This window comes from Elstera cyanobacteriorum, assembly GCF_002251735.1.
GTDB lineage: Bacteria > Pseudomonadota > Alphaproteobacteria > Elsterales > Elsteraceae > Elstera > Elstera cyanobacteriorum.
The window spans coordinates 1-57,322 of record NZ_NOXS01000025.1; the positions used below are offsets into that span (position 1 = coordinate 1).

General features: G+C 62.5%; 49 protein-coding genes (1 of these 49 cut by a window edge). 20 read left to right on the forward strand and 29 right to left on the reverse strand.

Annotation, left to right across the window (positions count from 1 at the left end):
- Positions 1-44 precede the first annotated feature (44 nt).
- A complete protein-coding gene (locus tag CHR90_RS02920; RefSeq protein WP_094407489.1) occupies positions 45-560 on the reverse strand; it encodes a hypothetical protein in 516 nt (171 codons plus the stop codon).
- Between the two features lie 136 nt (positions 561-696).
- Positions 697-2,100 (reverse strand): hypothetical protein, encoded by a 1,404-nt coding sequence (locus CHR90_RS19110; RefSeq protein WP_141210860.1) that lies wholly within the window; start codon positions 2,098-2,100, stop codon positions 697-699.
- A 221-nt stretch (positions 2,101-2,321) separates the two neighbouring features.
- On the opposite strand from CHR90_RS19110, the gene maiA reads away from it, so the two are divergent.
- On the forward strand, positions 2,322-2,969 hold the full coding sequence (gene maiA / locus CHR90_RS02935) for a maleylacetoacetate isomerase (RefSeq protein ID WP_094407492.1): 648 nt from the start codon (positions 2,322-2,324) through the stop codon (positions 2,967-2,969).
- A 59-nt stretch (positions 2,970-3,028) separates the two neighbouring features.
- Here the strand turns inward: maiA and CHR90_RS02940 are convergent, their stop codons facing one another.
- Positions 3,029-5,734: an Rne/Rng family ribonuclease gene (locus CHR90_RS02940; protein ID WP_094407493.1), complete on the reverse strand. Its 2,706-nt coding sequence runs from the start codon at positions 5,732-5,734 to the stop codon at positions 3,029-3,031.
- 595 nt (positions 5,735-6,329) lie between these two features.
- Between CHR90_RS02940 and CHR90_RS02945 the strand changes: the two genes are divergently transcribed.
- The 5 genes from CHR90_RS02945 (at position 6,330) to CHR90_RS02965 (ending at position 12,966) form a co-directional block, all read left to right on the forward strand.
- A complete protein-coding gene (locus tag CHR90_RS02945; protein ID WP_094407494.1) occupies positions 6,330-7,976 on the forward strand; it encodes an N-acetylmuramoyl-L-alanine amidase in 1,647 nt (548 codons plus the stop codon).
- A 110-nt stretch (positions 7,977-8,086) separates the two neighbouring features.
- Positions 8,087-10,639 (forward strand): penicillin-binding protein 1A, encoded by a 2,553-nt coding sequence (locus tag CHR90_RS02950; RefSeq protein ID WP_094407495.1) that lies wholly within the window; start codon positions 8,087-8,089, stop codon positions 10,637-10,639.
- 24 nt (positions 10,640-10,663) lie between these two features.
- Positions 10,664-11,774, forward strand: a protein-coding gene (gene prfB, locus CHR90_RS02955) for a peptide chain release factor 2 (protein ID WP_096777661.1) whose coding sequence is annotated in 2 segments (ribosomal slippage) — positions 10,664-10,732 and positions 10,734-11,774 — 1,110 coding nt in all. Because the reading frame shifts where the segments join, the coding sequence is not laid out codon by codon here.
- Between the two features lie 95 nt (positions 11,775-11,869).
- On the forward strand, positions 11,870-12,439 hold the full coding sequence (locus CHR90_RS02960; protein WP_094407497.1) for a helix-turn-helix domain-containing protein: 570 nt from the start codon (positions 11,870-11,872) through the stop codon (positions 12,437-12,439).
- A gap of 8 nt (positions 12,440-12,447) precedes the next feature.
- Positions 12,448-12,966, forward strand: a complete 519-nt coding sequence (locus CHR90_RS02965; protein WP_094407498.1) for a GNAT family N-acetyltransferase — start codon at positions 12,448-12,450, stop codon at positions 12,964-12,966.
- A gap of 28 nt (positions 12,967-12,994) precedes the next feature.
- Here CHR90_RS02965 and CHR90_RS02970 read toward each other — a convergent pair whose 3' ends face one another.
- On the reverse strand, positions 12,995-13,450 hold the full coding sequence (locus CHR90_RS02970) for a hypothetical protein (RefSeq protein ID WP_094407499.1): 456 nt from the start codon (positions 13,448-13,450) through the stop codon (positions 12,995-12,997).
- Positions 13,451-13,602: 152 nt separating this feature from the next.
- Positions 13,603-15,537, reverse strand: coding sequence for a bifunctional 2',3'-cyclic-nucleotide 2'-phosphodiesterase/3'-nucleotidase (locus tag CHR90_RS02975; protein WP_094407500.1), 1,935 nt, complete (start codon positions 15,535-15,537; stop codon positions 13,603-13,605).
- A 155-nt stretch (positions 15,538-15,692) separates the two neighbouring features.
- Here CHR90_RS02975 and CHR90_RS02980 point away from each other — a divergent pair, with 155 nt between their 5' ends.
- Together CHR90_RS02980 and CHR90_RS02985 are read left to right on the forward strand one after the other, a co-directional pair.
- Positions 15,693-17,198, forward strand: a complete 1,506-nt coding sequence (locus CHR90_RS02980) for an aldehyde dehydrogenase family protein (RefSeq protein ID WP_229671586.1) — start codon at positions 15,693-15,695, stop codon at positions 17,196-17,198.
- 151 nt (positions 17,199-17,349) lie between these two features.
- Positions 17,350-18,651, forward strand: coding sequence for a methyl-accepting chemotaxis protein (locus tag CHR90_RS02985; protein WP_094407501.1), 1,302 nt, complete (start codon positions 17,350-17,352; stop codon positions 18,649-18,651).
- A 29-nt stretch (positions 18,652-18,680) separates the two neighbouring features.
- Here CHR90_RS02985 and CHR90_RS02990 read toward each other — a convergent pair whose 3' ends face one another.
- The 4 genes from CHR90_RS02990 to CHR90_RS03005 form a co-directional block, all read right to left on the reverse strand.
- Positions 18,681-19,307, reverse strand: coding sequence for a glutathione S-transferase family protein (locus CHR90_RS02990; protein WP_094407502.1), 627 nt, complete (start codon positions 19,305-19,307; stop codon positions 18,681-18,683).
- A 99-nt stretch (positions 19,308-19,406) separates the two neighbouring features.
- On the reverse strand, positions 19,407-21,167 hold the full coding sequence (locus tag CHR90_RS02995; protein WP_094407503.1) for an acyl-CoA dehydrogenase: 1,761 nt from the start codon (positions 21,165-21,167) through the stop codon (positions 19,407-19,409).
- On the reverse strand, positions 21,164-22,576 hold the full coding sequence (locus tag CHR90_RS03000; RefSeq protein WP_094407504.1) for an FAD-binding oxidoreductase: 1,413 nt from the start codon (positions 22,574-22,576) through the stop codon (positions 21,164-21,166). The genes CHR90_RS02995 and CHR90_RS03000 overlap by 4 nt, the downstream gene beginning before the upstream one ends.
- A 28-nt stretch (positions 22,577-22,604) precedes the next feature.
- Positions 22,605-23,558: an L-threonylcarbamoyladenylate synthase gene (locus CHR90_RS03005; RefSeq protein WP_094407505.1), complete on the reverse strand. Its 954-nt coding sequence runs from the start codon at positions 23,556-23,558 to the stop codon at positions 22,605-22,607.
- A 114-nt stretch (positions 23,559-23,672) separates the two neighbouring features.
- Between CHR90_RS03005 and parA the strand changes: the two genes are divergently transcribed.
- Complete coding sequence (parA, locus tag CHR90_RS03010) at positions 23,673-24,305, forward strand: ParA family partition ATPase (RefSeq protein WP_308421788.1); 633 nt, start codon at positions 23,673-23,675, stop codon at positions 24,303-24,305.
- Positions 24,306-24,315: 10 nt separating this feature from the next.
- On the opposite strand, the gene mnmA is transcribed toward parA, so the two are convergent.
- From mnmA to cysE, 6 genes are all read right to left on the reverse strand, one after another.
- Positions 24,316-25,449, reverse strand: a complete 1,134-nt coding sequence (gene mnmA / locus CHR90_RS03015; protein WP_094407506.1) for a tRNA 2-thiouridine(34) synthase MnmA — start codon at positions 25,447-25,449, stop codon at positions 24,316-24,318.
- A 27-nt stretch (positions 25,450-25,476) separates the two neighbouring features.
- Positions 25,477-25,809: a ferredoxin family 2Fe-2S iron-sulfur cluster binding protein gene (locus tag CHR90_RS03020; protein ID WP_094407507.1), complete on the reverse strand. Its 333-nt coding sequence runs from the start codon at positions 25,807-25,809 to the stop codon at positions 25,477-25,479.
- 100 nt (positions 25,810-25,909) lie between these two features.
- A complete protein-coding gene (locus tag CHR90_RS03025; RefSeq protein WP_094407508.1) occupies positions 25,910-26,266 on the reverse strand; it encodes a HesB/IscA family protein in 357 nt (118 codons plus the stop codon).
- 22 nt (positions 26,267-26,288) lie between these two features.
- The gene (locus CHR90_RS03030; RefSeq protein WP_094407509.1) at positions 26,289-27,416 is read right to left on the reverse strand and encodes a cysteine desulfurase family protein; all 1,128 of its coding nucleotides are present in this window, start codon (positions 27,414-27,416) and stop codon (positions 26,289-26,291) included.
- Positions 27,413-27,856, reverse strand: a complete 444-nt coding sequence (locus tag CHR90_RS03035; RefSeq protein ID WP_094407510.1) for an Rrf2 family transcriptional regulator — start codon at positions 27,854-27,856, stop codon at positions 27,413-27,415. Before CHR90_RS03035 ends, CHR90_RS03030 begins: the two co-directional genes overlap by 4 nt.
- A 2-nt stretch (positions 27,857-27,858) precedes the next feature.
- On the reverse strand, positions 27,859-28,563 hold the full coding sequence (cysE, locus tag CHR90_RS03040; RefSeq protein WP_094407594.1) for a serine O-acetyltransferase: 705 nt from the start codon (positions 28,561-28,563) through the stop codon (positions 27,859-27,861).
- 166 nt (positions 28,564-28,729) lie between these two features.
- Between cysE and CHR90_RS03045 the strand changes: the two genes are divergently transcribed.
- The gene (locus CHR90_RS03045; RefSeq protein ID WP_094407511.1) at positions 28,730-29,416 is read left to right on the forward strand and encodes an alpha/beta hydrolase; all 687 of its coding nucleotides are present in this window, start codon (positions 28,730-28,732) and stop codon (positions 29,414-29,416) included.
- Here CHR90_RS03045 and CHR90_RS03050 read toward each other — a convergent pair whose 3' ends face one another.
- Positions 29,417-32,689: a YhdP family protein gene (locus CHR90_RS03050; RefSeq protein WP_094407512.1), complete on the reverse strand. Its 3,273-nt coding sequence runs from the start codon at positions 32,687-32,689 to the stop codon at positions 29,417-29,419.
- Here CHR90_RS03050 and CHR90_RS03055 point away from each other — a divergent pair.
- Genes CHR90_RS03055 through CHR90_RS03065 form a run of 3 tightly spaced genes read left to right on the forward strand, consistent with a single transcriptional unit; the run spans position 32,671 to position 37,095 of the window.
- A complete protein-coding gene (locus CHR90_RS03055; protein WP_094407513.1) occupies positions 32,671-35,679 on the forward strand; it encodes a bifunctional [glutamine synthetase] adenylyltransferase/[glutamine synthetase]-adenylyl-L-tyrosine phosphorylase in 3,009 nt (1,002 codons plus the stop codon). The genes CHR90_RS03050 and CHR90_RS03055 overlap by 19 nt on opposite strands.
- Positions 35,680-35,681: 2 nt before the next feature.
- The gene (bcp, locus tag CHR90_RS03060) at positions 35,682-36,146 is read left to right on the forward strand and encodes a thioredoxin-dependent thiol peroxidase (RefSeq protein WP_094407514.1); all 465 of its coding nucleotides are present in this window, start codon (positions 35,682-35,684) and stop codon (positions 36,144-36,146) included.
- 40 nt (positions 36,147-36,186) lie between these two features.
- Positions 36,187-37,095 carry a LysR substrate-binding domain-containing protein gene (locus CHR90_RS03065; protein ID WP_094407515.1) on the forward strand — a complete coding sequence of 303 codons (909 nt, stop codon included), beginning with the start codon at positions 36,187-36,189 and terminating at the stop codon, positions 37,093-37,095.
- Here CHR90_RS03065 and CHR90_RS03070 read toward each other — a convergent pair.
- Positions 37,086-38,339 carry a D-amino acid dehydrogenase gene (locus tag CHR90_RS03070; RefSeq protein WP_094407516.1) on the reverse strand — a complete coding sequence of 418 codons (1,254 nt, stop codon included), beginning with the start codon at positions 38,337-38,339 and terminating at the stop codon, positions 37,086-37,088. The genes CHR90_RS03065 and CHR90_RS03070 overlap by 10 nt on opposite strands.
- A gap of 108 nt (positions 38,340-38,447) precedes the next feature.
- Between CHR90_RS03070 and CHR90_RS03075 the strand changes: the two genes are divergently transcribed.
- Positions 38,448-38,945: an Lrp/AsnC family transcriptional regulator gene (locus CHR90_RS03075; protein WP_094407595.1), complete on the forward strand. Its 498-nt coding sequence runs from the start codon at positions 38,448-38,450 to the stop codon at positions 38,943-38,945.
- On the opposite strand, the gene CHR90_RS03080 is transcribed toward CHR90_RS03075, so the two are convergent.
- The 5 genes from CHR90_RS03080 to CHR90_RS03100 form a co-directional block, all read right to left on the reverse strand.
- Positions 38,942-39,328, reverse strand: a complete 387-nt coding sequence (locus CHR90_RS03080; RefSeq protein ID WP_094407517.1) for a type II toxin-antitoxin system death-on-curing family toxin — start codon at positions 39,326-39,328, stop codon at positions 38,942-38,944. The genes CHR90_RS03075 and CHR90_RS03080 overlap by 4 nt on opposite strands.
- Positions 39,325-39,549, reverse strand: a complete 225-nt coding sequence (locus CHR90_RS03085) for an AbrB/MazE/SpoVT family DNA-binding domain-containing protein (protein WP_094407596.1) — start codon at positions 39,547-39,549, stop codon at positions 39,325-39,327. Before CHR90_RS03085 ends, CHR90_RS03080 begins: the two co-directional genes overlap by 4 nt.
- 202 nt (positions 39,550-39,751) lie before the next feature.
- Positions 39,752-40,207, reverse strand: a complete 456-nt coding sequence (locus CHR90_RS03090) for a MarR family winged helix-turn-helix transcriptional regulator (protein ID WP_094407518.1) — start codon at positions 40,205-40,207, stop codon at positions 39,752-39,754.
- A 253-nt stretch (positions 40,208-40,460) separates the two neighbouring features.
- Positions 40,461-41,537, reverse strand: a complete 1,077-nt coding sequence (locus CHR90_RS03095) for an enoyl-CoA hydratase/isomerase family protein (protein ID WP_094407519.1) — start codon at positions 41,535-41,537, stop codon at positions 40,461-40,463.
- 1 nt (position 41,538) lies between these two features.
- The gene (locus CHR90_RS03100) at positions 41,539-42,681 is read right to left on the reverse strand and encodes an isobutyryl-CoA dehydrogenase (protein ID WP_094407520.1); all 1,143 of its coding nucleotides are present in this window, start codon (positions 42,679-42,681) and stop codon (positions 41,539-41,541) included.
- A 150-nt stretch (positions 42,682-42,831) separates the two neighbouring features.
- Between CHR90_RS03100 and hemB the strand changes: the two genes are divergently transcribed.
- Positions 42,832-43,848 carry a porphobilinogen synthase gene (gene hemB, locus CHR90_RS03105; RefSeq protein WP_094407521.1) on the forward strand — a complete coding sequence of 339 codons (1,017 nt, stop codon included), beginning with the start codon at positions 42,832-42,834 and terminating at the stop codon, positions 43,846-43,848.
- Positions 43,849-43,882: 34 nt separating this feature from the next.
- On the opposite strand, the gene CHR90_RS03110 is transcribed toward hemB, so the two are convergent.
- From CHR90_RS03110 to CHR90_RS03130, 5 genes are all read right to left on the reverse strand, one after another.
- Complete coding sequence (locus CHR90_RS03110; RefSeq protein ID WP_094407522.1) at positions 43,883-44,230, reverse strand: hypothetical protein; 348 nt, start codon at positions 44,228-44,230, stop codon at positions 43,883-43,885.
- A 10-nt stretch (positions 44,231-44,240) separates the two neighbouring features.
- Complete coding sequence (locus CHR90_RS03115) at positions 44,241-45,077, reverse strand: alpha/beta fold hydrolase (RefSeq protein WP_094407523.1); 837 nt, start codon at positions 45,075-45,077, stop codon at positions 44,241-44,243.
- Between the two features lie 15 nt (positions 45,078-45,092).
- Positions 45,093-46,283, reverse strand: a complete 1,191-nt coding sequence (locus CHR90_RS03120; protein ID WP_094407524.1) for a type III PLP-dependent enzyme — start codon at positions 46,281-46,283, stop codon at positions 45,093-45,095.
- A 71-nt stretch (positions 46,284-46,354) separates the two neighbouring features.
- Positions 46,355-48,157 carry a bifunctional diguanylate cyclase/phosphodiesterase gene (locus CHR90_RS03125; protein ID WP_094407525.1) on the reverse strand — a complete coding sequence of 601 codons (1,803 nt, stop codon included), beginning with the start codon at positions 48,155-48,157 and terminating at the stop codon, positions 46,355-46,357.
- 161 nt (positions 48,158-48,318) lie between these two features.
- On the reverse strand, positions 48,319-49,299 hold the full coding sequence (locus CHR90_RS03130; RefSeq protein WP_094407526.1) for a Bug family tripartite tricarboxylate transporter substrate binding protein: 981 nt from the start codon (positions 49,297-49,299) through the stop codon (positions 48,319-48,321).
- A gap of 145 nt (positions 49,300-49,444) precedes the next feature.
- On the opposite strand from CHR90_RS03130, the gene CHR90_RS03135 reads away from it, so the two are divergent.
- The gene (locus CHR90_RS03135) at positions 49,445-49,699 is read left to right on the forward strand and encodes a ribbon-helix-helix domain-containing protein (protein WP_094407597.1); all 255 of its coding nucleotides are present in this window, start codon (positions 49,445-49,447) and stop codon (positions 49,697-49,699) included.
- Between the two features lie 4 nt (positions 49,700-49,703).
- Positions 49,704-50,018 (forward strand): type II toxin-antitoxin system RelE/ParE family toxin, encoded by a 315-nt coding sequence (locus tag CHR90_RS03140; protein WP_094407527.1) that lies wholly within the window; start codon positions 49,704-49,706, stop codon positions 50,016-50,018.
- Positions 50,019-50,023: 5 nt separating this feature from the next.
- On the opposite strand, the gene hrpB is transcribed toward CHR90_RS03140, so the two are convergent.
- Positions 50,024-52,525, reverse strand: coding sequence for an ATP-dependent helicase HrpB (gene hrpB, locus CHR90_RS03145; protein ID WP_094407528.1), 2,502 nt, complete (start codon positions 52,523-52,525; stop codon positions 50,024-50,026).
- 101 nt (positions 52,526-52,626) lie between these two features.
- Between hrpB and CHR90_RS03150 the strand changes: the two genes are divergently transcribed.
- From CHR90_RS03150 to der, 3 genes are read left to right on the forward strand one after another with little or no spacing between them, the layout of a single operon-like run.
- Positions 52,627-53,280, forward strand: a complete 654-nt coding sequence (locus CHR90_RS03150) for a tetratricopeptide repeat protein (protein ID WP_170941268.1) — start codon at positions 52,627-52,629, stop codon at positions 53,278-53,280.
- Positions 53,281-53,285: 5 nt separating this feature from the next.
- A complete protein-coding gene (locus CHR90_RS03155) occupies positions 53,286-54,614 on the forward strand; it encodes an outer membrane protein assembly factor BamB family protein (protein ID WP_229671588.1) in 1,329 nt (442 codons plus the stop codon).
- Positions 54,614-55,993, forward strand: a complete 1,380-nt coding sequence (der, locus tag CHR90_RS03160; protein ID WP_094407531.1) for a ribosome biogenesis GTPase Der — start codon at positions 54,614-54,616, stop codon at positions 55,991-55,993. The genes CHR90_RS03155 and der overlap by 1 nt, the downstream gene beginning before the upstream one ends.
- 56 nt (positions 55,994-56,049) lie before the next feature.
- Here der and CHR90_RS03165 read toward each other — a convergent pair whose 3' ends face one another.
- Positions 56,050-57,322, reverse strand: the 3' portion of a protein-coding gene (locus tag CHR90_RS03165; protein WP_094407532.1) for a methyl-accepting chemotaxis protein. The gene runs 923 nt beyond the window's last position; 1,273 of the gene's 2,196 nt are visible here — the last part of the coding sequence; its start codon lies beyond the right edge, outside the window; it ends in the stop codon at positions 56,050-56,052.

Consider the following 57,322-nt stretch of genomic DNA (forward strand, 5'->3'; position numbering starts at 1 on the left):
GCAAATACGTCGTCGCGGGTGATTCCACCCGCTCGGGATTTGCCCTAATCGTTCACAATCTGCCAGCGGCCATCCGGGCGGCGGCAGGCGCGACCGATCCCGGTTTCGGCCTTACCGTCCACATAGATCGTCTGTTCATACTCTTTGCACAGTGCCCCGCTTTGATCGCGGCCTTCGCGCGTTGGGGTGAAGGTGCCGCGCGCCTCGCCCTGGTTCCAGGCAATCGATTGACCGATCTGGCCTTGGTCGAGCGCCCGGTTCCGTGCCATCATCGCCTGCTCGCACTGGCCTTTATCGATGGAATTTCCCGCGAAGAAGCCCGCCGCAGCCCCTGCCAGCGCCCCAACGGCAATCGCCGCGCCCTGCGTGCTGCGCCCGGCGCCCCGGAAGGCCGACCCCAAGAAAGCGCCGCCGGTTGCACCGGCCAGCGTGCCGCCGATGCGGCCCCAGCCCAATTCGCCGCAAGAATCGCCCAGCTGGCCCGACCCGCCCGGGTTTGCGGCGCACCCCGCCAGCAGCAGCGCGGCAAGGCCGACGGCGGTCAATTTCGTGCCGATCATTCTATGTCCCCAAAAACGGTCTCTGCGCCGGTCTAAGCCGCAATCCTGTCGAAATTTCGGCAGAAGCGCATAGGGCGGATTCCAGCAGAATCCGCCCCAAGGAACAACTTACCTTTCTGTCACGAACCGGTTAGGCTCAGGACAGAACATCGACGTAAAAACCCACGCCTTCGTACTTATACGTCGGCAGGCTACCGATGATAGTATCGCGCTCAGCCTCCGACGTGGTGAAGAAATGCGATCCCGTTGCGGTATTGAAGAAGCGGTATAATTCTTCCTGCGGCCCGCTATCCTTAGTATAGGCGCGGAAGCTGCTGCCTTGATATTCAAAATTAGCTAGCGTTTTCTGGATATTGTTTCGCTCATCGACGCTGATCGTATAAAAATACGCGCCTGTGGATTTATTAAGGAAACGGAAAACCTCGAGCGAGCTAGCGGTACTGCTTGCCGTCGCGAAGGCCATGCCTTCGTCTTCCATATTCGCCGCGTTCATCCGAAGCTGATAGGCTTCTTGGTTAGATCCGGTCATAAAATGCGTGCCGGTATCCTTATTGTAGAACCGATGCACGCCCTTGGTTAGGCCAGCGAGATCTTCGATCCAATAAAAGTCGTTCCCAATTTTCATCCGCTCGACAGAGACAAGAGTGTCTGTATACCCCCGCCCTTTGACGATATAACCGCCCGATCCGGCCGAATAGGTTACAGTATACTCGCTGCGACTGCCGGCATAAACCGCAGTATCGGTGCCATAACCCGCGCGCAATGTTACCGACTGCGAAGTTGGTTCAAAATGAACACGCAGACTATCCGACTGATTGGTACCAATACCGAGGTCAGCCATTATAGCCTTTTCGAGGGGGCTAATGACGTCGCGAACACCCTGTTGGGCGTAAGCCGCCATCAGTTCATTATTTAAGTCACTGCCAACCCCATCGAGGTTGCCAAGGTGGTAAACGCTCTCACGATCAAGGGGGACGTTACCGCCGTAGTAACTACGGGCATTTTCTCCTGTGAAATACGGTTGCCCATTGCTGTAAGAGACAAATTCATCAAAAACCGTTCGGGCTGAATTATACGGCCTACCAGTTTCTGCATTTATGTTTCCAGTAAAACCCAAGCCGTGAAGGATTTCGTGAACCATTGTAGAGATGAAATCGATCCTGTCCCCTGGAATATCTCCGGAGTCCCAGGGGCTTGAGTCAAAGAAAAAACGTTCAAATTTTTGAGTATTAATATAAATATCGATGTCATCGGCGCTGCCGTTCTTATCGATACCTGTACGTAACTGATAGGCTAGCGATGTGTCATAGATGTATTTCCCGCCAGTCGCACCAACATAAAGATACGAGCTTGGTTCAGCACCGGCCAGCGTCGTACTGTTCTCCGAGAAAGCCGTTACTGCAATTTGGAGTTTGGCATCCCCGGCGAGGACTGAGGAAAGCGAGGCTAACGCTGCATCAATGCCAGCCAAGACTCGGCTTTGGTACGAACCCAAACTTGCACCATAGCCATAAACTTTATAAGTCGCCGTGATTGCCATAATCTAAACATTCCACCGGAGAGATAGGTCTCCGATAAATCGCTAAAATGCGGATCTTTTGCAAGGGAAAAATATTAACGCGAGGTTAAGGGTGATGTTTGAATGCTATTGTATTTTAGGATTTAGTGTAACACTCCAGGCATCTGCGTAGCATGATATGGTGTATGAGGAGAAAATTGTTTCATGTTTCCGTGTAACTTTATCTTAAGTGAGCGAAGGGTATGAAACTATTCGATTATTACAGATCGTCCGCCGCGTATCGTCTTCGGATCGCCCTGGCGTTGAAAGGGATCCCGGCAGAGCAGGTGTCGTGCCACCTGCGGCATGGCGAGCAGCATAGCCCGGCGTATCGCAGGCTCAACCCACAAGGGCTGGTACCAAGCCTTACGGTGGGGGAGACTGTGCTAACCCAGTCGCTGGCGATTCTGGAGTATCTTGACGAGACGCACCCAGAACCGCCGTTGCTACCGGGGGATGCTTTGGGCCGGGCACGGGTGCGCAGTCTCGCCCAGCTTGTTGCCTGTGATATCCACCCGCTCAATAACCTGCGGGTGTTGAAATACCTCAAAGACCCGCTCGGCCAGTCCCAGGTCACTATTGATGCCTGGATCGGCCATTGGATTTTGGAGGGGTTCGCCGCGCTCGAAACCCGCTTGGCGCGGGACAGCGATACCGGGTCTTGGTGCCACGGCAACACGCCCGGTCTGGCGGACTGCGTTCTGATCCCCCAGCTTTACAACGCCCGCCGCTTTTCCGTGCCGCTGGAGGCATTTCCGACGCTACTACGGATTGACGCTCAAGCCGCGGCGCACCCTGCCTTTCACGCGGCGCATCCGGCACAGCAACCGGACGCCGAGCCGGGCGCGTAACCCCTAAAAAAGAAACCGCCCCGGGAAGGGGCGGTTTCCTGAGGCGTGAGGGGTAGCGCTTAACGGCGCCACCAGCCGCGCTTCGGCGGCAGGCCCGCTTGATCGACATCGACGACTTTTACAGCCTCCGCAACGGCCAGATTTTCCGCAGGAGCATCTGTGTCCACTGGGACATTTGCGTCCACGGGGGCTGCCGGTTCGACGGCGGGCTCAGCCGGGGCTTCTGCGATCACGACCGGCACGGGTTCGACAGCAACCGGTCCGGCCTCGGTTTCCACCTTCTTGCGGCGCGGGGCACGCTTGGGTTTGGCCGGAGCCTCCACCGCAGGGGCGTCCGCGACGGCGGTCGGGGTCGGTTCGGTCGCCGCAGCTTCCGGTTCAGCATCGGCCTTTTTGCGGCGCGGGGCGCGTTTTGGCTTTGCCAGGGGCTCGGCGGCCGGGGCGTCCGCCGCGACGGTTGGCGCCGGTTCAGCGACAGCGGCTTCGGCCTCAGCATCGACCTTTTTGCGGCGCGGGGCGCGTTTGGGTTTTGCCGGGGCTTCTTCTGCTGGAACCGGCACATCCGCTGCCGCGACCTCGGGGGCCGGTTCGGCACCGACTTCGGTGATGGGGATCACAACGGCGGTTGGCGCGTCGGCTGCGGTTTCCGAGGTGTCATCGGTCGCGACTGCGTCCTCCGCACCACGTTCGTCCCCCCGGCGGGAGCGACGGCGACCGCCCCGCTTGCCCCGGCGGCGGCGTGGCGCGTCGTCGCCCTCGGCAACCGGCGCGTCTTCCCCTGCGGCATCCTCCGTCTCGGCGGCGTCGGCCTGGGCGTCGGTTTCGTCGACCTCGCCGTCACCGTCATCGCCAAACTCGCCCTCGGTCTGGCCGGTGATTTCGCCCGACCCTTCTTCCTGACCATCTTCCCGCCGCCGACGGCGACGGCGACGGCGACGGCGACGGCGGTTAGCATCGTCACCCTTATCGCCGGTCTCGCCCTCGGCCCCGTCTTCGCCCTCGATCTCATCGTCTTGGGCTAATGCGGCCCGATCTTCGGCGGTCAGTTCTTCATCTTCATAGGCCAGATCTTCGGCATCCGGTTCGAAGGCAACCGGAACAACGGCGGCCAGCGCCGCGAGTTCGGCAATCTGTTCCGGCGTCTTCGGCTGCAACCGGTCGATCCGGTGATCCGGCGGAGTCAGCGTATCGTCGCGACCGATTTGGACGCGGAAGCGATAGCGTTCCTCGATACGGCCCAGGGCATCGCGCTTCTGGTTCAGCAGATACAGCGCAATATCGGTCGGCACATAGACCAGAATTTCAGCCGATCGGTTGCGGATGCCTTCTTCCTCGATGGCGCGCAGGACGGTGAGCGCCGTCGATTCGGTCGAGCGGATCACGCCCGAGCCGTTGCAATGCGGGCATTTTTCGGTATGGGCTTCCAGCACCGAGGGGCGCAGGCGCTGGCGCGACAGTTCCAGCAGACCGAAAGCCGAAATCCGACCGATCTGAATGCGCGCCCGGTCGGCCTTCATCGCCTCCTTCAGCTTGCGCTCGACCGCCTGATTGTTGCGGCCTTCCTCCATATCGATAAAGTCGATAACGATCAGCCCGGCCAAATCGCGCAGCCGCACCTGACGGGCGATTTCTTCCGCCGCTTCCAGGTTGGTCTTATAGGCGGTTTCTTCGATATGCCGTTCGCGCGTGGCGCGGCCAGAGTTTACGTCGATCGAAACCAGCGCTTCGGTCGGGTTGATGACGATATACCCGCCGGAGCGGAGCTGGACGACCGGCGAATGGATTTGATCAAGCTGGGTTTCTACCTGATAGCGGTGCATCAGCGGAATGGTCGGGTCTTTATACGGGACGATGCGGCGCGCGTGGCTCGGCATCAGCATGCGCATAAAGCTCTTGGCCGTTTCGTAGCCCGCATCGCCCTCGACCAGCACCTGTTCGATATCGCGCGAATAAAGGTCGCGGATCGCGCGCTTGATCAGATTGCCTTCTTCGTGGATCAAGGCCGGGGCGGTTGCTGCCAGCGTGCTTTCGCGAATCTCGTCCCACAGGCGCAGCAGATATTCATAATCGCGGCGGATCTCGATGCGCGAGCGCTCCATCCCCGCCGTGCGAACGATGACCGCCATCCCATCGGGAATATTGAACTCGTCCAGCATGCCTTTTAGGCGCTTACGGTCGGCCCCGTTGGTGATCTTACGGCTGACGCCGCCGCCGCGCGGATTGTTCGGCATCAGCACGCAATAGCGGCCCGCCAGCGACAGATAGGTGGTCAGCGCTGCGCCCTTATTGCCGCGCTCTTCCTTCACCACCTGCACCAGCATGATCTGGCGGCGGGTGATAACGTCCTGAATCTTATAATTGCGCAGCAGTTTGGATCGGCGCGGGGAGACGTCATCGAACTCGTCGCCGCCAACTTCCTCGACGTGTTCACCATCCTCGCCATCGTCGTTATTGGCGGCGGCCTTGGCTTCGGCGGCCTCGCGGGCGGCTTCTTCGATCAGCGCTTCGCGGTCGGCGATGGGAATGCGGTAGTAATCCGGGTGGATTTCCGAGAAAGCCAAAAAGCCATGACGACCGCCGCCATATTCGACGAAGGCCGCCTGCAACGAGGGTTCCACCCGCGTCACTTTCGCAAGGTAGATATTGCCCTTAAGCTGCTTTTTAGTCGAAGTCTCGACGTCAAATTCTTCGAGACGTTGGCCGTCCAGCACGACGACGCGGGTTTCTTCCGCGTGCGTCGCGTCGATCAACATACGTTTGACCATGTAAATTATGCTCCGGCAAACCTTCCGGGGCCAGCAGATCGGTCCGCCGTCGCAGTGCGGGGCGGGGGCAGCCTGAGGTCATCCCTGGGGTTTGAAATAAAGTCGGAACCGTAAAACGGTCCATTGTCCCCACCCGAACAGCAGCCAAGGCGGCAAAAGCCCCCTTGGGCATCGGGTTTAAGCTGCGGTGACCGCGCGCGTTGGACACTAGACTGACGGCTCCTGGGTTAGACGCAAGACCATCTCGCGAAACCTGTGGGGCGCAAACCCAGGGGACGGCGACCTACCGGACGCCTCAACCGGATCTCAGCCCCCTGCGGCGGGAATGGTTCTTCCGCCAGAGCAGGGCCGATCCGCTCTCACCGAGCCGATAAGCCAACGACCGAAGATTTTCGGGTTGGCCTTGAAGCCCCCGCCGATCCCGGACATGCGCTGTTACAATAGGGATAAGTGTGCAGCGCCACAATCAGATTCCGCAGGCGGCAGAAAGATTTACGGAAAAGGGCGGATGTGTCTTACGCAGGCCGGGGACAATCCTGCCTAAGGGGCGGATGCCGGGTTGCGCGAGGCCTTAGGCGCGGGCATTCTCTGCGCCATGACCGCTCTTCGTTCCCGCTTCGGCTTTTTGTTCGGTGCGCTGGCGCTGCTGCCCGGCCTTGTCGTTTCCTTGCCCGCGTGGGCGGAAGCGGTGGCGAGCGGCTGGCGGGTAGGGGTGCGCGACGGCGGCGTCACACGGTTCGTGCTCGATGTGTCGGAACCGGTGACGGTCCGTGCCCAGCCGCGCGGCCCGGACCGGGTCTTTATCGATCTTTCGGGTGTGACCTTGCGGCTTGAGGATGCACCGCCGCGCGGCGGTTTGATCCAGCGCGCGGTGACGACGCTCGATGCCAGCGGCAAGCGCGGTATCGAACTGGTGCTCACCCGGTCGGCGCAAATCCAGGCGGCCAGCCTATTCCCGCCCGAGGGCCAGCAGCGCTATCGCTTGGTGGTCGATCTCGTGCCGGGAACCCCGGCACCGGTAACGCAAAGCGCCCCGCCGGTCTCATCGAATGCCCCCCTGGGGTTATCCGCCCCGCTGATGAATACGCCTGTGGCCCCGGCGCCCACGGGCAATGCGCCGATCCCGCTGACCGGCCTCGGTCCGGCGGGGACCGCTGGGTTGCCACCGGTCACGGAAACGCCGGGGGTGCGGTTACCCAACCGCCAAGCAACTGCGGGGCCGTCACCATTTTCAGCCCCGCCCGCGCAACCCGCCTATACTCCGGGCGCCCCGCTGCCGACGCCGCCTGCACCGGTGCCGCCGCCTGCTGTGCCGCGCCCGAAGGTTCAGGCCGAACCGCTCGGGCTGCCGCAACCGGCGCCGGTCCCGCAAGAAAGCGTGGTCCCATCGCAACCGCCGGGGGCGCTGCTCGGCGCCCGCCCGCTAGACGCGGCGCCGAAGGCGGGCGGGGCGGTGTACGAGCGTGCGCCTTATCAGGCGGTGCGGGTGATCATCCCGCTCGGCCCGCCACGCTTCACGCCGTCCCCCGTTGCGGTTCCCGAAGCCGATCTGCCGGTGATCATGGTCGATGCTGGGCACGGCGGCAAAGACCCCGGCGCCACCTCCTATTCCGGCAAGTTCGAAAAAGATATCGTGCTGGCCTACGCCCGCGCCATCCGCGCCCAGTTGGAGGCAACGGGCCGCTATCGCGTGTTCCTGACCCGCGACGGTGACGAATTGCTGCCGCTGCGCGACCGGGTAGCCTTGGCTCGGAGTGAAAGCGCCGCCCTGTTCATCTCCATCCATGCCGATGCGCTGGCCGACCGCAGCGTGTCCGGCATGTCGGTCTATACCCTGTCCGACAAAGCATCGGATCGAGAAGCGGAAGCCCTGGCTGCGAAAGAAAATAAGGCCGACATTATCACCGGCGCCGATCTATCGGGGGCGACCGGCACGGCCGCATCGATCCTGATCGATATCGCCCAGCGCGATTCGCGGGCGGCGTCTCGCCAGTTCGCCACCCAGCTTGCGGGGGAGCTGCGGCGCGAAACCGCCCAGGTCAATAATACCGTCCGTTCGGCGGGGTTTGCCGTGCTGACGGCGCCCGATATGCCTTCTGTCTTGCTCGAACTCGGTTATCTCTCGAACCCGGAGGATGAACGGCGGATTTTGTCGCCGGAGTTTCGCGAGAAGATCGCGGCGGGCGTTGTGCGCGCCATCGACGCCATCCGCCCGACCTTGACGCGCGCCCGGGCGGGCTGACCCTTTCGGCGCTGCAACCCGGCTTTGCGTTCCCGGCGTCAAGATTCCGTCTTACCCTGGCCATTTTCTGCTAAGAACATGCGGAAAATAGGAAGGGTTCGGGCCTGACGATGCGGACTTGGTTCATCGCGTTTCTTTCGCTGCTGCTGATCGGCACCCTGGCGGCGCTGGGCGGCTTCGTTTGGCTGCTGCGCTACTATGGCGACCAACTGCCGGACCATCAGAAGCTAGCGGAATATAAGCCGCCGATCGTCTCGCGCGTTTATGCGGGGGATGGGCGGCTGATGGCGGAATTTGCCGCCGAAAAGCGCGTTTTCGTTCCCATCGCCCTGATCCCGCCGCGCGTGAAGCAGGCTTTTGTGTCGGCGGAAGATCAGAATTTCTATACCCACCCGGGCATCGATGCGATGGGGCTGGCCCGTGCGATGGTGCAGAACCTCGGCTATTACCTATCTGGGCGGCGGCTGATTGGGGCTTCGACCATCACTCAGCAGGTAACGCGCAGCTTTTTGCTGAGCAATGAGCGAACGATGGACCGTAAGATCAAGGAAATGATCTTGTCGATCCGTATCGAACAGGCGCTGACCAAAGACCAGATCCTCGAACTCTACTTGAATGAAATTTACCTCGGCTCGATTGGCGGGCAGGGCGCTTATGGGGTGGCGGCGGCGGCGCTGACCTACTTCAACAAGCCGCTTGATCAGCTCACCATTGGCGAAGCAGCTTATCTGGCAGCTCTGCCGAAAGCGCCGTCGAACTATAATCCCTTCACTCAGAACGACCGCGCCCGCGCCCGCCGCGACTATGTGATCGAGCGGATGCGCGAAGACGGGTATATCACGGCTGAAGAGGCGACGGCGGCCAAGCAGGAAGCGTTGAAGGTTCAGCGCCGCGACGCCGATGAAACCGTCAAAGCCGATTATTTCGCCGAAGAAGTGCGCCGCGAGCTGGTGGCGCGCTATGGCGAAGAGGGGGCCTATCGTGGCGGTTTGACCGTGCGCGCCTCCCTCGACCCGCGCTTGCAGGAAATCGCCGACCGGGTGTTCCGGAACGGTCTGGTGCGCTATGACCGCCGCCACGGTTGGCGCGGCCCAGTCGATAAGGCTGTACCGGTGAACGATTGGGAAAAGACGCTGCTGGCCCGGAGCCTTCCCGGCGGGGCGGGGGATTGGCATTTGGGGCTGGTGCTGAAAGTCAGCGATACGGCGGCGGATATCGGCGTGCGCGTCTCGAAGAGCGAAACGAAGCAAGGCAAAATCCCGTTATCGGAACTCGCCTGGGCGCGGCCCGTGTTGCCGGAACAGAAGGTCGGCGCGCCGCCGAAGAAAGTATCGGACGTACTGACGGTCGGCGACCTTATCTTGGTCGAACCGGTCACCACGGCGGCGGACGGCAAGACCAAATATCCCGCCGATACCTACGGCCTGCGCCAAATTCCCGACGTGTCGGGCGGGCTTGTTGCGATGGACCCGCACACTGGGCGCGTGCTGGCGCTGGTGGGTGGTCTTAGCTTCGATCAAAGCCAGTTTAACCGCGCCACCCAGGCGAAGCGTCAGCCGGGGTCGAGCTTCAAGCCCTTCGTTTATATGGCGGCTTTTGAAGACGGTTATACGCCCGCCTCCATCGTGCTGGATGCGCCCTTCGTGATGGATGATGGATCGGGCAAGAAGTGGCGTCCCGAGAATTACACCGAAAAATTCTACGGCCCCTCGTCGCTGCGGCTGGGGATCGAACAAAGCCGTAACCTGATGACCATTCGTCTTGCCTCCGCCATCGGGATGGAGAAGGTGGTCGATATTGCCGCCCGCTTCGGCATTACCGACAATCTGCCGCCGCTGCTGTCGATGTCCCTCGGCGCTGGGGAAAGCACGCCGCTGAAAATGGCGGCGGCTTACGCGATGATCGCCAATGGCGGAAAGAAGGTCCTGCCCACGGTGATCGACCGCGTGCAGGACCGCTACGGCCAGACGATCTTCAAGCATGATCCGCGCGTCTGCGAGAATTGCGCGCTCGATACCTATGACGGCGGTATGCCGCCCTACCCGGCGGATAACCGCCCGCAGGTGATCGACGCGGCGACGGCCTATCAGATGACCTCGATCCTCGAAGGCGTCGTGCAGCGCGGCACTGGGGCTGCGGTCGGTGCGGCACTAAAGCGCCCGCTGGCAGGCAAGACCGGCACCAGCAACGATAGTTTTGACAATTGGTTCGTCGGCTATTCGCCCGATCTGGTGGTCGCAACCTACATCGGCTTCGATCAGCCGCGCACTCTGGGCAAGACCGAAACTGGCGGCGGCAATATGGCGCCAATCTTCCGCGATTTCATGAAGGAAGCGCTGGATGGGGTGCCGCCGATTCCCTTCCGCGTGCCGCCGGGGCTGCGCATGGTGCGGGTGAACCGCGAAACCGGCAAGCTGGCGACGCCGGGCGACCCCAAAGCGATCTTCGAAGCCTTCAAGCCGGGCACCGAGCCGGGGGCGAACGATAATGACGATGCAGACCCCTTGCTCGGCGACCTGCCGCAAGGCTATAGCCTGACCCCCGTGCCGGGCGGCGAAGGCGGGGCAACCGATCCGGCAGCCCCGGCTCCGGTTGCGGGCGATGCCCCGGTGCCGGTTCCCGTCCCGGTGCCGAGTTCGGGCAATCTCGGCGGTATTTACTAAGCGTAGACTTAAGGAAAGAACATCATGCGTGCCGAAATCACGGCGATCCACGATCACATCAAGCAGCAACTTGAGCTGCTGAGGAGGGGTCTTTGACTGGGATGTCTCTGTCGCCCGTCTAAACGAACTCACCGACGCCGCTAACGATCCCGACCTGTGGAACGATCAGGCCAAGGCGCAAAGCCTGCTGAAAGAAAAGACCGCGCTGGAACGCAAGGTCGGCGGCTATCGCGGCATCGAAAACCAGCTTGCCGATGCGCTCGGCCTGCTCGAGCTCGCGGAACTAGAGGGCGATGCCGATCTGGTCGGGGAAGCCGAAGCGGCGCTGGAAGCCCTGAAGGTCGAAGCCGATAAGCGCGTGCTGGAAAGCCTGCTGTCCGGCGAAGCCGATAGCAATGATTGCTATCTCGAAGTCAATGCGGGGGCAGGCGGCACCGAGGCTCAGGATTGGGCCAATATCATGCTGCGCATGTATACCCGCTGGGCGGAACGGCGCGGCTTTAAGGTCGAACTGCTGGAAGAAAGCCCCGGCGAAGAAGCGGGCCTGAAATCGGCGACAATCCAGATCACTGGCCTCAATGCCTATGGCTGGCTGAAGACCGAAAGCGGCGTGCATCGCTTGGTGCGCATTTCGCCCTTCGATAGCCAGGCGCGGCGGCACACTAGCTTTTCGTCAGTTTGGGTCTACCCGGTGGTGGACGATAATATCGAGGTGGAGGTTCTGGATAAGGATCTGCGCATCGATACCTTCCGGGCTTCGGGCGCGGGCGGGCAGCACGTCAATAAGACGGAAAGCGCCATCCGCATTACCCATATGCCGACTGGTATCGTTGTTGCCTGTCAGTCCGACCGCTCCCAGCACCGTAACCGCGCAACGGCAATGCAAATGCTGAAAGCCCGCCTGTACGAGCGGGAACTGCAAGAGCGGGAAGCGAAAGCGGCGGCGGCCAATGCCACCAAGACTGAGATCGGCTGGGGCCATCAAATCCGCTCCTACGTCTTGCAGCCCTACCAGATGGTCAAGGACCTGCGCACTGGGGCCGAAATGGGCAATTCCGGCGCGGTGCTGGATGGCGATATCGACCTGTTCCTCGAAGCCGCTCTGGCGGCACGGGTGGGGACGACGGCGCCTTAAGCCGAGCACGTGATTGGATGTGATAGCCCGGCCCTGTGCCGGGCTATTCGTTTTTGGGATTGATACAATCTCATACTAGAGATATATTCTCATATATGGAAAATACTCTTCCCGATGACGCCCTCGACCATCGCCTTGCCCAGCGGCTGAAAGCGCTTCGGCAGGAACGCGGCTGGTCACTGGATGATCTCGCGAAACGCAGCGCCGTCAGTCGGGCGACGCTTTCCCGCCTGGAAAATGCCGAGGTGAGCGCGACGACCCAGGTGCTGGGGAAGCTCTGTAGCGCCTATGGCCTGACGCTCTCGCGGCTGATGCGGATGGTGGAAGTTGGTTTCGCCCCGCTGATCCGCCGCGCCGATCAGCCGGTCTGGACCGACCCCGCCACGGGTTTCACCCGCCGCTCGGTCTCCCCGCCTGCCCAAAGCCTAGCGGGGGAGGTGATCGACGCGACCCTTCCCCCGGGCACCGATATTGCCTACGACGCCCCGCCGCGTCCGGGGCTAGAGCATCATCTGGTGCTGCTGGAGGGGGAATTGCTGCTGACCCTGGAAGGGACCGCCCACCGCCTTTGCCCGGGGGATTGCCTACGCTACCAGCTTTTCGGCCCCAGCCGCTTTCAAACGCCGGCGCAGACCGGCGCCCGCTATCTGATTTTTTTTGTGTGAGGCTTAGCATGGAAATCCTGTCTTTAAGCGCCGCCGACCTTGACCGCCGTCTGCCTGACTTGGCCGATCTGCTGCATGCTTGCGTGCAGGATGGCGCGAGTATCAGTTTTATGCTGCCTTTCTCCCCAGACGATGCCGCTGCCTTCTGGACGCAGAAAGTGCGCCCTGGCGTCGCGGCGGGCACGCGGGCGCTGCTGGTGGCGGAAGCGGACGGCCGATTGATTGGAACGGTGCAACTCGATACCGACACGCCGCCGAACCAGCCGCATCGGGGCGAAGTGTGTAAGCTGATGGTCCATCCGACCGCCCGCCGCCTTGGCGCGGCCAAGGCGCTGATGGGGGCGCTGGAAGCGGAAGCCCGGCAGCGGAACCGCGCTCTACTGACGCTGGATACCCGCACGGGTGATCGGGCGGAGCCGCTCTATATCGGCCTCGGCTATCAGGTGGTGGGGGTGATCCCCGGCTACGCGCTCAACACCGCCCGCGATGGGCTGCACGGCACCACAATCTTTTATAAAGAGCTATAAATAAGTATATCGGTCTGAGCTTAACCGCTTAAACAACCGGTTGTTCTAGCGCGCTAATGACGGATGTGATTTGTTCGTTTAGATCGTATAGGAGAGCGTTAGGCTCATTCCCTGGTTTGATCTGATAAATAATCTCCGGCGTCAGCGGGGTTCCCTGCGGATTTATGACGGCTTCCATATATAAATAGGCGGCGTCTCCGCTGGTTGTTACTGTTTGTGTGATGTTGAAGCCGACCGGATCATCCGTAGAAATGTTGAGTGCCTGGGCGGAGATGAATTTTTGAAAATCCTTTAAATAAGCAATGGCTTGAGTCAGGAGGTCATTAAGCATTGGAACCATATTGGCTGAGACGATGAAGCTGCCGTCGTCCCCATTTTTATTGACCCAGCATAATTGAAAGCTCGCAAATTTCGGTGCGAGAGTGGCTATAACTTTTAAATCTGTGATCGGAAGGTTCAGAGTGCTTGTAGGTGCAGTTATCATACTGTGCTCACCGTTAGTTAAAAACTTCCCCACCCGATTCGATTTGCTGCTGAGACGTATATGCCAAGACCCAGCGGAAGCGAGGAAGAGTGAGGGGATAAGCTCGTTAGAGTAGCTTACCCCCTTTAACGCATTCGTGGAATTGCTTGGGCTTAATCCAGCTTCAGCCCATAGCGCACAAAACCGTTCTGGCCGTCGCCGAGCTTCGTCAAAGCCGGGTTGGAGGCGAGGAAGGCTTCGGCCTTGGCGCCGCTTTCGAACGCGAGGGTTACCGGCTTGCCAGTTTTGGCAAAACGCCAGTTCTTATCGGCGCTGGGGTTCACCGATTTTTGTTCGGTGATGAAGTCGATCAGCGCCTGGCGGTTTTCGTCCGGGGCTTGCAGAATGATGTTCTTGCCATCAAGGCCGGGGAACTTACCGCCGCCCGAGGCGCGGTAATTGTTGGTGACGATGACGAAGTCTTGCTTATCGTCAATCGGCTTACCTTGGAAAGCCAGGTTCTTGATGCGGCGCGCGTCGGGGGCGACCAGCTTGCCGTCGTTATCGTAGCGCTTCGGCTGGGTTACATCGACCTCATAGGTTACGCCGTCGATAATATCGAAATTGAAGGTTGGGAAGCTGGTATCGACCAGATCCTGCGGGTCGCTCTTGTTCGGGTCGATCTGTTTGAACTGGCCCGCCGACATTTCCAGCCATTCGCGCACGCCCGCACCCGTCAGCGTCACCATTTGGACCGTGTTCGGGTAGAGGTAGAGATCCGCCGCATTCTTAATGGCAATTTCACCCGCCGGAACATCGGTGTAATAGTCAGGCCCACCGCGCCCGCCCGCTTTGAAAGGTGCTGCTGCCGACAAGATCGGCAGGTTTTCGTATTTCGTGCCCTTCAGCGCCTTTTGGGCGTACCAAACCTGCGCGTCGGAAACGATCTGCACCGAGGGATCGTCCTGCACCAAGGCAAAATAACTATAGATCGGCGCTGCGACCTTACCAAAGGGGGCACGAATATACTTCAGCACCTCTTCATGGACAGGGGTAACCGCCGCGACAATATCCGGCTGATTATCGACCAGCGGAACCCGCTTGCGGTTCTCGTCGAGCTTATAGATGGGGCGGATACTGCTGGTGCCGCTGGTGACGCTCCAGCCACCGTCAGTTTTGGTCAATTCAAGGTCGAATACCCCCAGGTGGCTCCCCCAGAAGCCGGGCATGGCGATGGGAACACCATTGATGGTGCCTTTGGCGGCGTCGGCGCCCGCGAGATCTTTGAATTGTCCGGGGAAGGTAAGATGCTGATGGCCGGTTAGAACGGCGTGGATGCCAGGAACTTTCGTAAGCGCCCAGCCAGCATTTTCGGCCATATCCCCCGATTTCACCTGATCGGTGCCAATGCCGGTATGCGCTGCAAGGATGATCAGGTCAGCGCCTTTTGCTTTAACCTCGGGCACAATGGCTTCGGCGGTTGCCACAATGTCTTTGGTGACGATTTTACCGTCGAGATGGGCCTTATCCCATTGCACGATCTGCGGCGTCGTTAGACCGATGACGGCGATCTTAATGGGATGTTCCTTACCACCCGTGTCTTTCACTGTACGGTCGAGGATGACATAGGGTTTAAAACGATGGGTATTGCCATCAGTTTCAAAGATATTCGCCGAGACCGAAGGGAATTTCGCCCCTTTCAAAGCCGTATCGAGGAAGGGTAAGCCGAAGTTGAATTCATGATTACCGAGCGAAGCGGCATCATAGCCAATCAGGTTCATGGCCATATACATCGGATGTGTATCACCATCCTTCAGGCCCTTAACCTTGGCGATATAATCGCCCAACGGATTGCCCTGCAGCAGGTCGCCGTTATCGATCAGCAGGCTGTTCGGGGCTTCGGTCCGCGCTTGCCGGATCAGCGTCGCGACCTTGCTGAGGCCGACGGTATTATCCTCCGCATCCCGATAATAATCGTAATTCAGCAGACTCGTGTGCAGATCCGTGGTTTGCAGCAGCCGAAGTTTGGCGGTCACCTGCTGGGCCAGAACCGGCGTGGTCAGAAGCGATCCGGCCAGAAACAGGCCGACGAGCGAGCGCGTGCGCATGTGTATTTTCCCCTTGTCACAGTGCCCTAAGGCTTTCGCACGATAGCAAACAAACCATCTGGACGGGCTCGTGAAATTTTGGTGACGTTAGCGTCAAGTTTTTGGGCGCATTGACCCTGCCGTTGTGGCGGGCGCCCGTGGTGGAGGAAACCCCTGTGACGACCTTGCGTTCCGACGATCTCGCCCCCGTTCTCGATCCGAAGCTGTTGGCGAAGGCCCTGTCGGGCAAGCTGCTGATCAATGGCGATCTCGTCCCGGCCCTCAGCGGCAAGACCTTCCCGGTCGTCAATCCTGCAACCGGCGAACAGATTGCCGACGCCGCGTTGGGCGAAGCGGCGGATGTGGCGAAGGCCGCCGAGGCGGCGCAGGCCGCGCAGAAACTCTGGGCCGCCCGCCCGGCGCGCGAACGCGGGAAGCTGGTGGCCGCCTGCGGTCAGATTTTGCAGGAGCATCAGGAAGAACTCGGTCGCCTTGTCGCCCTTGAAACCGGCAAAGCCCTGCGCACCGAAAGCCGGGTCGAAGCCTCCGTCCTCGCCGATGTTTTTACCTTCTTCGGGGGGCTGGCGCCGGAGTTGAAGGGCGAAAGCGTGCCGTTCAACCCGGATATGTTGACGGTGACGATCCACGAACCGCTCGGCGTTGTCGGCGCGATTATCCCGTGGAATGTGCCAATGATGCTGATGGCGCTGAAAATCGCCCCGGCGTTGGTGGCGGGAAATACCGTTATCGTCAAATCGGCGGAAGAAGCGCCGCTGGCGGTTTTGCGCGCTTGTCAGCTCATGGCCTCGGTGCTGCCGAAGGGCACGCTGAATATCCTATCGGGCTTTGGGCCGGACTGTGGGGCACCGCTGGTGCAGCACCCCGCCGTGCGCAAGGTCACCTTCACCGGCTCGGTCGAAACCGGCAAGATCGTTGCTCGCGCCGCTGCCGATAAGTTGATCCCGGTCACGCTCGAACTCGGCGGCAAATCGCCGATGATCGTTTGCGCCGATGCTGACCTTGACCGCGCCGTCGCGGGGGCGATTGCAGGGGTGCGCTTTACCCGCCAGGGCCAAAGCTGCACGGCGGCGAGCCGCATTTATGTTCATGCCGACCTGCACGATGCCTTCATCGCCAAGCTGACGGCGAAGGTTAACGAGATGAAGATGGGCGATCCGCTGGACGAGGCGACCGACATCGGCACGATCATCTCCAAGGATCAGTTCGACAAAGTGCAGAACTACGTCGCCATCGGCGAGGCGGAGGGTGGTACGGCCCTCCGCTGCGCCCAAATGCCCAAGGAAGCGGCGTTGGCCAAGGGGTTCTTCGCCCAGCCGGTGGTGTTTACCGGCCTGCCCGCGACCAGTCGGGTCTTGCGCGAAGAAATCTTCGGTCCGGTTACCTGTATTCAGCCCTGGACCGATTTTGACGCGGTGATTGCTGCGGCGAACGATAGCGACTATGGGCTGGCGGCAACGATCTGGACCAAAGATCTGAAAACCGCGCTCGACGCCTCGCGCCGTCTCGAAGCCGGGCTGGTACAGGTCAATCAGAACCTCGTCGTGCAGCCGAATATTTCCTATGGCGGGATCAAGCAGTCTGGTCTTGGCAAGGAAGCCTCGCTGGAATCGATGCTTGAGCATTTCACCCATAAAAAGACCGTCATCCTGAATATGACCTAAAAAGCTAAGGAGCGGGCCGGTCTGCGGCCCGCTCCGCGTGCGTTTTTATCGCCCGATACTCGTTGTCACAGTTTAAAAACGCTCTGACTTCTGCTTACCTACTGCCCGCCGTTAAGGCCGTGGGGGCCGGGGTAAAGAGGCGGAGGGATAAGTGTTCGCACGGTTATTTTCCGGTCGGTCAGCGGATGACGCCGATTTCATCGCCTTGTGGGAAAATCTGGCCGGGGTTGGCCTGTGGCACGCCAGCCTGTTTCAGGCCGAAACGCTGCACGAGAAAAGCCAGTGGGTGTGGTCGGCGGAATTCCGGCGGCTTCTGGGGTTTGCCAGCGAAGCCGAGTTCCCGAACACGATCCAAGCGCTGGTAACGCGCCTGCACCCGGACGATGGCGAGGCCGCCCGCGCCAAGCTGCGGGCGATGATCGCCGCGCGCGGCAGTTCGGAACGCTACGATCACCCCATCCGCATCAAGTGCAAGGATGGCACCTACCGCTGGTTCCGCTTTACGGCGGGCGTTCTGCGCGATGGCGCCGGGGTGGCCGCCAAGGCTGGCGGCGCGCTGATCGACATTGATGCGGCGATGACGTTGCAGAATGACCAAAGCCAGCGGGTTGAAACGCTTGGCACAGTGTCGATGCAGCTTGAGCATTCGGTTGCCGATGCGGTGGAGGCTTCCGCCCAGAAGGTTGGCGAGGTTCGGATTGCGGCGCAGAAGCAGGTGCAGACGGCCCAACGCGCCCAGGAACAACTCGGCACGGCGGCGGCCTCTTCCCGGCAAGCGCTGAGCGGGGCGGAGACCGTGGCAGCGGCGACGGAGGAATTGTCGGCGTCGATTGCCGAAATTGGCCGTCAGGTGACCGAGGCTTCCTCCATCTCTCATACCGCGACCCAGGAAACCGGACGAACCAATTCGATTATTCAGACCCTGGCGGGCGCCGCCGATAAGATCGGCCAGGTTGTTAGCCTGATTAATAATATTGCCGGGCAGACCAATCTTCTGGCGCTGAATGCCACCATCGAAGCCGCGCGCGCCGGGGAAGCGGGCAAGGGCTTCGCGGTGGTCGCGACGGAAGTGAAGAGCCTCGCCAGCCAGACCGCCAAAGCCACCGACGAAATCAGCGAACAGATCGCGGCGGTGCAGACGGAAACCGGGCGCGCGGTGGAAGCCATCCAAAAGGTGACGGACGTGATCGCCCGCGTTCAGTCGATCAATACCCAGATTGCGGCATCCGTGGAGCAGCAGGACGCCGCCACCCGCGAAATCGCCCGCACGGTCCAGCAGGCGGTGGCCGTGAGCCGCGATATGAACCGCACGCTGGATACGGTGGTGACCGGTATGTCGGAAACCGCATCCCTGGCCCAATCCGTCGAAGGGTCGGCGAATGTGCTGACCCGCCAGTCGGAAGAACTTCGGCAGGAAGTGCAAGCGCTGCTGGACGTGCTGCGCAGCGTGTGAGGGGAGGGGGCTTTCGCCCCCTCGTCCCCTTAAGCTTTCGCGGGAACCAAGGCATCATCCAGCGCCGCCGCTTTAACGGCGGCGGGGCGCTGACGTAATTTGCCGACATAGGCCGCCAGCGTCGGCGTGCCCGGAATGATCTTAAAGCCCATCAGCCAGCCTAGCGATGCGCCGACGTAAACATCGGCGGCGGTGAACCTGTCGCCGGTCAGATAGGGCTGGGTGCTGAGCGTCTTGTCCAGAGCCTGGGTGACGCGGGCCAACGACCCATAGCCCGCCATGCGTTCTTGCTCCGGCTTCACCTCGACCCCCAGAGCCTGATTGACCCCGGCAGCTTCCAGCGGGCCTGCGCCGAAGAACAACCAGCGGAAATAGGCGGCGCGTTCAGGCGTGCCGGGGGCGGGGGCGATCTGCGCGTCCGGGAAGGCGTCAGCCAAATAGGTACAGATCGCGGCGGTTTCGGTCACGATGGCATCGCCATGTTTCAAAGCCGGAACCTTGCCCATCGGGTTGATCGCCAAATATTCAGGCTCCTTCATCGTCGTGGCGTAATCCAGCACCTCGACGTGATAGGGAACGCCGATTTCTTCCAGCAGCCAGCGCACGGTGCGCCCGCGTGAATAGGGATTGGTATAGAGAATAATATCGCCGGACATGGGGCCTCCCGAAAATGTCCGGCGCAGTCTATCCCACAGGGGTGTCGCTGGGAAACCCGGTAGGCCCCCGGTTCTGGGGAGAACCGGGGGCCGGGGGGATTACAGCAAGGCTTCGTCGTAGGCCAGCAGGCTCTTGCTGCCGCTGCGGATGCTCGCCAGCAGCCCGCCCGCGCGCACCAACTCGTGTTCGGCGAAGAGGCGGGCGGTGATCAGCTTCGCTTCCAAGAACGGTGCATTGCCGCCGCCTTGGGCCAGATCGGCTTGTGCAGCCAAGGCCGCCCGCGCCAGCATCCAGCCACCGGCTACCACCCCGGCGAGGTCGAGGTAGGCCGCCGAGGCGGCAAACGGCAGGCGCATATCTTCCTTGGCCGCCAGTAGCAGCCAGTCGGTCGCTTCGCGCAAGGCCGCCTTACCGTCGGTCAGATTGGCGGCGACGACCGCTAGATCGTCCCCCGGCTGGGTTTTCAGGGTGGCGAGCGTTGCGTCAATGTCAGCGATCAGCGCCGTCATCGCCGCCCCGCCGTCGCGCAGCAGTTTACGGCCAACGAGGTCGGCGGCCTGAATGCCGTTGGTGCCTTCGTAAATCGGTGCAATGCGGGCATCGCGCAGGTGCTGGGCGGCGCCGGTTTCTTCGATAAAACCCATGCCGCCGTGGACCTGCACGCCGGTGGAGGCGACGGAGACACCAAGGTCGGTGGCCCAGGATTTGACGATGGGGATCAAGAGATCGCCGCGCGCCTGCGCCCCGTCGATACCCTTATGGGCGCGGTCGAGCACGGCGGCGGCTTCCAGCGCCAGGGCGCGGGCCGCTTCGATCTTCACTTTCGACAGCAGCAGCATCCGTTTGACATCGGGATGCCCGAGAATGGTTTGCGCCTGCCCGCCCGGCAGCGGCTTCCCCTGCGTGCGCGTGCGCGCATAGGCGACGGCGTGCTGATAGGCGCGTTCGGCAATCCCGATGCCCTGCACGCCGACGTTCAGGCGCGCGTTGTTCATCATCACGAACATATATTCAAGGCCGCGATTGGCATCGCCGATCAACTCGCCCAAGGCGCCTTCGGTATCGCCATAGGCCATGACGGCGGTGGGGGAGGCGTGAATGCCGAGCTTATGTTCAAGGCCGACGCAGCGCAGATCGTTCTTGGCACCCAAGGAGCCATCGTCGTTGACCATCACCTTCGGCACGACAAACAGGCTGATGCCCTTCACGCCCGGCGGCGCATCCGGCAGGCGGGCGAGCACGAGGTGGATGATATTATCGGTATAATCGTGATCGCCGTAGGTGATGAAAATCTTCTGCCCGGTGATGCGATAAAGGCCGTTTTCCGCCGGAACCGCCTTGGCGCGCACAGCGGCGAGATCCGACCCTGCCTGCGGCTCGGTCAGGTTCATCGTGCCGGTCCACGAGCCTTCAATCATCTTGGCGAGATATTTTTCCTTCTGCGCTGGGGAACCGTGACGCTCCAGGCACTCAATCGCCCCGGCATTCAGCAGCGGGCAGAGGGCGAAGGCCATGCTGCCGCTGTTCCAGAGCTCCGACAGCGCGGCGGAAATCGCAATCGGCAGCCCCTGGCCGCCAAACTCGGGATCGCCGCCGACCGAGTTCCAACCGCCTTCGACGAAGGCATGATAGGCGTCGCGGAAGCCGGGGGCCGTCCGCACCACGCCATTTTCGAGGACGGCACCGTGACGATCGCCGGGCCAATTCAGCGGGGCAATCACATTGCCCGCGAATTTACCCGCTTCTTCCAGAATGGCATCGACATCGCTGGCATCGATGCCTTCCGGCAGAACATCCGCTACCCCGACGACGCGGTGCAGCGTGAAGCGAATATCATCGAGCGGTGCCTGGTACGTCATAATGCGATTACCTTCCCTGGATTCATGATGGTGTACGGGTCTAGGGCCCGTTTGATCTGGCGCATCGCTTCCAGCGCTGCGGGAGACTTATAATGTTCAAGCTCGTGCACCTTCAGCTTGCCAATGCCGTGTTCGGCGCTGAAAGACCCGCCAAGTTCTTGAACGATGTCGTGAACGACGCGGTTGGCCGCCTCCCACTGCTGCAAGAATGCCTCCCGGTCGGCCCCGACCGGTTGCGAGAGATTGTAGTGTAAGTTTCCGTCTCCGGCATGCCCAAAACTGCAAGGGCGGGTTCCGGGGATCAATTTTTCAATCGCCGCATCCGCCCGCGCCAGAAAGACCGGCACCGATGCCAGCGGCACCGAAACATCGTGCTTTATACTGCCGCCTTCATGCTTCTGGGCGTCCGAAATCTCCTCGCGGATGCGGCGGAAAGCCGCGCGCTGCGTATCGTTCTGGGCAATCGCAGCATCGACCACCCAGCCGTTTTCCATCGCCTCCCCAAGCCCTTCTTCCAGGGCGTTCTGAAGATCGCCCCCGGCGCGGGGGGAGGAGAGTTCGATCAGCGCGTACCAGGCGCTTTCCGTTTCCAAGGGATCTGACGTGCCGGGAACATGGCGCAGCACGGTTTCGATGGAAAAGCGGCTCATCAGTTCGAACATTGTTACCGTATCGCCTGACCGTTCGCGCAACAGCGCCAGCGTATCGATGGCCCCTTGCGGGTCGGCCACGGCGACGAGGGCGGTGGCAATGTCGCGTGGGCGCGGGAACAGCTTCAGCACGGCGGCGGTGATGATGCCGAGCGTGCCTTCCGCGCCGATCAGCAGGTGGCGCAGATCATAGCCGGTATTGTCCTTCCGCAGTCCGTGCAGGCCATTGTAAATTTCGCCATTCGGCAGCACGGCTTCGATGCCCAGCACCAGATCGCGGCTATTGCCGTAGCGCAAGACGGCGGTACCGCCCGCATTGGTTGAGAGGTTGCCGCCGATCTGGCACGATCCTTCCGCCGCAAGGCTGAGCGGGAACAGCCGGTCGGCCTCCTCCGCCGCCTTCTGCACATCGGCCAACACGACCCCGGCCTCGACGGTCAGCGTATAGGCGGCCTTGTCGATGGCGCGGACGCGGTTCATGCGGGCGAGCGACAGGATCACCGTCCCGGCTTCGGCAACCGCGCCGCCGACGAGACCTGTATTGCCGCCCTGGGGCACGATGGGGGTGCGGGTTTCGGCACAGAGTTTGACGACCGCCGCCACTTCTTCCGTTGTCGCGGGCTTAACCACGACCGAGGCCGACCCGCGATAAAGGCCGCGCCATTCCACCAGATGCGGTTCTACCAGCGCAGGATCGGTCACGACGCCCTTCGGGCCAAGCAGGTCGGTCAGGCGGGCGATCAGGGCCTCAGTCGGCATAGCAATATTCTTCCTTGTGACGGACGGATCAACGGGGGGCGGCGGCGCGGCGCAGCCGGTCCAGAATGGCAAGGCCGATGCCTTGCGGGGGGATGGGCATCACGGCGATGCCCGAGAACTCGGGCTTATCGAGGGCGCGCAACGCGGCGAACAGGTTGGCGGCGGCTTCGACCAGCGTGCCGGTCGGCGAGAGGTTGAAGACCTCGGCAAACCCTTCCGGTACATCGGGGCCGAAGGCCAGCAGGGCTTCGCCCGGCTGGGGATCGTCGCAGGTCAAACGCACCGGCAGGCGTGGGGCGTAATGGCTGAGCAACATACCGGGGCTTTTCGGGCTATCGGGCTGATCGGGGGTCGCCACATCGATTTCACCTAAGGAGGCTTCGAGCGTCTCCCGGGTGATGCCCCCCGGGCGCAGCAGCACTGCACGCTCGCCGGTCAAATCCAGCACCGTCGATTCAAGCCCGACCCGCGTCGGCCCACCGTCGAGGATCATGGCGAGGCGATTGCCGAACTCCGCCTCCACATGCTCCGCCATTGTCGGGCTAACTTTGCCGGATCGGTTGGCTGAGGGGGCGGCGACCGGGCGGCCGACGGCATACAGCAGTTGCAGCGCCACTGGATGATCCGGCACGCGGATCGCCAGCGACGGCAGCCCGGCAGTCACAAGATCGGAGACAGGAGCCTCTTTGCGGCGCGGCAGCACCAGCGTTAGCGGCCCCGGCCACAGGCGGCGGGCGATATAGCGGGCGCGGGTATCGAAGACGGCATAGCGTTCGGCAATCGCCAGCTCTGCTACATGGGCGATCAGCGGATTGAAGCTGGGGCGGCTCTTAAGCTCGTAGATCGCGGCGACGGCCTTATCCTGGGTCGCATCGGCGCCCAGCCCGTAAACGGTTTCCGTGGGGAAAGCCACAAGCCCGCCGGACAGGATATGGCGGGCGGCCTCGGCGATGGTCGCGGGCGATGGGGTCAGGATCGGCATGGCGGAACCGTGCCGTTCCAGGCCCGGCGGGTCAAGCCGCGCGATGGGTTTTTGCAGCGCGAAGCGTGTTGCACGGCACGCAGCCCTTGCCTTCAGGATGCCTTCGCCGCAATCATGCACCGTATGACGGCGAAAATCATCACCATTGCCCAACAAAAGGGCGGCGCGGGGAAAACCACCCTGATCGTCCATCTCGCAACCTTCTGGACGGCCCAGGGGCGGAAAGTTGCCGTGGTCGATATTGACCCGCAAGCCTCGGTCAGCCAATGGGCGAAGCTGCGGCAGGCCCGGCAGGGGTTGGCCGCGCCGCTGGTGACGAGCGTTACCGGCTGGCGAACGGCGGGGGAGGTGGAGCGCCTTGCCCGGACCTATGACCTCGTGCTGATCGACAGCCCGCCCCATGCCGCGACCGAAGCCCGCATTGCCATCCGCGCCGCCCAGCGCGTGCTGGTGCCGCTGCAACCGAGCGTGCTCGATCTGTGGGCAACGAAAGCCACCCTCGACCTTGCCGCCGAAGAAAAGCGCCCCGCCCAGTTGGTGTTAAACCGTGTGCCGTCGCGCGGGAAAGCCGCGCAAGAGGTGGTGGAGGAAGCCGCTCGGCAAGGCCTGCCGCTCGCCCCGCACCGCATCGGGAACCGCACCGCGCTCGCGGCCTCGCTCGCTGCAGGGCTGGGGATCGCCGAGTTCGAACCAAACGGCGCGGCGGCGCAGGAAATCGCGGCGCTGGCCAGAGGGATTACTGACTGAGGAGCCCTGGTTACGCGGCTTCCACCGCGTCCGATAAGCCTGTCCCGCTGATCCAGCCGCCCCCCAGCACGCGGTCGCCGTCATAGAAAACGGCGGCTTGACCAGGGGCGATCCCATGCTGCGGCGCGGCCAGGTGCAGGGTACCGCTGCCGTCGGCATTTCGGGTCAGGCGGGCGGGGGCCGGGGCTTGGGCGGAGCGCAGCTTGACCGTGCAGGCGACATCCGTTTCCGGGCCGCCCAACCAGTTTACGTCCTTGAGGTGAACGATATCGCGCCCCAGGGCACTGCGCGGGCCGACGACGACGCGGCGGCGGTTCGGCTCCAACCGGATGACGAACAAAGGCTCGCCGCCACTGACTTCCGCCCCAAGGCCGAGGCCCCGGCGCTGGCCAATCGTGTAATGGATGACGCCCTGGTGTTTGCCGACGACCTGCCCGGCAAGATCGACGATCTCGCCGGGTTCAGCGGCTTCTGGGCGCAGGCGCTTGACGATACTGGCGTAATCGCCATCCGGGACGAAGCAGATATCCTGACTGTCGGGTTTATCATGCACCGACAGGCCATAGCGCTGCGCCAAGTCGCGGGTTTCCGGCTTGCTGAGATGCCCCAGTGGAAAACGCAGGAAATCCAACTGGTCGGACGTGGTGGCAAAGAGGAAATAGGATTGGTCGCGCCCGGCATCCGCCCCGCGCACCAACTCCGGCCCGTGCGGGCCTAGACGGCGCTGGACGTAATGGCCGGTCGCCAGCGCTTCCGCCCCCAGGTCGCGCGCCGTCGCCAGCAGGTCGCGGAATTTGACCGTCTGATTGCAGCGCACGCAGGGGATGGGGGTTTCGCCGCGTGCGTAACTATCGGCGAACTCCTCGATCACTTGATCCTTGAAGCGGGATTCGTAATCGAGAACGTAGTGGGGAATGCCGATGCGTTCCGCGACGGTTGCCGCATCGTAGATATCCTGCCCGGCACAGCAGGCGCCTTTGCGCAAGGCAGCACCATAATCGTAAAGTTGAAGGGTGATGCCAACGACATCATAGCCTTCATCCTTCAGCAGCGCCGCCGTGACGGAGCTATCGACCCCCCCGGACATGGCAACGACCACGCGGGTTTCCGCAGGCGGTTTGGCAAATCCGAGGGAGTTGAGCATAGGAAACCTTTGGGGGAGGGCGACCCGTCAGCCCGCCATCATATTGCGGCTGCCGGTCGGCAGAGAGACGGTCAGACCGTCCAGTTCTTCGGTCATGATGATCTGGCAGCCGAGGCGCGAGGTCGCAGTCAGGCCGAAGGCGAGATCCAGCATATCTTCTTCGTCTTCGCTGGCATCTGCGAGGCGCTCGTAATCTTCGGGATCAACGACGACATGGCAGGTGGAGCAGGCGAGCGAGCCTTCGCAGGCGCCTTCCAGATCAAGCTGATTGCGATGCGCGATCTCCAGAACCGACAGGCCTACCGGCGCGTCCACATCGTGACGGTTGCCGTCCCGGTCGATGAAGGTCATTTTCGGCATCGAATTTCCTCGTCAGGGTTAAAACGCCCCTGTTTACCGTCTTGTCGGGGGCGGGTCTAGTGCCGTGTGTGATACGGCGCGCGCCCCCGATGCTGAAGACTTAAACGCTAAAGCTTTCGCCGCAGCCGCAGCGGGCTTTTTCGTTGGGGTTGCTGAAGGTGAACCCGGCGGTGAACTTATCTTCGCGATAGTCCATTTCCGACCCGATCAAGAACATCACGGCAGCCGGATCGACCAGTACGGTCACGCCCTTGTCTTCCACCACTTCGTCAAACTGCATCTTCTGATCGGCATATTCGACATTGTACGATAGGCCGGAACAGCCGCGCGTCTTGATACCAACCCGCAGGGCAACGGCGGGGGGATCGCGTTTTTCAAGGAGCGTTTTCACGCGCGCGGCAGCGGCATCCGTCAGGGTGATGACGGTTTTTTTCGCAGGGGCGGTCGCGGTTGCCATAGGGCAGCTCCTTAGTCTTAATCTAAGCTACTGAAGAAATATGGGCGTTTGCAGGCGTTCCTGCAAGCCGCCGCCATGCAGCGCAGAACTGCGTTAACTGCTCTGCCGTCGTGCTGGGGCCGAAACTGACGCGCAGGGTCGATCCGGCGATCGCATCCGGGTAACCCATTGCTGACAGAACCGCACTGCGCTTCACTTTGCCCGAGGAACAGGCCGACCCGGCGCTGACGGCGAACCCGGCGAGGTCGAGCGCGATCACCTGGGTTTCCGCCGGTTTGCCGGGCAGGGTGACGGAAAAACAGTTCGGCAGGCGCGGGGCACCGGTTGCGGCAGGCAGCAGCGCGCCAGCGGCCTGCAAATCGGCTTCGGCGGCATCGCGGAGCGGGGCGAGGGCCTGCATGGCGGGGATTTCGGCTTTGGCGGCACGGGCGGCGACGCCAAAGGCGGCGATGGCGCCGACATTCTCCGTTCCGGCCCGCCGTCCGCGTTCCTGCCCGCCGCCGCGCAGTAACGGCAGCGGTTCGCGCGGGGTCCCGGCGATACTGGCCCCCAGCACGAGCGCCGCCGCGCCCAGCACGCCGCCGAGCTTATGACCGGAGAGGGTGAGAAGATCGGCGCCCAGACCGTCCAGCGTAAAGGGGACCCGCCCGGCAGCCTGCACGGCATCGCAATGCACCAGCCCGCCCTTGGCATGGACCCGCGCCGCGATCTCGGCAATCGGTTGTAGAATGCCGGTTTCGCTATTGGCCAGCATGACCGAGACCAGCGGCGGGGCTTCCGCCGTCGCCAGTGCGGTATCGAGCGCGGCAAGATCGAGTGTACCGTCCGCCAAGACCGGCAGGACAATTGCGTCGGGCGCAGCTTGTTTTACCGCGTCATGCTCGATGGCCGAAACGAACCGCGCGTGATCGGGATAGCCGAGCAGGGCCATATTATTGGCCTCGGTCCCGGTTGCGGTGAAGATCACCTGATTGGCATCGACCCCAACCAGATCGGCGACCGCGCGCCGGGCGTCTTCGACCCGCCGCCGCGCCGCGCGCCCGGGGGAATGGACGGAGGATGGGTTGCCGCCCGCCTCAATGGCCGCCACCATCGCGGCCAGGGCTTCCGGCCGGGTTGGGGCAGTGGCGTTATAATCGAGGTAGATCATTCGGCGGCGAGCGCGAACGACCGAACTTCGACGCGCTGTTCGCACACGTCTTCCAGCGAGACCGACTCAAGGAAAAGGCTGATCTGTTCGCTGAGGGCTTCCCACAGATTATGGGTCATGCAGCGCGCCCCTTTGATCGAACAGCCTTGGGGCGAGCCGGGGGTGCAGCGGGTGGCGCGTAACGGCTCGTCAACCGCCGCGATGATTTCGGAAATCCGGGTTTCCGCCGCCGGTTTGGCCAGCAGATAGCCGCCCCCCGGGCCGCGCACGCTGCGCACCAACACCTGCCGCCGCAGCTTGGCAAACAATTGTTCGAGGTAGGAAAGCGAAATATCCTGCCGTTCGGCGATTTCGGCCAAAGCCACCGGCGTTCCCCGGCTGTGATGGGCCAGATCGACCATCGCCATGACCGCATAGCGGCCTTTGGTGCTGAGGCGCATGATTATTCCGCCGGAAGATGCGGCATCGGCTCCCGCACCGGCGTTCCCGCTGGACGCAGGGGGGAGGAATCTTCCAATTCGGCGACGCGCGCTTTCAGCGCCGTCACTTCCTCCAACAGCCCGCCGATGGCGCGGGCCAGCGGATCGGGCAGATCGGCGCCGGACAGGCCATAGGCGCAGAAATCGACCTTCGCCTCGCCGACCACCTTCGCCGGAATGCCGGTGACCGTCGCCCCCGCCGGAACCGCCTTCACCACGACTGCATTGGCGCCAACGCGCGCGCCGCGCCCGACGGTGAAGCCGCCGAGCACCTGCGCGCCCGACCCGACGATGACATTATCTTCGAGCGTCGGGTGCCGTTTGCCCTCGTGCAGCGAGGTGCCGCCGAGGGTGACGCCCTGATAAAGCGTCACATCATCGCCGATGATCGCGGTTTCCCCAATGACGACGCCCATGCCGTGGTCGATGAAAAACCGTTGGCCGATGAGTGCGCCAGGGTGGATTTCAATCCCGGTCAGCATGCGCCCGATGTGGGATATCGTGCGCGCCAGCGTGCGCCAGCCGCGCTTCCAGGCCCCATGACTGACCCGGTAGAACAGTACCGCATGCAGCCCCGGATAACACAGCAGCACCTCCAACCGCGACTTGGCGGCGGGGTCACGAGCGAGAATACTGTCGATCTCTGCGCGGAACTGCTTGAATGGCATGATGCCCATCATTATCACTAAGGCCGCCCAGGGCGCGGCTGCCCATCGGTCCTAGAGTAGGGTATAGAAAGCCCTACTGCTGCGGTCAAGTATGGGGCGGCTTGTGTTCAGTCTCCAGCGCGTTTGCCGGGGGCGGGCCATGTGTTGAAGGAAGGTGCGGAAGTCGATGCCCGAAGTCATCATCAATGGGCCGGAAGGCCGCCTAGAAGGCCGCTATCACCACGCTAAGACGCCAAACGCGCCAATTGCCGTGGTCCTGCACCCCGACCCGCGCGGCGGCGGGACGATGAACAATAAGATCACCTATGCGCTGTATCAGACCTTCGTCCAGCGGGGGTTTTCGGTCTTGCGCTTTAATTTTCGCGGCGTTGGGCGCAGCCAGGGCAGTTTTGACCGGGGCGAGGGCGAATTATCCGATGCCGCATCGGCACTGGATTGGTTGCAGACCTATAACCCCAATGCCTCGGCAAGCTGGGTTGCAGGCTTCTCCTTCGGCGCTTGGATTGGCATGCAGTTGCTGATGCGCCGCCCGGAGCTGGTCAGCTTCATTTCCGTAGCGCCGCCCGCCAATATGTTCGACTTCACCTTCCTCGCCCCGTGCCCGGTCTCCGGTCAGGTGATCCAAGGCGATGCCGACGAGGTGGTGCCGGAAGCCTCGGTCGCCAAGCTGGTGCATAAACTGTCGAACCAGCGCGATATTTCGATCGACTACCAAGTCATCCCGGGTGCCGGGCACTTCTTTGCCGATCAACTGACGCAAGTAACCGGGGCCGTTGATCGTTACGTTCGCGATACGATGGCGGCACTGCCCGTAGCCACGGCGGGCGGCGCCGGGCGCGGGGCGCTGCGCTGATCAGCGGTTGTCCGGTGTTTGAAACGGTGGCGGCGGCCCCGACGGGCTGCCGTTGCCGTTTTCGGACGGTGGGCCACCCTCGAAGATCCAGCGAAAAATCCCCGGGGCAAAGCCCGAGAGGGGATTGACGCTCACCTGTGGGTCGAGCATCGGCCCCGTGACGCGGAAGGTCCAGGCGAAGATGCCGCCGCCTTCGCCACCGGTCAGAATATTCCCAATCAGCGGAATGGCGTTGAGGACGCGGTTAATTCCGGCCATCGGCACCAACGTGCCATTCATATCCAGCCGGTCGGTCGTTCGATCGATGCGCCCGTCGAGCTTAAAGCCGATCGATAGGCCGGTCGTACGGCCATTGCTCAGCAGAATGCGCTGCGGATTAGCGCGAAAATCGATGGAGGCATTGTCGAAGGCGATCCCCTCGCCCGACAGCATTTGCGGAATGCCAGTGATCGACGCGATGGTTAGGATTTTGCCCAGGACGGGTTCGTCTACCAGCCGATAGGCGGTCATCTTCGCCTGCCCGCGCCAGCCTTCGGGGTCGGGTTGACCGTCGAGGGTCAACACGCCGCCGCGCACCGTATCGATGATGCCGCCAAAGGCCAGCGCGGCCCCGGCGTCCTGGGCTTCGACGTGCAGGCGGCGATCATCGCCCGCGCCGCGCAGAACGGCCGAGGCATTGCCCGCGCCGATCTTGGCGTTAAACCCGAGTTCCTGCCACAGGTCGCGGGTTATCTGAAGGCGGAAGCTAACGTCCTGTGCCTCTCGTTTTGGACCCAGAATGAGTTTCCCCAGCTTGGCTGTCAGATTGGCCGTCATCGGCGTTGGGGTGGGATTGGGCGGCTGTTTGGCGCGATCCGCCATCATTCGGGTGAGGTCCAGCGATTTACCGTCGAGGCTGATCGCCCAACCATCGCGCCCGCGCCGAAAGGTGGCCGCGAGATCGGTTCCTGGCAATTGCGCCCGCCGCAGCACGGCCTGCGTGATGTCGAGCTTGCTGTCGAACTGCACACTGCCCTCGGCGGCCCCGCCCCCGGCGGCGCGATACTCAAAGTGGCTGACTTGGGTTAGGCGGTTATTCTCTATCACCAGCTCGGCGCTGCCTTGGGCGGCCTCGCCAATCGGTTTGACGTAGAGAATATCCGACACCTCAAACCGGGCGCGGGTTAGGTCAGCTTTGACTTGAACCCTGGCTTGTTTCGGAGCCGGTTCGGTATAGGCGACGGTCAAGTCAATCGGGCCGGATACGTAACTATCCCCCGGCAGCTTCAGCGCTGCCCGTCCAGCATCATTGACCGTACCGATCAGGTTCAGGCTGCGCCCGGCGGCGCCGGTAAAGGGTTCCGCCCAATCGATCTTGAAGGCGACGCCATTCAATCGACCGGTTCCGGCGCCGGTTAAGCCTTTTTGGCTGACCTTCAGGGTCAGATTGGCGTCGGAGAGCGACACATCTTCGATAACATTCTGCACGGCGGCCCGGGTAACCTCCGCCTCCGCCGCAATGTCGAGCTGTTCGACCTTGAGCGCATCCAGCAGCGGGAACCCCATCGTCAGGGTGATCTTTGCGTCGCCCTGGCTGGTCTTTGGTTCGATACCAAAACGTTTCATAAAGCCAAGCGGCGGCTGATCGAGCAGGGTGAGCGCGTCCTGCACCGGTCCTAGAATGGCGAGTTGCAGGGCCATGCGCTGATCGGGGGCCTTCAATCCGCTGATCGTCAACGAGCCGTTTGGCACCGTTAGGCCGCTGCCGCGCAATTTACCGTCCTGCATCGCCATGGTCAGCTTGCCGTCGCTATGGGTATAGGTCAGCGTGCCGTTAACCCCATCGACCGGCGGCAGTTTGCCAAGGTAACTAACGGAGATATTCGTGGCTTTCAGCCCGGCAGTTAGGTCATGCACCTCCGGGTCCGCATCCTTGGCGGGCAGGGTGGCTTTGAAGAGGGCGGTCGCTTCCGTCACGCCGCCCTTGGCGAGGTTGGCGAAAATCCAGCGGCGCGGGTTCGGGGCAACCGTTGCGGGCCATAGCGACGGCAGATCAGCAAGAGTGAGTGATTTCACCCCCACCGATCCGCTAAGGGTGACGGGATACTGTAGCTGATCGGCGGCGATCTTACCGGTCAGGACCGTTCCAGTCGCCAGCGTCAGGCGGGGCAGGTCCACCTCCAGCTTGCCCTTATCGAATTTGACCTGCACCTCGGCATCGTCGATAGCGACCGCGCCGGTCGGCAGGTCAGCCTGGACGAGCCGCCCTTTTCCGGCTTTTAGGGCCGCATTGAGGCTGATCGGCCGACCATTTCCGTCCAGCGTTGTACGCAGGGTCAGTTTGCTCGGCAGTTCAATCCCGCTGAGTTCCGGCAGGCCCGGCAGGCGGGTTGCAACGGCGGCGGGCATGATCCGATCAATATCGACGCCCAGGGTAATCCGGTCGTCTTCCGCCTTCTCGGGCGCGAAAAAATCATATTGGCCTGTCAGGGCGATATGGGTCGCCTGTTGCTGAAGCGTCAGCGTACCGGTCATCGATCCGGTGATCGTGCCCGGCGTGAGCGTTTGTAAATTGGCCGAAACATCGGTGATCGGCCATTCAACGCCGGTGCGGTCGTCGAGAATGAAAAACCGCGCGTCGCGCAGGCGCACTTCGCGCAACCCCTCCGCCTCGCCCAGACCGAGAAGATCGATCAGCCATTGGGTGGGGGAGGCGGTGCCGGCCGGTTCTACCTCAGGCACCGGGGCTTCGCCGCCCGTCGTGCTCTCCACCCCTAGGGCAAAGGCGCCGTTTTCGCTGCGCACCCCACGCAGCGTGAGGCCATTTAGCCGCAGTTCCGTGGGTTTGATGCGTCCCCGTACCAATTCATGCCCACTGAGTTGCAGCCAGGCGGCGGGCATGGTCACCAGCCGAACGCCTTCTGGCGTTGAAACGCTGACCCAGGTCAGATCGAGACCGATGTTACCGCTTTCCCGGTCCCAGGCGACTGCGGCAGCCCGTGCCCGCACCGTATGGCCGGAGAGGGAGGAGAGGGTTTGCGTCAAAGGCTCCAGCGCAAAATCCAGCGGCAGCGGCCCTTGCGACAGGCGGTAGGCGCCATAGCCCACGGCCCCGATCAGCAGAAAAAACAACGCTAGCATTACCCGCAGAAGATGCCGGGTTACCCCATCGACGATACGGCGCCGCTTGACCCGCTTGCGCTTGAGCAGTACCGAACGATGGGCGGCGCCGCTGCGGCGGCCCGTTTCGGAGGCGGACGGAGAAGGGTCGGTCGATGGCGTTTCAGTTTCCATTCCTGGCAACACTCGCAAACCTACCGCGTCCGGGGCGGCCGGACCGGGTAGAGGTCGCCATCGAACGCTTGCTCGACCGGGCCGAAAGCCACGGGGAAGAATGCCTTGCGGCGATAAGGGCTATGCTGGCGCATCCGCAAGGGTCCGCGTTGATTGCGGCCATTTTTGGCAACAGCCCTTTCCTGACGGAGGCGATTCTCGCCGAACCAGCCTTTTGGGTGACAGTGGCGACCAACGGTCCCGACGCCACCTTCGCCGAAGTTATTAATCCCATCAATGACGAACTGGCCGCTGCTCAGCAATCCCCCGATCTCATGCGTAGCCTGCGGATCGCCAAACGCCGCGCGGCGCTGACGATTGCCGTCGCCGATATCGCCGGGGTTTGGCCGTTGATGCGGGTGACGGGCGCCTTGTCGGAGTTTGCGGACCGCTGCCTTTCGGTGGCGGCGGGGCACGCGCTGGCGATCAAACGTCAGCAGAAGGGCGAGGCGATGAGCGCCGATCTGGTGGCCAATAGCCGCCGGGGCCTGATCATCCTTGGTATGGGTAAGCTCGGCGCGCGGGAACTCAATTATTCCTCCGACGTCGATCTGATCCTGCTTTACGATCCCGACCGGGTTTCCTCCGGCGTTGCCGCTCTGCGCGATACGCTGCGCGAGACCTATGTGCGCTTTGCCCAGGATTTGGCGCGCTTGATCCACGAACGGACAGGCGATGGCTATGTCTTTCGCGTCGATCTGCGGCTGCGGCCAGATCCGGCGTCCACCCCGGCGGCCCTATCGGTGCTGGCGGCAGAGACTTATTACGAAACGGTCGGCCAAAACTGGGAACGCGCTGCGATGATCAAAGCGCGGCTGGTGGCGGGGGATGCCGAGGCGGCGGCGCTGTTTCAGCGTAACCTGCGGCCTTTCGTCTGGCGGCGGCATCTGGATTTCGCGGCGATTGCCGATATTCACAGCATCAAACGCCAGATCAACGCCCACAAGGGCGGGACGGAGTCGGTTCCGGGTCGCGATCTAAAACTCGGGCGCGGCGGCATTCGCGAGATCGAGTTTTTCGTGCAGACCCAGCAGCTCATCTGGGGTGGGCGCGATCCGTCGCTGCGGCTCCGCCCGACATTGGAGGTGTTGAGCGCCCTGGTCGCCGCCGGGCGGGTGCAGCCGACCAGTGCCGAAGCGCTGGCGGCTGCTTATATCCGCCTGCGCACCTGGGAGCATCGGGTGCAGATGGTCGAGGACCAGCAGACCCATAAACTGCCGACCGATCCCGAGGCGTTTGCGGCGATTGCTGCCTTCAGCGGCTATGCCGATGCCGAGAGTTTTACGGCGGCAGTGCTGGAAACCCTGGAGCAAGTGCGCTGCCATTACGGCGATCTTTTTGAAGAATCGCCGCCGCTGTCTGGTCCCGGCGATCTTGTGTTCACCGGGGTGGAGGATGACCCGGCAACCTTGCAAACCTTGACCGGGATGGGGTTTTCCGACGCGGCGGGGATTTCGGAGACGGTGCGCGGCTGGCACCATGGCCGCATCCGTGCAACCCGGTCGGCCCGGGCGCGCGAACTGCTGACGGAACTAATGCCGGGGTTGCTGAACGCCCTCGCGCAAACGCCGGACCCGATGGCGGCCTTTCGCCGGTTCGACCGGTTCCTGACCAATTTGCCCGCCGGGGTGCAGATCCTCTCGCTATTTCAGCAGAACCCGGGGGTGCTGGATTTGGTGGCGGAGATTATGGGGTCGGCGCCGGGGCTGGCGGAGCATCTTGCCCGCCACCCGCGCTTGCTGGACGGTTTGATCCACGATGCCCAGCGCATTTCCGCCGACCAACCGATTGCGACCGAGGCTGAGTTGGCGGAGGATTTGGCCGCCGAATTCGCGCAAAGCAATAGTTTTGAGGAAGTGCTGGACGGGGTGCGCCGCTGGACCGGCGACCGGCGCTTTCAGATTGGTGTTGCGCTGCTGCGCGGTGAAATCACCCCAGAGGCGGCAGCGCGCGGCCTTTCCGCCGTGGCCGATACGGTCATCGGCGCTTTGCTGCCGCAGGTCCATAGGGAATTTGCGCAAACCCACGGGCAGGTGCCGGGTGGGGAATTTGCCGTGTTGGCCTTGGGCAAGCTCGGCGCGCGGGAGTTGACGGCCTCCTCCGACCTCGACCTCGTGTTCATCTACCGCGTGCCCGACGGGGTGGATCAATCGGATGGCGGGAAGCCGTTGCCGCCGTCGCTCTATTTCCAACGCCTTGGTCAACGGCTGATCGGCGCCCTAACGGTGCTGACGGCGGAAGGGGAGCTTTATCAGGTCGATATGCGCCTGCGCCCAACCGGCAATAAGGGGCCGGTGGCCTGTAGCCTTGAAAGTTTCACCAGCTATCACGCCGATGAAGCCTGGACTTGGGAGCATATGGCCCTGATCCGCGCCCGGACGGTGGCGGGCGATCCGCCCCTCTGTGCCGACGTGCGGGCGGTGCGGGAGGCGGTTCTAACCCGCCCGCGCGACCGGGCGGTGATTCTGGCCGATGTTGCCGATATGCGCGCCCGTATCGCCAAGGAACGGCCCGGGCAGGGGGCGTTCGATGTCAAAGACCGGCCCGGGGGCCTCGTGGATGTGGAATTCATCGCCCAAGGCCTCATTCTGTCCACAGCGGCGCCGGGGGCGGCAAGCCTACCGCCGGACCTTGGCCATACGCTGACCGGCCTGCACTGGCTCGCAAGCGTCCGGGTTCTAACGCCCGATGCGGCGGATCGGTTGATCCGGGCCGGGCGGCTGTGGCAGCGGCTGCAGGTCATGCTGCGCCTGGCCGGTACGGGCAAGTTCGACCCGGCGACCGCCCCGGAAGGGGTGCGGCGGGCGTTAGTACGCGCGGCGGGCGTTCTTGACTTTTCCATCCTCGAACAAGAGATGAGTGAGGCCGCGACGGAGGTGCGGGCGCTGTTCCAGGCGCTGATCGTTCCCGCCGCTCCGGCAACCGATCCTTCCGCAACAGGAGATGCGTGATCATGAGCCTCGACGTTGGCACCCAAGCCCCGGACTTTACCCTTCCCACCGATGGCAATGGGTCGATCACGCTCAGCGCCCTTCAGGGTAAGCCGGTCGTGCTGTATTTCTACCCGAAAGACGATACTTCGGGTTGCACGGCAGAAGCCTGTCAGTTCCGCGATATGCAGCCCGATTTCTCGGGCGTCGATGCCGTCGTTATCGGCCTGTCGAAAGACAGCGTGGCGAGCCACGATAAATTCAAGAAGAAGTACGAGCTGCCCTTCACCCTCGCGTCCGACACCGACGGAACGGTGTGCGAAGCCTATGGCGTTTGGGTCGAAAAAAGCATGTACGGTAAGAAGTACATGGGCATCGAACGGGCGACCTATCTGATCGGCCGCGACGGTAAGATCGCCAAAATCTGGCGCAAGGTGAAAGTGCCGGGGCACGGTGCCGATGTACTGAAGGCCGTGAAGGCGCTGTAGACCGTTCCCCCATCGGCGCATCCATGATAAAGTTTTATGGATGCGCACGATTGATTTAGAAACTGATTTGCTTCGCTGCTTTGTCGCGGTGGCCGACCGGGGCGGCTTTACCGCGGCGGCGGAGGCCATTGGCCGGACGCAATCGGCGGTTTCCCTCAAGATTCGTAAGTTGGAAGAAACCCTCGGCCTGCGGGTCTTCGAGCGCACCAGCCGGTCGTTGTCCCTAACGTCGGACGGGGAGGTGCTGCTGGGCTACGCACGCCGCTTGCTCGATCTCAACGACGAGGCCGTGCAGCGGTTAGTTGGGCCGGATGCCAGTGGCACCCTGCGCCTGGGCGTTGCCGATTATATCGCGCCCCGCAGCCTGCCGCTGCTGCTCTCGCGCTTCAATCGGCATTTCCCACGCATTCATGTGGAGGTGCGCACGGGGTTGGGCATGGACCTGATCCCGATGCTGAACCGGGGCGAGCTTGATTTGGTGATCTGCGGGCGCGAGCCGGGCATGAGCCTCGGGCGGCTGCTCTACCGCGAACCCCTGGTCTGGGTCAGTGGCGAGGGGGCAACCCTGCCGAAAGGCCCCGCCGTGCCGATGGCGGCGCTGCCATTCCATTGCAGCCATCGCCGGGCGGCGGCAGACGTGCTGGCCCGCGCCGGGCTGCGGCAGGAGATTGTTTACACCAGCAGCTCGGTGGCGGGGGTGCAGGCTGCCGTTGTTGCGGGGCTGGGCATCGGCGTTCTGCCCCAGTCGGCGGTTCTGCCCGGTATGCGCCTGTTGACCGCCGAGGATGGGTTTCCCGATTTGCCGGAAGCCGAAATGGCGGTGGTCGGCGAAGAAAAGCTGACCGGAACAGCGGGCGCGGCCTTCGTGCGCTTCTGGGAAGAAAGCCTCGTGCCGCTGATCCGGCAGGACGGGGCGGAGGTCGCCCCCCGCCCGTTGATTCAAGCGTAGCGGATCATCGACAGGTCGCTGGTCTCGATCTCCGGCTTCTGACCCGAGATCATATCGGCCAGCACCCGGCCCGAGCCGCAGGACATGGTCCAGCCCAGCGTTCCGTGGCCGGTATTCAGATAGAGATTGCCGAAGCGCGTCGGCCCGATGATCGGCGTGCCGTCCGGCGTCATCGGACGCAGGCCCGACCAGAAGGTCGCCGTCGCAAGATCGCCGCCGGTCGGGAAGAGATCGCGGACGGAAGTTTCCAGCGTTTCGCGCCGCCCCTGCGGTAGATCAGTGGTAAAGCCCGACAGTTCCGCCGTCCCGCCGACGCGGATACGGTTGCCTAGCCGGGTGATGGCGATCTTATAGGTCTCGTCCATGACGGTCGAAACCGGGGCGCCCGCTTCGTCGGTCATCGCCAGGGTCAGCGAATAGCCCTTCACCGGATAGACCGGCACGGTCACGCCGAGCGGCGCCATGAGGTGCGGGGAGAAGCTGCCCATCGCCACCACATACGTGTCGGCGGTCAGCACCCCGGCGCTGGTGGCAACGCCCGTCACGCGGGTGGCATCGGTCACCAGCCCGTCAATGCGGGTGTTGAACAAGAATTTGACGCCCAGCCCTTCGGCCAGTTTCGCCAAGCGTTCGGTGAACATATGGCAGTCGCCGGTTTCATCGTGCGGCAACCGCAGCCCGCCGACGATCTTATGCTGCACCTTCCCGAGCGCCGGTTCTGCCTGGGCGCATTCGGTTGGGGAAAGCCGTTCGAAGGGCACATTATACTGCTTCAGCACTTCGATATCGCCCGCAATAGCGTCCATCTGCTGATGGGTGCGGAAGACCTGCAGCGTGCCGAGGGTGCGTTCGTCGTACTGAATGCCGGTTTCGGCGCGTAGTTCCACTAGCTTGTCGCGGCTATATTCGGCAATGCGCACCATCCGCGCCTTATTCACCGCGTAGCGGGTGGCGGTGCAGTTGCGCAGCATCTGCGCCAGCCAGAGATATTGCCGAATGTCCAAAGTTGGGCGCACGACCAGCGGGCCGTGCTTCATGAACATCCATTTCAGCGCTTTCACCGGCACCCCCGGCCCGGCCCAGGGCGAGGAATAGCCTGGGGACACTTCGCCTGCATTGGCAAAACTGGTTTCCTGCGCGGGCGACGGTTGGCGATCCACCACCGTAACCTCATGCCCGGCTTTGCTGAGGTAATAGGCTGTCGTCACCCCGATTACGCCGCTGCCCAGCACGAGAATGCGCATCCCGGAAGCTCCCTTATTATTCATTCGGACTGCAAAGCGCTAGTATATCCGCAGGAGCTTGCGAGGTCTTTGCGTTCATTCGAAGATATGGCTGATTTTGAGGGGTGGATGACGGAAAATTCGATAATTTCGGCAGAAACTGCGGCCTACACGCTCGACGAGATCGATCGGAAGCTGCTGCGCGCCTTGCGCGCCGACGGGCGGATCAGCAATGCCGATCTTGCCGCCAGCATCGGCCTGTCGGCCTCGGCCTGTCTGCGCCGCGTTCGCCTGCTGGAGCATCGCGGCATTATTCGCGGCTATACTGCCCTGATCAGCGCGCCCCAGGACCAGCCGCCGACCGTGGCGATCATTCAGATCACCCTGGAACGGCAGACGGAGGATCATTTAGGGCGTTTTGAAGCCGAGATCCGTAAATGCCCGGAAGTGACCGCCTGCTATCTGATGACCGGCGTCGCCGACTATCTGGTGCTTGCCGAAACGCGCACGGTGGCCGATTACGAGCGGCTGCATAAAGAGGTTCTGTCGCGCATTCCCGGCGTCGCGCGCATTCAATCCAGCTTTGCCATGCGCCGCGTTACGGATTGGCGGCCGGAGGGCGGTTAGGCGGGCTGGGTGACGGTGCGCAGCCAAGCGGCGTAATCCTCTGCGCTTAGGGCTCCGCTGGCGAGGGCCAGCATGGTTTCGATGCACTCGTTATCGGATGCAATCAGTTTAACACCGTTCAAGAGAAGAAAAAGTTCGCAGGCAACGAATGCCGTGCGCTTATTGCCGTCCACGAAAGGATGATTCCGGGCAATTCCGAAGGCATAAGCGGCGGCAAGGTCACAGAGGTGTGGCTCACCAAAAGCATAAAGATGCTGCGGACGCGCTAAAGCAGCCTCCAATAGTTCAGGCGAGCGCGTTCCAGTCAGGCCTCCGTGTTCGGCGATCTGCTCCTCGTGGATCGTCGTAATGATGCTGGGATGTAGCCATTCAGGTTCATTCATTGGGCGAGCACGCGCAGAACCCCCCGGCGTCGCGCCATAATGTCCCGCGCTAAGTCTAATTGTCGGCCCTGTTGATCATCTTGGGCGGAAATCACGACCCCCTGCGGTGTTTCCGACAGATACACCACATCCCCTTCACCTGCCTTCAACGCCGCCAGCATTTCGCGGGGCAGGGTCAGGCCGATTTCGTCGCCGATACGTTGGAGTTTGAGGGCTACCATGATCATTTCTCCATCAGATCAGCTTAGAGCGGTTTCCGGTCGTTTAGGTTCATATCGCCGCTCTAACCTATTGCTTTGTGAAGCGAATACGTTGTCGCGGGGGATGCTATCTACTCGTGATTCGCTCTAGTCTAGCAGATCATGGCCCCAAAACGAAACGAGGGCCGATAGGCCCCCGTTCTAACGTCGATAGCCGATAACGTTACGACCGCAAGCCGTAATCAAGCATGCCAATCCAGAACCGTTCCAACCGCCGGAAGGTATTGGCGGAGGAGGTAAGCTCGGCTTCCGTCGCCACCTCGCCCAAGGCGGCAACCTGACGGTCGAACATACGATCCATGATCTGGCAGAGTTCCAGCCCCTTGGCCGACAGTTTCACCCGGATAGACCGGCGGTCGTGGGTTGAACGTTCCTGCATCAGATAGCCGTTTTCGACCATCTTGCGGACATTGTAGGAGACATTAGACCCCAGGTAGTAGCCCCGGTTGGTCAATTCCCCGACAGTTAAATCGTCGCTACCGATGTTGAACAGGATGAACGCCTGAACATTGTTGATATCCTCGATCCCGAGGCGATCAAGCTCGCTTTTGATCAATTCCAGAAACTGACGATGCAAGCGCTCGGTGAGCCGGATTGCCTCCAGATATGCGGCCTTCACGTTTTTCTCCTTGGGTACCGCCCTTCATCCCCCGAGAATGACGGAACCAGCGTTAGGGAATATGCTTAGACCCTTGATACCGTCTTCAATCGGCTTTGGCTAGCATCTGAATAGTCTCAGCCGCGCGAATAATCACAGCATTGGGGGCATATGCGACGATTTTTCCCTTTGGACGGTTGGTGAATGTAGTTTTTCCAAGCAGATAGAACCGTGCGCCACGTTGAATACGTATGCATCCCTAATCGCATCGTTATCATCCGTTTTTAGTCAGGTCGAGCTCCCGTCCTGGCAGTGCGGCGAAGAAATTTTTCACAAGATCGGGGGTTACGTCATTCAGCGTCGCGGGCGACCATTTCGGCGCTTGATCCTTATCGATCAGCAGGGCGCGGATACCCTCGCGGAAGTCTGGCCCGGCCATGCAATGCTGGCTAAGGCGGAATTCGCGCACGAACACGGCCGCGATATCAAGGCCCTTGCCGCCGCGCAACTGTTCTAACGTAATCTTTAGGCTGGTGGGCGACTTATGGGCCAGGGTTTCCGCCTGGGCTTTGGCCCAAGCGCTACCATCGGCGGTCAGCGCGGCCAGAATGGCTTCGATACTATCACCCGCGAAAAGACGGTCGATATCGGCCTGCTGGGCGAGCAGTGGACTATCGCCGCGCGGCTGATCGAAGCGGGCGATGATCGCCTCGGCGTCAGCGTCCGTGGCAGGAGCTTCCGCGACCAGGGCATCGCGCAGGGCGGGCAGATCGGCATCTTTAATGTGATGGGTGGCAAAGCCGATGGCGCAGGCATCCGCCGCGCCCAGCCGCGCGCCGGTTAGCCCGAGATAGAGGCCGATTTGCCCGGGCATTTGATTGAGAACCCAGGTGCCGCCAACATCCGGGAACAGGCCGATCCCTGTTTCCGGCATGGCGAACATCAGACTATCGGTCACCACCCGCAGCGGGCCATGCGCCGAGAGGCCGACGCCGCCGCCCATGCAAATCCCGTGGATCAAGGCAATGATCGGCTTTGGATAGGTATGCAGCAGATGGTTGAGCGTATATTCCTCGCGGAAAAACGCATCGGCCAATGCCATCTCGCCCGCACTGACCGCCTGCGCCACGGCGCGCACGTCGCCGCCGGCACAGAAAGCCCGGTCTCCGGCGCCTTGCAGGATAACGCAGCGGATATCGGGATCGGTCGCCGCGCGGCGCAACACCGGGTCCATCGCGCGGATCATCTCCAGCGAGAGGGCATTCAGCGCCTTCGGGCGGTTGAGGGTGATGATCAGCGCGCCGCCTTGGGTGTCGAACAGCACGCTTTCCTGGGCCTGAACCTCCGACATCTTAACCCTCTTTCAGCAGCTTGCGCGCCGTGATCAGGCGCATGACTTCGTTGGTGCCTTCTAAAATCTGATGCACCCGCAGATCGCGGACGATCCGCTCCACGCCATATTCCTTAATATAGCCATAGCCGCCGTGCAGTTGCAGCGCCTGATTGGCGACCTCGAACCCGGCATCGGTGGCGAAGCGCTTGGCCATCGCGCAGTGCAGCGTCGCATCGGGATCGCCCCGGTCGAGGGAGCGGGCGGCGCGATGCACCATTAGGCGCGCTGCTTCTAACTCCGTCGCCATATCGGCAAAACGGAATTGCAGCGCTTGGAAGGATGCGAGTTCCTTCCCGAACTGCTTGCGCACGCTCATATGCTCTTTCGCCGCCGTCAGCGCCGCGCGGGCGCCGCCGAGAGAGCAGGAAGCGATATTGATGCGCCCGCCGTCGAGGCCCTTCATGGCGAATTTAAAGCCTTCGCCTTCTTCGCCCAAACGGTTCGCGACCGGCACGCGGCAGTCTTCGAAGGTGACCACGGCGGTCGGCTGGCTGTTCCAGCCCATCTTCTTTTCGGGCTTACCGAAGCTGAGGCCCGGCGTGCCTTTTTCGACCAGCACGGTGGAAATCCCGCCCGGCCCGTCACCACCAGTGCGCACCATCACGGCATAGACTTCCGACACGCCCGCGCCGGAGATGAAGGCTTTTGCGCCGTTCAGCACGTAATGATCGCCGTCGCGGACCGCCCGCGTCCGCAGGGCCGCCGCGTCGGACCCGGAGCCGGGTTCGGTCAGGCAGTAGCTCGCCAGCTTTTCCATGCTGAGGAGGGAGGGCAGAAAGCGGGTGCGCTGATCGTCATTGCCGAAGCGGTCGATCATCCACGCGACCATGTTATGGATCGACAGATAGGCGGCGGAGGCAATGCAGCCCGCCGAGAGTTCTTCGAAAATGAGGGCCGCATCAAGGCGCGTCAGGCCCGATCCGCCCGACTCCTCGCGCACGTAAATCCCGGCCATGCCGAGTTCGGCGGCCTTGCGAAAGGTCGCGACGGGGAAGAAATGCTCCTCGTCCCACTGCGCCGCGAAGGGCGCCAAATGTTCGGTGGCAAACTCGCGCGCCATGCTTTGAAAGGCGCGCTGATCTTCGGTCAGCTCGTAGGTCATAGGCTTGTTCCTCCCCTTTTTCTCGATCATAAGGAAGCCGCTGGGGCTGTCAATCGAGCCTATTGACGTGCGGGAAAAGATAGCCTGCCACCGGAACTTCGGAAAACCCCGAAATTCAGGTTACGCGCACGTAAAGATAAAGGAAGTGCCATGTCGCGTCCGTCGATCATTTCGCCCACCGGTTTTCCCTTCACCCGCCCGCGCCGCACCCGCATGGCCGAATGGTCGCGCCGCTTGGTGCAGGAAAACCGCCTGAGCGCCGCCGATCTGATTTGGCCGGTGTTCGTGATCGAAGGGGAGAAGGAAGCGCGGCCCATCTCCGGCCTGCCAGGCGTATCGCGGCTAACGATTGATCTGTTGATCGAGCAGGCCAAGCGGGCGGTGGACTTGGGGATTCCCGCGATTGCGCTGTTTCCGGCCATCGATCCCGCCCGCAAATCCGACGATGCGGTGGAAGCCTGGAACCCGGACGCGCTGATGCACCGTGCCATTCGCGCGCTGAAAAAAGCCGTGCCAGGCATTGGCCTGATCGGCGATGTAGCGCTCGATCCCTATACGCTGCATGGGCACGACGGCATCGTGGTCGGCGACCGGGTGGATAATGACGAAAGCGTCGCCGCCCTGGTTAAAATGTCCCTGGCGCAGGCCGAAGCAGGGATCGACGTGATTGCCCCGTCGGATATGATGGATGGGCGCATCGGCGCGATCCGCGAGGCGCTGGAAGAAAATGGCTTCAGCCAGACGCTGATCCTTTCCTATGCCGCCAAATATTCGTCCGGCTTCTATGGGCCGTTCCGCGAGGCGTTGGGCGTTACCGGCGCGTCCTATGGGCCGCAGGGCAAGGCGACCTATCAGATGGACCCGGCGAATAGCGACGAAGCCTTGCAGGAAGTTGCCATCGACCTTCAGGAAGGCGCGGATTGGGTGATGGTCAAGCCCGGCCTGCCGTATCTCGACGTGCTGCACCGGGTGAAGGAAACCTTCGCCGTGCCGACCTTCGCCTATCACGTCTCCGGCGAATATGCGATGTGGAAGGCGGCGTCGGAGGCGGGCTATATCGACGGTAAGCGCACCTTGCTGGAAACCATGATGGCGTTCAAACGCGCGGGCGCCGATGGAATTCTGACCTATGCGGCGCTGGAGGTGGCAGAGCTGCTGCGCGGTTAGGGGATCGGGCCGACTGGGGGCAAAGCCCCCGGTCTTACCGTCGGCGGGCACCTTCCATCGTTACCGTACAGGCCTCGCCCGCAATCTCCCCGCAGGTCGTAAGGGCGGCTTGCAGAGTGTTTTGTCCGTAGCGGTCGGTTGCTGTGCACCCAAGGGGACTGCATAGCCAAAGCTGGATAGAAAATTCATCGTCCCGGCTCAACCAAGCATAGGCGTAGGTCTGGCCCTTCACATCGGTGGCGAAATAGCCAGCGTCGAAGGCATGGGCCTGATAGCTCCGTTGTCCCGCTTGCGCCAAGGTCGATAGGGTTGGCGGGGCGGGGGGCCAATCGGCGCAGCCGGTTAAGGCAGCGATCATCCCAAGGGCAAGCAGGCGCTTCATCTTTGGCCTCCTACTCCGTTTTTAACAGCCAGTCGCGGATCGCCGCGATCTGGTTCGGTTGGAACAGCGACGGGGCGTGACCGCAGTCGGGAAACTCGACAAGATCGACGCCGCCCCGCGCGACCATCCCAAGGGCGGTGGCGCGCAGCAGCAGGCCTGATTGCCCGCCGCGCAGCAGCAGTACCGGTTGCTGCACTTGGTTCCACAGCGGCCACAGGTTCACATCGCCAATCGGTGCTTTATCGAACCCAGCGTAGAGATTCGGATCGAAGTTCAGCCGATAGCTTCCGTCCGCTTCCTGCCGGGTGGAGTGTTTGGTCATCCAGGTCCAATCGGCATCCGAAATCGGCCCGAAATCGGCGTAGCGTTGGCGCAAATGCGCTTCGGCTTCGACCAGCGAGGCAAAGACGGGCCGCCGGTCGGCGGTGGCGATGCGGTCCAGCGCTTCCTTCGGAATGAAGCTGGCGACATCGTTAAGGATAAGGCGGCGAATACGTTGCGGTTGCACCGAATTGACGCCGAGTGCGATCAGCCCCCCCATCGAGGTGCCAAGCCAATCGACCTCGGGTAACCCCAGTTTGTCCAGCAAGGTCAGGCATTGCCAAACATAGCTGGGGTAATCATAGCCTGCCGGATCGCTTAACCAGTCCGACGCGCCGCGCCCGGCGATATCGACGGCAATCACCCGATACCGGTCGGCCAAGGCGGCGGCGACCTTATCGAAATCATGGGCGTTGCGGGTTAGCCCATGCACGCAGAAGAGGGTACGCGCGGCATCCGCCGGGCCGGTTTCCCGGATGGCGAGGAAGAGACCCCCACCGATATCGATCCGCGCCGTTTTCATCATACCCCCTTGCCCGATTTACCCGTCAATGGCCATCGCCTCATCTTCCACCACAACATATGCATCGGGGAAGAAACCATTGAAGCGCGTTGCCAAGGCATTGGAATAGGCGCCTATGCGGCCAAATTCAATCCAATCGCCTTCGGTCATGTCGGCGGGCAGGCGCAGGGTAACGGGCAGCACATCGGTCGAATCGCAGGTGGGGCCGTAGATCGTATAGTCCAACATCTCGTCGCTAAAGGCGCGGCCTGGGCGGATTGGTCGCACCGGAAAGCGCAGCCGGGCGGTGACCGTTTCCGACAGTGAACCGTAAATCCCGTCGTTAATATAGAGTTGATCACCCTTGCGCAGATGTACCTGCGTGACGAGCGACATACCATCCGCCACCAGGGCACGGCCCGGTTCGCACATCAGCACGCAGTCGCGCCGCAGTTTGACCTCTTTCAACCCCTCTTCGATCTCGGCAAAGAAATCGGCCAAGGGCGGTACTTCGGCGCCTTGGTAGGAGGTCGGGAAGCCGCCGCCGACATCGAGATAGGCGATATCGACGCCCGCGGCCGCAATCACCTCGCCAACGATCTTCAGCGCGGTGCGGAAGGCGCGCGGGTTGGCGCATTGCGAGCCGACGTGGAACCCCACCCCGGCGCGGGCGCCTTCGGCCTTGATCTCTTGCAGCAGTTCCACCGCTTCGGCTGGTTTGGCACCGAATTTGGCCGAAAGATCATAGGCGGCGCCGGCCGAGGGGGTGGCGAGGCGCACGATGATGGCCAAGCCTTCTTCCCGCGCTTCGTCTAGAACCTTATGCAACTCGTCGCGCGTATCGATGACGAAATGTTCGACGTTATAAACTTCGTCGGCGATCCGAATGGCAGAGCGGCTTTTGACCGGATGCATGAAATAGCATTCGGCATCGCGGAACAATTCCCGCACTTGGGCCACTTCGTTCAGCGACGCCGTATCGAAATGGCGAATACCTTCGTCATACAGCGCCCGCAGGATCAAGGGGTGCGGATTGCATTTGGTCGCGTACAGCACGCGCCCGTCGAACGCATCGAGGAAATCGCGCGCCGCGCGCTTCACCACATGCGGGCGGACGCAATAAACCGGATATCCAGGCTTCAGCGCCGCCACCATCGCGGCGGCATCGGCATATTTCGGCTGCTGCGGCCGCTTGCCGCCTTCCAGAACCCGTTGACCTTCGACGCTCATACCCTGTCGCCTTTCCTGTCGGGGCTGTTCCCATTGGCGGAATACCGGGGAACTATGTCACGAAAGCGGCGTTAGCCGTGTATCCGTTCGATGACAAACCCGGCAGGACTGCCTTTGGCATCCGCTTTGCGCGCAGCAAAGCGGGCGGCAATATCCTCGGCGCTCGGGTCATGGGCGGGGTGCCCATCGGACCGGGCAGGAAGATGAACCATCACGGCACTGGCGCGCAGCAGCGGAAAATTCCGCTCCCGCCCATCGCGGTCCTTGGCGGTGATATGGCCGCGCAACCGGCTTTCGAGATCGTAGAGCGAGGTAACATCGGTGCGGAACTTGCCGAGAAGCTGATTTAAAACATCGGCGACATCGGCTTCGCCCACCCCCACGGCCCCCATCACAAAATCGTCGCCGCCGATATGTCCGGCGAAGAAGCCGGGGGCATTTTGGGCAATGCGCATCATATCGGCGAACATGGTGATCACCCGGTCGCCCTGGCGGAAACCATAAGTATCATTAAAGGGTTTAAAGAAATCAAAATCGATGAAAACGATACTGACCGGCTCCGTCCCTTGGTCCAAAGCCCGGTCGATCCACTCTTGGATCTTCTGATTACCGGGCAGGCGGCTGAGCGGGTTTTGGTCGCGGGCGCCCGCCAGATTATACTCATGCACCAGTTTCAGTAGGGATCGTGGGCTGAGGAAGCCAAGGTAGCGGCCATCCTCCGTCACCAGAATCCCATCGGCAGCACTATCGCCGGAAAAGGCTTCGACGATCCGGTCAATATGGGTTCCGATATCGCAGACCGGGCAGGTGACGATCAGGTCGCGCACCCCATCGCCAATCGCCCGATTGCGCAGCAGATCGCTGCCAAACCGGCTATAGGCGAAACGCTTGATATCCCGTTCGCGCACGACGCCCAAAGGGCGCCCCCGGTCATCGACCACCGGGATCACCTCGGCCGTTTCATTCTGCCGGAAGGTTTCCAGCAGGTCGGCCCGGGCGGTGTGCGGCGGGATGGGGGGAATGCGCTGGATCGCCTCCTCCATCAGTGGGCCGGAGGTAACGGGGCGGCGCCGGTCCGCGTGATTAAGGTCGAGAACCGTCAGATACTCTAGTTGTAGCCCCCGCAGATCCGTTGTGGGGCGGGCGATGCGATAGCCTTGGGCGAAATCGCAGCCGATATCGCGGCAAACATAAAATTCCCGGTCGGTTTCGATCCCTTCGGCGATTACCTGAATACCGCGAATATGGGCGTAATTCGTAACCTGTTCGACCAGCCCGCGCTTGCGCACGTCCTGATCGATCCCGGAGATAAAAAACCGATCGATCTTCAGATAGTCTGGCTTGGCTTCATAGAGCATCTTCAGGCTGGCATAGCCGACGCCGAAATCGTCAATGGCAACGGCAATGCCGGAGGCGCGGTACTGTTCGAACATGCGGTTGCCGCCGTCGTGCAGATTGAATTCCGACCGTTCCGCCAACTCAAGGCAGATGATCGACGGGGCGAGACCGATTTCCTGCAACAGTTCGACCGTGAAGCCCGACCGATACCCTGGGGCGCCGAATAGCCGCGAATCGACGTTCAGAAACAGCATGCTGCTGGTCGCAAGGTCACGGCGCTGGGCGAATTTGCGGATCGCCTTGGCGCGCAACGCCAGTTCGACCGGCACCATCTGCCCATCGGCAATGGCGGCATCGAACACATCGGACGGGGTTTTGAACCCGATGGTATCAACCCCCCGCATCAGCGCTTCGAACCCCAAAACCCGCCCATTGCGGAAGGAGACGATGGGCTGATAGCCGTAATCCAGCCCGGCAAGGCGTTGCTGCCAGAGAGGATTATCAAGCTCGACCGGCATGGAGGGGACATCCAGCATGGACAAGGCAGCTCACGACGGAACCAAGGGGACGCGGAGGCGTCACACGAGCGGCTACCCTAATCCCGAAGTGTGACTCTTTCGGGTCAAACTGCTTAACACGCCTGTCATACGCGGGCGGCGGCAAAGGGAAACACCGCCCGCGCAGGTTAGCAAAAAGACTATTCGAGACTAATGTTGCGCGCCTTGATCAGCGGATGCCAATAGGCGCTTTCCGATGCAATGTAGGCCGAAAGTGCCTTTGCGTCGCTGGGGATCGGCTCCAGACCAAAGTCCAGCAGTTTCTTTGAAACCTCTGGGTTGGCTAGGGCCTTTTGCAGCTCGGCGGTTAGTTTCGACTGGATAGCGGCGGGGGTGCCCGTCACCGTGACCAGCCCCTGCCACGCATAGGCCTCGATATCCTTATACCCAAGCTCCTGCAAGGTCGGCACATCTGGCAGGGCGGCTAGGCGGGTTTTGGAGAAAACCGCCAAGGGCTTCAGCCCGCCCGCCCGGATCTGCGGCAGGCCGACGGCGGCATCGGCGACCATCAGCGGTAGTTGGTTCGCCAGCACGTCCTGCACCGCCGGGGCGGCGCCGCGATAGGGGACATGGTTCATCGCAAGCCCGGCTTTTTCAATCAGCAGTTCCATGGCCAAATGATGGGGGCTACCGATACCGGGCGAGGCATAATTGGTTTTGCTGGGCGCGGCCTTAATCGCCTCAAACAATTCTTGCGCGGTTTTCGCCGGGGTCTGGCTATTGACCACCAAAATAAGCGGGAAGCGCGCCATCAGACCAACCGGCGCGAAATCTTTCACCGGATCGTAGCGCGGTTTGGCAAACAGCGCCGAATTATAGACCAGCGAGCCATTGTCGCCAGAAAACAGCGTGTAGCCATCGGGCGGCGAGCGGGTGACGCTGGTGGCCGCGAGGACCGAGGCGGCGCCCGGCTGGTTTTCAACGACGACCGGCTGTCCCAGGCTTTTCGACAGTTCGTTACCAATCACGCGGGCGAGAAAGTCCGACCCGCCGCCGGGTGGATAGCCGACGACCCAGCGCAGCGGGCGGCTTGGGTAGTCTTGAGCGTGCAGCGCGGGCGCCGCGCTCAGCGCCGCCAGCGTTACCGCCGCGAGGGCCGTTAGTTTACCGAAAGCGCGCATGACCGTTTCCCCTGATGGTTATTAGTATCAGTTGAAACGAATGGACAAAATGACGCGTCTGTCAAGCCTGGCGGGGTTAACGCTTATTTCCCCTGTCTTCAATTTTCCGTATAATGAAGACATTCACGAAGGATCGGAGGTAATCATGACGCGCACGACAACCTTGACGGTCCGGGTTAGTGGAAGCCTAAGCGATTTCGTGGCCGCAAACGTTGATGAAAACGGCGCATATGAGAATGTCAGCGAGTATATCCGTGACCTGATCCGCCGTGATAAGGCACGGGCTGAGGATGAAGCATTCAAGCGGCTGAAGGCTGAGTTGACCTTGGCATTTTCCGCCCCTGAAACAACCTATCAACCGATGACCGCAGCGGATATCATTGCGCGCAATCGGCGTTGACCCAATGGCTGCCGTCCATATCCAGGAAGCGGCGGCCTTCCGCCTGGATGAAATTTATCGCTATACCCGTGATCGCTGGGGGGATGCCAAGGCTGCAGACTATATCGACGGTCTTTTCGATGTTTTTACTCGCCTAGAAAACCACGCAGCTTTCTCGAAGCCGATTCCGGCAGAATTTGGGATTGATGGATTTTTTACGCGCTACCAATCTCACATCATTTATTGGCGTAGGCTATCCGATGGTTGCATCGGGATTGTGACAGTGCTTCACGTCCGAATGCATCAAATCGACCGATTCCGTGAAGCCTTTGATCTTTAAAAGGATCACCGCCCCTTCGCTTTAGCCTCCCGGTCCAGCGCCTTCTTTGTCCGGGTGGTCGGATCGGCGGCCAGCGGGTCTTCGGGCCAGACGTGGCGGGGGTATTGGCCGCGCATATCTTTCCGCACCTCGGCATAGGCGCCTTTCCAGAACCCGGCTAAATCGCGTGTGACCGCCAGCGGGCGGCGGGCGGGGGAGAGGAGATGCAGCAGCACCGGCGCCCGCCCATCACCCAAGCGCGGGGTTTCCGCGAGGCCGAACATTTCCTGCAAGCGCACAGCCAGCACGGGTTCGTCGCCGGAGTAATCGACGGCGACCTGCGAGCCGGTTGGCACGTCGATATGGGTGGGGGCGAGTCGGTCGAGGGCGCGCTGCTGTTCCCACGGCAAAGCCTCGCGCAGGATTTGCGCCAGCGGCAGATTGTCGAGATGGCTCAGACGGCTCCGCCCGTCAAGATGGGGGCCGAGCCAGTCTTCGAGCGTGGCGAGCAGGGCGTCGTCGGACCAATCGGGCCAGTCCTCCCCCGTCGTGCGGCGGGCGAAGGCAACGCGCTGGCGCAGGGTTTCGGCGGCATCGGACCAGGGCAGACAGTGCAGCCCGATCTGGCGGATACCCTCCAGCAGCCCGGCGCGGACCAGATCGGCGGGCGGATTGGGGATCGGTTTATCGGCGAAGACCAGCGCGCCGAAGCGACGTTGACGGCGGGCGGCGACGGCGTTTTGCGCCTTATCCCAACTTACGCTATCGCGGTCCTCCATCCGGCTTGGGAAGAGCGCTTCCACATCGGCCTCCGTCAGCGGGGCGGCGAGGAAGATGCGGGCATTCGCCCGGTCGCCGTCGAGGGATGCTACGGCCAGCAACGGGGTGGTCGATTGCGGGTCTTCCAGCGGCAGCAGGGCCCCTTGGCCGCTCGATAGCCGAAACTGACCGGGCGGGCCGCGCCGCTGGGCGATTCGGTCGGGATAGGCGAGAGCGAGCAGGCGTCCGGCGTCGCGCGTGTCTAGCCGTTCATCGGGTCTCACGCCGATCTGGCGGCGAAACTGCGTTGCCTGCTGACGAATGGCGGCGGCGGCTTTGCGGTCAAGGTCCGGGTGGTTTTCCGCACCGATCAATAGGTCTAGCCGATGGATGAGATCGGTCGAGCGAGCGCCGCCGCGCGGTCGGATGGGGTCGCGATCGCCGAGGAGGGCGGCGAGCAAGCAGGCGAGGGCGCCGTCGCCCATCTCCCGCCCCTTGAGCATCAAATGCGCGAGGCGCGGATGGGCGCCCAGTTTCGTCATCGCCTGACCGTGCGGGGTAATCCGCCCGTCCGCCCCGAGAGCGCCGAGATCGGCTAGCAAGGCGCGGGCGCGGGCGAGCGCCGGGGCGGGGGGCGGGGTCAGCCAGCGCAAATCCTTGGCTTCCGCTCCCCAGGACGCGAGTTCAAGCGCGAGCGGCGCGAGGTCGGCGCTTTCGATTTCGGGCGGATGGAAGGGCAGCAGCCCGCGCTGCTCCGCCTCCGCCCACAGCCGATAACAAACGCCGGGACGTTGCCGCCCGGCGCGGCCCCGGCGCTGTTCGGCGGCGGCGGCGCTGACGCACACGGTTTCAAGGCGGCTCATGCCCGTTGCGGGATCGAAGCTCGGGCGCCGCGACAGGCCAGCATCGATAACGATGCGGGTGCCGTCCAGGGTTACACTGGTTTCGGCAATGGCGGTGGAAAGCACCACTTTCCGCCGACCGGACGCGGCAGCGCGGAGCGCGCGGTCCTGATCGGCGAAGCTCAGCTCCCCCGCCAGGGTCAGTAGATCGACCGTTTCCGGCAAACTACCCTCAAGCGCGGCGGCAGTCCGGCGGATTTCCCCGGTTCCGGGCAGGAAGGCCAAAAGATCACCCTCTGCCTCCTCGCGCAGCGCCTGGCGCACGGCAGCGGCGACGCCCGGCTCCAGCCGGTCGGGCCGCCCGAGGTAGCGGGTTTCCACCGGATGCGCCCGCCCGTCGGAGGTCAGCAAGGGTGCAGCGTCCAGCAGGGCCGCGACGCCCGCGCCATCAAGGGTGGCGGACATGACCAACAGCCGCAGATCGTCCCGCAGGGCCGCGCGGGTTTCGAGCGCCAGGGCCAAGGCGAGATCGCTATCAGCATTACGTTCGTGAAACTCGTCGAACAGCACGGCGGCGACGCCGGATAATTCTGGATCGTCTTGGATTTGGCGCAGGAACAGCCCCTCCGTCACCACCTCCACGCGGGTTTTCGCCGAAACCTTGCTGTCGAGGCGCACGCGGTAACCGATGGTCTCCCCCACCGTCTCTCCGATTTGCGCGGCCATGCGCTGGGCGGCGGCGCGGGCGGCGATGCGGCGCGGCTCCAGCATCACAATCTTACCGTCGCCGCGCCAGTCGGCCCCCAGCAGGGCCAAGGGAACGCGGGTGGTTTTCCCGGCGCCCGGCGGGGCTTGCAGCACCGCGCGGCCCTCCTGCGCAAGGGCGGTTAGAAGGTCTGGCAGCAGCGGTTCGATAGGCAGATCCATGCCGCCGCTCTACACCGATTTGACGGCTGCTACCACAGTATTTGCCAAAGCCCCCGCGCCCGCGCTAAGGTCCGCCCGATTTGTGGTCCGGGAGTGGTGCGGTGAGCGATATTTTCCGCGAGGTTGACGAGGATCTGCGTACCGAACGGGCGCAGCAGCTTTGGCAGCGTCATGGCAAGCTGGCGGTCGGGGTGGCGGTTCTCGTCGTTCTGGGCGTGGCGGGCTATACGCTGTGGCAGCAGCGTGTGACCGAAAGCCGGATGAGCGCGGGCAGCCATTATGCCGAAGCGGAAAACGAGCTGGCGCGCGGCAATAAGGACCAAGCGGCGGCGGGCTGGGGCCTGCTGGTTCAGGAAGCCAAGGGCGACGGTTACGGCCTGCTCGCCCGCCTGCGCCTTGCCGCGCTTGCGGCGGAAAAGGGCGAGGCCACGGCGGCGGCCAGTCAGTATAAGGCCATTGCGGCCGATACGGCGGTGGCCCAGGAATACCGCGATCTCGCAACGCTTGGCGCGGCCCAGGCCGAAGCGGCGACGCTGACGCCCGACGCGCTCGAAACCGCGCTAAAGCCTTTGCTTGCCGATAATCATCCGCTGCGTGCCCAAGCGCGGGAGATTTTGGCGGCGGCTTTTCTGAAGGCTGGCAAGACTGACCAAGCCCGCACGCTGCTGGCGGCGATTTCCGACGATCCCGGATCGCCGACAGGGGTGCGCGCCCGCGCGACCGAACTGTTGGCCGCCCTGGGGAAGGCGGGGTGAGCCGGATGAATTCTGCCCTGCTGCGCCGCTCGACGGCGCTGATCGGTCTTGTCGCGGCATCGCTCGCGCTCGCTTCCTGCGGCGGTGGCTCGAAGAAGCCGCCCCTACCCGGCGAGCGGATCGCCGTGCTGAAATCGACGACGGTGCTGGAAGCCGATGCCGCGTTGGCCGAGGCGACGGTCGAACTGCCACGCCCGGAAACCTATGCCGATTGGCCGCAGGCGGGGGCTTTCCCCGACCATGCCCGCCATCACCTTGCGCTGGGCGATCAGGTGACGCAGGCATGGACCGCGTCTATCGGCACCGGCTCGGCCCGTCGCCGGGCGTTGCAATCGCTGCCGGTGGTGGCGGATGGGAAGGTTTTCACAGTCGATAGCGAAGGCTATGTTAGCGCCCACGCCATCGGGGACGGGCGGCTGCTGTGGCGCGCGCCGACGATACCCGACGATGAGGATGATCCCACCGTTAGCGGGGCCGCCGCCTTTGCTGGGGGCAAGCTCTACGTCGCCACGGCGGCTGCGGAATTGGTGGCGCTCGACGCCGCAGACGGCAAAGAACTCTGGCGCAAGCCGCTGCCAGCTCCGGTGCGGGCCGCGCCGACGATTTCCGGCGACCGGATTTTTATTATCACTCTCGATAATCAAACCATCGCCCTGTCGCTTGACGATGGTAAGCGGCTGTGGGGCCATAGCGGCATTAGCGAAGTTGCCGGGCTGCTCGGCGGTGGTGCGCCTGCCGTGTCGGGCGATTATGTCGTCGTGCCCTATAGCTCGGGCGAGTTGTTTGCCCTGCGCTATGAAAACGGGCGCCTGCTGTGGGCCGATAATCTATCGGGCCTGCGCCAGTCGAACGCCGTCGCGGGGCTTGCCAATATTCGCGGTAATCCGGTGATCGACCGGGGCGTCGTTTTTGCGGCCAGCCACGCCGGGCGCCTGGGCGCCATCGAGCTGCGGACCGGCGAACGGATTTGGGACCGCGAGCTTTCGGTCCAGGAAGACCCGTGGGTCGCCGGGGAATATCTCTTCGTCGTCACCACCAATGGCGAGGTTGTGGCGCTTACCCGCACCGATGGCCGCATGCGCTGGGTACGCCCGCTGCAACGCTTCGCCGACGAGAAGAACCAGAAAGAGCCGATCCGCTGGTCCGGCCCCGTGCTGGCGGGCGACCGGCTGCTGCTCACTAGCAGCGAGGGTAAGATCGCCGCCGTCTCCCCCTATACCGGCGAACTGCTGGGCGAGATGGGGATTCCCGGTGCGGCGGTTCTGCCGCCCATCGTCGTTGGTAAAACGCTTTATGTTCTAACCGAGGATGGCCGTCTTGCGGCCTATCGCTAATGCCTGATTTGACCCTTCCCCCTATCGTCGCCATCGTTGGCCGCCCGAATGTGGGGAAATCCACCCTGTTCAACCGGCTGGTCGGCAAAAAACTGGCGATTGTCGATGATACGCCGGGCGTGACCCGCGACCGGCGCGAGGCCGATGGTCATCTCGGCGATCTCGAGTTCCGCGTTATGGATACGGCGGGGCTGGAGAATGCCACCGACGATTCGCTGCCCGCCCGCATGCGCCGTCAGACCGAACAGGCCTTGGCGGATGCCGATATTATCCTGTTTGTCATCGATGGGCGCGCCGGGGTGACGGCGGACGATACCCATTTCGCCAACCTGCTGCGCCGGTCCAATCAGCCGATTTTGCTGCTGGTCAATAAGGCCGAAGGGCAGGCGGCGCGGGCTGGGTTCCTCGAAGCCTATGAGCTTGGCATCGGCGAGCCGATCCCCGTGTCTGCCGAGCATGGCGAGGGCATGGCCGATCTTTATCAGGCCCTGCGCCCGCTGATCCTGAAAGACCTGCCGGAGATTGAAGACGAGGCGACCGACGACGAGGATGAGGCCGCCGCCGCCCGTCGTCCGTTGCAGGTCGCGATTTGTGGTCGCCCGAACGTCGGTAAATCGACGATGATCAATCAGTTGCTGGGCGAAGACCGGCTGCTGACCGGGCCGGAAGCAGGGATTACGCGCGACAGTATCTCTGTCTCTTTCACTCATCGTGATCGCGAGATGAAGCTGTTTGACACCGCCGGGCTGCGCCGCCGCCCGAAGGTGCACGATAAGCTTGAAAAACTCTCGGTCGCCGATACGCTGCGCTCCATCCAATATGCCGAAGTGGTCATCATGGTGATCGACGGCACCCAGGGGCTGGATAAGCAGGATTTGAACATCGCCGCCAGTGTCATCGACGAAGGCCGCGCCATCGTGCTGGCGGTCAATAAATGGGACGCGGTGGAGAATAAGGACGAGCGGTTGCAGGAGATCAAAGATCGCCTGTCAATCTCGCTCACCCAGGTCAGTGGCATTCCCATCGTCACCTGCTCCGGCTTAACCGGGCGCAGCCTCAACGTGCTGCTCGATCAAGCCTTGCAGGCGCATAAGCGTTGGAACTTCCGCGTAACGACATCGAAGCTGAACCGCTGGCTGGAAGGGGCGCTGGAAGCCCATCAGCCGCCGCTGGTTTCGGGCCGCCGCATCAAGATCCGCTATGGAACGCAAATTAAGGCCCGCCCGCCGACGCTGGCGCTCTTCTGCACCAAAGCCTCGGAACTGCCGGATCATTATATCCGCTATCTGGTGAACAGCTTCCGCGATACCTTCGACCTGCCGGGGGTGCCGATCCGCGTCGTGCTGCGCCAGCCGGATAATCCTTACGATGATGATTAACATACGAGGGGCGGGGAAATTCCCCGCCCCTCGTATGGTACAGAGTCCGCGTTTTTCTACGCCGCCCCTTGGGTCTGGCTGGCGTAATCGGTTAGCGCGCCGTTGAGGTTGCCCGCCTCGCCCGAAAGGCTTTTGGCGGAATGGGTCAGCGTATCGGCAATCGATCCGGTGGTTTTCGCTTCGCTTAAGACCTGTTGGATCAAGCTGCTGGCCGTCTGTGCCTGGGTGGCGATCTGGCCGACGCGCGAGGCGACCTCGCTGGACGTCGCGTTGTGCTGTTCGACCGCCGAGGCGATGGAGGTTTGCAGCATATTCACTTCGGTCACGGCCGCGCGCACGGCTTCGAACCCACGCACGGTAGCCCCGAGGCTATCCCGAATAGCGTGGACCGTTTCGGCAATACGGCTGGTGGCGCTGGTCGTGCTTTCGGCGAGCTTCTTCACTTCCTGGGCGACGACGGCAAAGCCGCGCCCTGACTCGCCCGCCCGCGCGGCCTCAATCGTCGCATTCAGCGCCAGCAGCTTGGTTTGATCCGCGAGGCTGGTGATGAATTGCACGATGCCATCCACTTCCGCCGCGCTCTCGGTGAGGGTTTTCACCGTATCGCCGGTTTCACCGAGGAAGCGGGTGGCGTTATCGGCGCTGCGCTGTGCGTCGGCGGCGCGCTGGCTGATTTCCTTGATCGCCGAGGTTAATTCCTCGGTCGCGCCGGAAACCTGCAAGGCGCTGCGGCTGCTTTCCGCCATCAAGCCGCCGACATCATCGGCCAGGGTGATCGTATGGCGCGAGCGTTCGATCAGCGAGGCGGCGACCTGATCGAGCGATTGCGCCTGGCGGGCAACGCTACCGGCGACCGTCTGCACGTCGGTCATCATCGCTTCCGCCTGACGGGCGGCGAGGATTTGTGCGGTCACGTCGATCCAGGTCAAGGCGAGCCCAACGAGGGCGCCACTACCGTCGCGCACGGGTTCGAGGTTGGCGGTCACATCGGTACTGCCGACCCGCAGGCGAAGATTGCGTAAGGCATCGCCGCTGCCGGACAGGCAGGCCTGCACCCGTTCGGCGCCAAGGCCCAGCAAGTCGCCGCTGGCGCGGTCGATGCTATGCGCTTCGCAGAAGCTGATCGCGGCGGGATTGAGGAAGGCGACGTGGCCGTGCTTATCCAGTAGCGCGGTCGGCGTTGGGCTGCCGTCGACCATCTGCTTCAACTGCAGAACATTCTCGACGCTTTCGCGCAGATGGGCGAGGGCGCGCGCCATGACCGCCATTTCATCCGGTCCGGTCGGCGGAATCGCCTGTTTGGTATTGCCCGAGGCCACGGCTTCCATC

Bases quoted from the DNA above. Each gene is read 5' to 3' on its own strand.
- CHR90_RS02920 (WP_094407489.1), bottom strand. From the start codon at position 560: ATGATCGGCACGAAATTGACCGCCGTCGGCCTTGCCGCGCTGCTGCTG.
- CHR90_RS19110 (WP_141210860.1), bottom strand. From the start codon at position 2,100: ATGGCAATCACGGCGACTTATAAAGTTTATGGCTATGGTGCAAGTTTG.
- maiA (WP_094407492.1), top strand. From the start codon at position 2,322: ATGAAACTATTCGATTATTACAGATCGTCCGCCGCGTATCGTCTTCGG.
- CHR90_RS02940 (WP_094407493.1), bottom strand. From the start codon at position 5,734: ATGGTCAAACGTATGTTGATCGACGCGACGCACGCGGAAGAAACCCGC.
- CHR90_RS02945 (WP_094407494.1), top strand. From the start codon at position 6,330: ATGACCGCTCTTCGTTCCCGCTTCGGCTTTTTGTTCGGTGCGCTGGCG.
- CHR90_RS02950 (WP_094407495.1), top strand. From the start codon at position 8,087: ATGCGGACTTGGTTCATCGCGTTTCTTTCGCTGCTGCTGATCGGCACC.
- CHR90_RS02960 (WP_094407497.1), top strand. From the start codon at position 11,870: ATGGAAAATACTCTTCCCGATGACGCCCTCGACCATCGCCTTGCCCAG.
- CHR90_RS02965 (WP_094407498.1), top strand. From the start codon at position 12,448: ATGGAAATCCTGTCTTTAAGCGCCGCCGACCTTGACCGCCGTCTGCCT.
- CHR90_RS02970 (WP_094407499.1), bottom strand. From the start codon at position 13,450: ATGATAACTGCACCTACAAGCACTCTGAACCTTCCGATCACAGATTTA.
- CHR90_RS02975 (WP_094407500.1), bottom strand. From the start codon at position 15,537: ATGCGCACGCGCTCGCTCGTCGGCCTGTTTCTGGCCGGATCGCTTCTG.
- CHR90_RS02990 (WP_094407502.1), bottom strand. From the start codon at position 19,307: ATGTCCGGCGATATTATTCTCTATACCAATCCCTATTCACGCGGGCGC.
- CHR90_RS02995 (WP_094407503.1), bottom strand. From the start codon at position 21,167: ATGACGTACCAGGCACCGCTCGATGATATTCGCTTCACGCTGCACCGC.
- CHR90_RS03000 (WP_094407504.1), bottom strand. From the start codon at position 22,576: ATGCCGACTGAGGCCCTGATCGCCCGCCTGACCGACCTGCTTGGCCCG.
- CHR90_RS03005 (WP_094407505.1), bottom strand. From the start codon at position 23,558: ATGCCGATCCTGACCCCATCGCCCGCGACCATCGCCGAGGCCGCCCGC.
- parA (WP_308421788.1), top strand. From the start codon at position 23,673: ATGCACCGTATGACGGCGAAAATCATCACCATTGCCCAACAAAAGGGC.
- mnmA (WP_094407506.1), bottom strand. From the start codon at position 25,449: ATGCTCAACTCCCTCGGATTTGCCAAACCGCCTGCGGAAACCCGCGTG.
- CHR90_RS03020 (WP_094407507.1), bottom strand. From the start codon at position 25,809: ATGCCGAAAATGACCTTCATCGACCGGGACGGCAACCGTCACGATGTG.
- CHR90_RS03025 (WP_094407508.1), bottom strand. From the start codon at position 26,266: ATGGCAACCGCGACCGCCCCTGCGAAAAAAACCGTCATCACCCTGACG.
- CHR90_RS03030 (WP_094407509.1), bottom strand. From the start codon at position 27,416: ATGATCTACCTCGATTATAACGCCACTGCCCCAACCCGGCCGGAAGCC.
- CHR90_RS03035 (WP_094407510.1), bottom strand. From the start codon at position 27,856: ATGCGCCTCAGCACCAAAGGCCGCTATGCGGTCATGGCGATGGTCGAT.
- cysE (WP_094407594.1), bottom strand. From the start codon at position 28,563: ATGCCATTCAAGCAGTTCCGCGCAGAGATCGACAGTATTCTCGCTCGT.
- CHR90_RS03045 (WP_094407511.1), top strand. From the start codon at position 28,730: ATGCCCGAAGTCATCATCAATGGGCCGGAAGGCCGCCTAGAAGGCCGC.
- CHR90_RS03055 (WP_094407513.1), top strand. From the start codon at position 32,671: ATGGCGTTTCAGTTTCCATTCCTGGCAACACTCGCAAACCTACCGCGT.
- CHR90_RS03050 (WP_094407512.1), bottom strand. From the start codon at position 32,689: ATGGAAACTGAAACGCCATCGACCGACCCTTCTCCGTCCGCCTCCGAA.
- bcp (WP_094407514.1), top strand. From the start codon at position 35,682: ATGAGCCTCGACGTTGGCACCCAAGCCCCGGACTTTACCCTTCCCACC.
- CHR90_RS03065 (WP_094407515.1), top strand. From the start codon at position 36,187: ATGCGCACGATTGATTTAGAAACTGATTTGCTTCGCTGCTTTGTCGCG.
- CHR90_RS03070 (WP_094407516.1), bottom strand. From the start codon at position 38,339: ATGCGCATTCTCGTGCTGGGCAGCGGCGTAATCGGGGTGACGACAGCC.
- CHR90_RS03075 (WP_094407595.1), top strand. From the start codon at position 38,448: ATGACGGAAAATTCGATAATTTCGGCAGAAACTGCGGCCTACACGCTC.
- CHR90_RS03080 (WP_094407517.1), bottom strand. From the start codon at position 39,328: ATGAATGAACCTGAATGGCTACATCCCAGCATCATTACGACGATCCAC.
- CHR90_RS03085 (WP_094407596.1), bottom strand. From the start codon at position 39,549: ATGGTAGCCCTCAAACTCCAACGTATCGGCGACGAAATCGGCCTGACC.
- CHR90_RS03095 (WP_094407519.1), bottom strand. From the start codon at position 41,537: ATGTCGGAGGTTCAGGCCCAGGAAAGCGTGCTGTTCGACACCCAAGGC.
- CHR90_RS03100 (WP_094407520.1), bottom strand. From the start codon at position 42,681: ATGACCTACGAGCTGACCGAAGATCAGCGCGCCTTTCAAAGCATGGCG.
- hemB (WP_094407521.1), top strand. From the start codon at position 42,832: ATGTCGCGTCCGTCGATCATTTCGCCCACCGGTTTTCCCTTCACCCGC.
- CHR90_RS03110 (WP_094407522.1), bottom strand. From the start codon at position 44,230: ATGAAGCGCCTGCTTGCCCTTGGGATGATCGCTGCCTTAACCGGCTGC.
- CHR90_RS03115 (WP_094407523.1), bottom strand. From the start codon at position 45,077: ATGATGAAAACGGCGCGGATCGATATCGGTGGGGGTCTCTTCCTCGCC.
- CHR90_RS03120 (WP_094407524.1), bottom strand. From the start codon at position 46,283: ATGAGCGTCGAAGGTCAACGGGTTCTGGAAGGCGGCAAGCGGCCGCAG.
- CHR90_RS03125 (WP_094407525.1), bottom strand. From the start codon at position 48,157: ATGCTGGATGTCCCCTCCATGCCGGTCGAGCTTGATAATCCTCTCTGG.
- CHR90_RS03130 (WP_094407526.1), bottom strand. From the start codon at position 49,299: ATGCGCGCTTTCGGTAAACTAACGGCCCTCGCGGCGGTAACGCTGGCG.
- CHR90_RS03135 (WP_094407597.1), top strand. From the start codon at position 49,445: ATGACGCGCACGACAACCTTGACGGTCCGGGTTAGTGGAAGCCTAAGC.
- CHR90_RS03140 (WP_094407527.1), top strand. From the start codon at position 49,704: ATGGCTGCCGTCCATATCCAGGAAGCGGCGGCCTTCCGCCTGGATGAA.
- hrpB (WP_094407528.1), bottom strand. From the start codon at position 52,525: ATGGATCTGCCTATCGAACCGCTGCTGCCAGACCTTCTAACCGCCCTT.
- CHR90_RS03155 (WP_229671588.1), top strand. From the start codon at position 53,286: ATGAATTCTGCCCTGCTGCGCCGCTCGACGGCGCTGATCGGTCTTGTC.
- der (WP_094407531.1), top strand. From the start codon at position 54,614: ATGCCTGATTTGACCCTTCCCCCTATCGTCGCCATCGTTGGCCGCCCG.